Source organism: Streptomyces sp. NPDC003247 (assembly GCF_042888135.1).
Classification (GTDB): Bacteria; Actinomycetota; Actinomycetes; order Streptomycetales; family Streptomycetaceae; genus Streptomyces.
The window spans coordinates 57,672-114,665 of the sequence record NZ_JBIAPF010000008.1 but is presented as its reverse complement, the minus strand read 5'-3'; the positions used below and the strand labels follow the sequence as shown (position 1 = coordinate 114,665).

The window sequence follows — 56,994 nt, the reverse complement described above, 5'->3', positions numbered from 1 at the left end:
GGCCGCGTGAACCGGCGCCTCGCGGCTCTAGGGGATCGATGACTGAGTATGGCCGGGGCCCAGGCTCCGAACCGTGGCATCCGGAGGACCCGTTGTACGGGGACGGCGGATGGGAAGGGCAGCAGGCCCACGTCGGCCATCAGCCTGCCTACGGCGGCCAGCCGCAGCACTATCCGCAGGAGCCGCAGCAGACGGCGTACGGCCAGTGGGACCACGGCCAGGCGAACGGACCGCAGCAGTACGACCAGCAGCAGTACGGGCAGCAGCAGTACGAACAGCAGGCCTACGACGGGCAGCAGTACCAGCAGTCCTACGACCAGCAGCAGCACTACCAGCAGTACGCCCACCAGGGTCACCCGGGGCATCAGAGCCACCCGGAGCACCAGGGCCACCCGGCGCCGCAAGGGCCCGGACAGGGCTACCAAGAGGGCGGCTGGGACGCCACCGGCACGCACGCGCACGTCCCCTACGCCGCTGACCCCGGTGACCCGTACGGGCAGCAGGCCGCCGCCTACGGTGCCGAGCAGCCCGACTTCTACGGCACCCCGGACGCCTACCCGCCACCGGAGCCACCCGGCCGCAGACGCACCGAGCCGGAACCGGAGCCGGAAGCGGAGGCCGGGGAGCAGCGGCCCGACTGGGACCCGGGCCCCGACCAGGGGGAGCACGCCTTCTTCGCCGGCGGCGCCGACGACGAGGACGACGACGAGCCGGAGGGCCGCGGGGACCGTCGTGGCCGCGGCGGCAAGAACGCCAAGGGCAAGAAGCGCCGCAATGGATGCGCCTGTCTCGTCGTCGTGCTGGTGTTCGGCGGCGGGATCGTCGGGGTGAGCTATTTCGGTTACCAGTTCTACCAGAATCGTTACGGCGTGGCCCCGGATTACGCGGGCGACGGCACCAGCCAGACCGTGAGCGTCGAGGTGCCCAAGGGTGCGGGCGGCGCGGAGATCGGCCGTCTGCTGAAGGAGGCGGGCGTCGTCAAGAGCGTCGACGCCTTCGTGTCCGCGTTCACGAGCGATCCGGACGGGGCCCAGATCCAGGCCGGCGCGTACATCCTCAAGAAGGAGATGTCCGCGAAGAGCGCCGTCGACATGATGCTGGACCCGAAGAGCCAGGCCAATCTGATCGTCAAACCCGGCCAGCGCACCTATCAGGTCTACAAGGCGATCGACGAGAAACTCGGCCTTTCCTCCGGCACCACCCGCGGTGTCGCCGAGAAGCAGTTCGACGATCTCGGTCTGCCCAGCTGGGCGAACAGCGACAGCGACATCAAGGACCCGCTGGAGGGCTTCCTCTACCCGGGCACCTATCCGGCGGCCAAGGGCATGAAGCCCGCGGCGGTGCTGGAGGAGATGGTCCAGCGGGCCAACGAGGCCTACGGCAAGTACGACTTGGAGGCCAAGGCGGCGGCGCTCGACCTGGAGAACCCGTTGCAGGTCATCACGGTCGCCAGCCTCGTCCAGGCCGAGGGCAAGACGGACGACGACTATCGCAAGATGGCGGAGGTCGTCTACAACCGGCTCAAGCCGACGAACACCGAGACCAACCAGCTGCTCCAGTTCGACTCGTCCTTCAACTACCTGAAGAACGAGAGCAACATCCACATCAGCGAGTCCGAGATCAACAGCAATCAGGACCCGTACAACACCTACACCAACAAGGGCCTGCCGCCGGGACCGATCGGAAACCCGGGCGCCAACGCCCTCACGGCGACGCTGAATCCGACGGGCGACGGCTGGATCTATTTCGTCGCGACCGACGGCGAGAACAACACGGAATTCGCGAAGACCTACGCGCAATTCCAGGAGCTCAAGAACAAGTTCAACGAGAGTGCCGGTAACTGAGGCCATGAGTGACACAGCCAGGACGCAGCACGTCCACCGCCACCGGGCCGCGGTGCTCGGCAGCCCCATCGCCCACTCCCTCTCCCCGGTGCTGCACCGCGCCGCGTACCAGGTGATGGAGCTCCCGGACTGGACGTACGACCGCTTCGACGTCGACGAGGCCGCCCTGCCCGCCTTCGTCGACGGACTCGGCCCCGAGTGGGCGGGGCTGTCGCTGACCATGCCGCTCAAGCGCGCGGTGATCCCGCTGCTCGACGAGATCAGCGAGACGGCGGCCTCCGTCGAGACGGTCAACACCCTCGTGTTCGCCGAGGACGGCCGCCGCGTCGGCGACAACACCGACATCCCCGGCATGGTGGCCGCGCTGCGTGAGCACGGGGTCGAGCAGGTCGACTCGGCCGCGATCCTCGGCGCCGGCGCCACCGCCTCCTCCGCACTGGCCGCCCTGGCCCGGGTCTGCACCGGCGAGGTCGTCGCGTACGTACGCAGCGAGGCCCGCGCCGCCGAGATGCGGGAGTGGGGCGAGCGCCTCGACGTCGAGGTCCGTACGGCGGACTGGGCGGACGCGGCCGAGGCGCTGCGCTTCCCGCTGGTCGTCGCGACGACCCCCGCCGGGACGACGGACGCCCTCGCCGCCTCGGTGCCGGAGCGGCCCGCCACCCTCTTCGACGTGCTGTACGAGCCCTGGCCGACCGAGCTCGCCGCCCGCTGGTCCATGTTCGGCGGTGCCGTCGTCAGCGGACTCGACCTGCTGGTGCACCAGGCGGTGCTCCAGGTGGAGCAGATGACCGGGCGCGGACCGGCGCCCGTGGAGGCCATGCGGAAAGCGGGCGAACACGCGCTCGCCGCCCGCCAGGTGCACTGACCCGCCGGGTCTGCGCCCTCCCGAGCACGCCCACCGGCAGGCCCGGCAGCCTCGGCAGGCCCAGCAGGCCCGGCAGTCCCGGGCGCACCCGATGCTGCCGGGCCGGGGTCGGGGGCCGGGCGCCGATCGCCGCCGACCTCCTCCGCACCCACGCCCCGCGGCAGCCCGCGGCAGCGGCCGGACGGCCCGCGTCCGGCCCCGCTCCGCACCCCGCGGCGTCCGCCTGATGGACCGGCGGCCGGGTCCGGGTCGTGGACGTGGGAGGATCGGAGGTGGCGGACGTGGGTCGCGCACCCGGTCACGCCGTTGCCGTACGCGAGGACACGCGTACGCAGGGCAGTACCAGGCGCGAGCACTGAGGAGCACCGTTGAGCAGGTTGCGCTGGCTGACCGCGGGGGAGTCCCACGGTCCCGCACTCGTGGCGACGCTGGAGGGCCTCCCGGCCGGCGTGCCGATCACCACGGAGATGGTCGCGGACCATCTGGCGAGGCGCCGGCTCGGCTATGGGCGCGGTGCCCGGATGAAGTTCGAGCGGGACGAGGTCACCTTCCTCGGCGGTGTCCGCCACGGCCTGACCCTCGGTTCCCCGGTCGCGGTGATGGTGGGCAACACCGAGTGGCCGAAGTGGGAGCAGGTGATGGCGGCCGACCCGGTCGACCCGGAGGTGCTGGCGGGGTCCGCGCGCAACGCGCCGCTGACCCGCCCGCGCCCGGGCCACGCCGACCTGGCCGGCATGCAGAAGTACGGCTTCGACGAGGCCCGCCCGATCCTGGAGCGCGCCTCCGCGCGCGAGACGGCCGCCCGGGTGGCGCTGGGCGCGGTGGCCCGGTCGTACCTGAAGGAGACGGCCGGCATCGAGATCGTCTCCCACGTGGTGGAGCTGGCGGCGGCGAAGGCGCCGTACGGTGTCTACCCGACGCCCGCGGACGTGGAGCGGCTGGACGCGGACCCGGTGCGGTGTCTGGACGCGGACGCGTCGAAGGCGATGGTCGCGGAGATCGACCAGGCGCACAGGGACGGTGACACCCTCGGGGGTGTGGTGGAGGTGCTGGCGTACGGGGTGCCGGTGGGTCTGGGCTCGCACGTGCACTGGGACCGCAAGCTGGACGCGCGGCTGGCGGGCGCCCTGATGGGCATCCAGGCGATCAAGGGCGTGGAGATCGGTGACGGTTTCGAGCTGGCCCGGGTGCCGGGCTCGAAGGCGCACGACGAGATCGTCAGCACGCCGGAGGGGATCCGCCGGGCGACCGGCCGGTCGGGTGGCACCGAGGGCGGTCTGTCCACGGGTGAGCTGCTGCGGGTGCGTGCGGCGATGAAGCCGATCGCGACCGTGCCGCGTGCCCTGCGGACCGTGGACGTGGCGACCGGCGAGGCGACGCAGGCCCATCACCAGCGTTCGGACGTGTGCGCGGTGCCGGCGGCGGGGATCGTGGCGGAGGCGATGGTGGCGCTGGTCCTCGCGGACGCGGTCGCGGAGAAGTTCGGCGGCGACAGCGTCGCCGAGACCCGCCGCAACGTGCGCTCCTACCTCGACCACCTCCCCGTCCGATGAGCGGGCCGCTGGTCGTCCTGGTCGGGCCGATGGGCGTCGGCAAGTCCACCGTCGGGCAGCAGCTCGCCGAACAGCTGAAGGTCACCTACCGGGACACCGACGACGACATCGTCGCCGAGCAGGGCCGCACCATCGCCGACATCTTCGTCGAGGAGGGCGAGCCCGCCTTCCGCGCCGTCGAGAAGGCCGCCGTGCACCGCGCGCTCGCCGAGCACGACGGTGTCCTGGCGCTCGGCGGCGGCTCGGTCCTGGACGCGGACACCCGCGCCCTGCTGTCCGGGCTGCGGGTGGTCTACCTGTCGATGGACGTCGAGGAAGCCGTGCGGCGCACCGGCCTCAACGCGGCCCGGCCGCTGCTCGCGGTCAACCCGCGCCGGCAGTGGCGCGAGCTGATGGAGGCGCGGCGGCACCTGTACGAAGAGGTCGCCACGGCCGTCGTGGCGACGGACGGCCGCACCCCCGACGAGGTCACCCGAGCCGCCCTGGACGCCCTGGAGTTGAAGGAAGCATGAGTGAGGAAGTGACACGGATCCGGGTCGGCGGCAGCGCGGGCTCCGAGCCGTACGAGGTGCTCATCGGCCGCCGGCTCCTCGGTGAGCTCGGCGGGCTGATCGGGGACCGCGCCCGGCGGGTCGCGGTCATCCACCCGGAGGCGCTCGCCGAGACCGGTGACGCGCTCCGCGCCGACCTGGCCGGGCAGGGCTACGAGGCCGTCGCCATCCAGGTGCCCAACGCCGAGGAGGCGAAGACCGCCGAGGTCGCCGCCTACTGCTGGAAGGCGCTCGGCCAGTCCGGGTTCACGCGGACCGACGTCGTGGTGGGCGTCGGCGGCGGCTCGACGACCGACCTGGCCGGGTTCGTGGCCGCCACCTGGCTGCGCGGGGTGCGCTGGATCGCCGTCCCGACGACGGTGCTGGCCATGGTCGACGCCGCCGTCGGCGGCAAGACCGGCATCAACACCGCCGAGGGCAAGAACCTCGTCGGTTCCTTCCACCCCCCGGCCGGCGTGCTGTGCGACCTGGCCGCGCTGGACTCCCTCCCGGTCAACGACTACGTCTCCGGGCTCGCGGAGATCATCAAGGCCGGCTTCATCGCCGACCCGGCGATCCTCGACCTCATCGAGTCCGACCCCGAGGCCGCCCGCACCCCGGCCGGCCCGCACACCGCCGAGCTGATCCGGCGGTCCATCCAGGTCAAGGCGGACGTCGTCTCCTCCGACCTGAAGGAGTCGGGCCTGCGGGAGATCCTCAACTACGGCCACACCCTGGCCCACGCCATCGAGAAGAACGAGCGGTACAAGTGGCGCCACGGCGCCGCCGTCTCGGTCGGCATGCACTTCGCCGCCGAACTCGGCCGCCTGGCCGGCCGGCTGGACGACGCCACCGCCGACCGCCACCGCACGATCCTGGAATCGGTCGGACTGCCGCTGCACTACCGCCACGACCAGTGGCCCAGGCTGCTGGAGACCATGAAGGTCGACAAGAAGTCCCGCGGCGACCTCCTGCGCTTCATCGTCCTCGACGGCCTGGCCAAACCGACCGTCCTGGAGGGCCCGGACCCGGCGGTCCTGCTCGCCGCGTACGGCGAAGTGGGCGAGTAGGAAACCCTCCGGGTCCGCGGGCTTCGCACTTCTCCGGGTCCGCGGGCACCGAGTTCCTCTGGGTCTGCGGGCACCGAGTTCCTCCGAGTCCGCGGACCACGCCTCCGCCCGATCCGCTTTCTCCGCCGGGCACTTCGGACCGCCCCCGGCCGTTTCACCAAACGGCGGCCGGGGGCGGTACCGTTCAGTGCCGGCGGGGGTCAGCGCCCCCGCCGCCGGCGTCCATCGCCCGCGGCGAGCGAGCCGAAGGGGCCGTGGCGCTCCGGAGGCGAACCGAGCCCGAGAAGAACGAGACGGAGTGGCACCGGATGCAGCACGCAGTGGGTTCTCCGCTGCCGCCGCCCCACCAGCCGGGGCACGGACCGGCCGTCGGCTGGTCACCGGCCGCACAGCACCCGGGTCCGCAGCGGCCCGGCGGCACCCCCCAGCAGAGCGCCCCCGTGCCTCCGCCGCATCGGGCACCGGGCTTCACCGGAGCGCCCCCCTCGGGCCCGGTCCCGCCCGCTCCCCGGCCGCCGGTCCCTCCCGTGCCCCACCCCCCGGCCCCGCAGCACGCCCCCGCCCCGCCGGTCCCCGACACCACCGGACACGTCCCGCTGCCCCCCGGCGGCCCCGTCCCCACGCCCAGCGCGCCCCCCGCCCCGACCGGGCCCGACCCGGCGGCCACCACCCTCGCGGTGCTGCTGATCGGCCCCGCGGGCGCCGGGAAGACGAGCGTCGCCAAGTTCTGGGCCGACCACCGCCGGGTGCCCACCGCCCACATCAGCCTCGACGACGTGCGCGAATGGGTCCGCTCCGGCTTCGCCGACCCACAGCGCGGCTGGAACGACAACTCCGAGGCCCAGTACCGCCTGGCCCGCCGCACCTGCGGCTTCGCCGCCCGCAACTTCCTGGCCAACGGCATCTCCTGCATCCTCGACGACGCGATCTTCCCCGACCGCCCGGCCGTCGGCCTCGGCGGCTGGAAGCGCCATGTGGGCCCCGGCCTGCTCCCGGTCGTGCTCCTGCCCGGCCTGGAGGTCGTCCTGGAGCGCAACGCCGAACGCTCCGGCAACCGCCGCCTCACCGACGAGGAGGTCGCCCGCATCCACGGCCGCATGGCCGGCTGGTACGGCTCCGGCCTGCCGATCATCGACAACTCCCAGCTCGACGTTCCCTCGACGGCGCGGATCCTGGACGACGTCCTCGCGCGGGCGATCGCCAGCCCGCCCAAGTGGTGACCGGAACCGCGCCCCCGCCACCCCACTCGGCGGCTCCCAACCGGCACAATCCGGTCACCGCTCCTACGCTCGACTCATGTCAGAGGTCTACGCGTCCCGCCGAACCCGCCTTCGGGAGCGCTGCAACGCGTCCGGCAACGCGGCAGCGCTCGTCACCCGTCCCGCCAACGTCCGGTACCTCACGGGCGCCGCGCCCCGCAGCGCCGTCCTGCTGCTGGGCGAACGCGAGGACCTGCTGGTCTGCTCGGGCCCGGTCGAGGACCGGCCGGGCGACGGCCGGCCCGACGAAGCACTGAGGGTGCACACCCTCCCGAGAGCCGGCGGTGACCCCGCGGTGGCCGCCGCCGGCCTCTGCGCGGACCAGGGTGCCGACTCCCTCGCCGCCGAGGAGCACCACCTCACGGTGGCGCGCCACCGCGCCCTGCACTCGGTCGCCCCCCGGCTGCGCCTCGCCGACCTCGGAGGCGCGGTCGAACAGCTCAGGGTCGTCAAGGACGAGGAGGAGATCTCCTGCCTGCGCATCGGCGCCGAGATCGCCGACCAGGCCCTCGGGGAACTGCTCGAGTCCATCCTCGTCGGCCGCACCGAACGCCACCTCGCCCTCGAACTGGAACGCCGTCTCGTCGACCACGGCGCGGACGGGCCCGCGTTCCCCACCTCCGTGGGCACCGGCCCGCACTCCGGCCGGCGCGGCCACCGGCCCACCGACCGGCGCGTGGAGGAGGGCGACTTCCTCTCCGTCTGCCTGGGCGCGGTCTACCGGGGCTACCGCTGCGAGATCGGCCGCACCTTCGTCATCGGCACCTCCCCGGCGGACTGGCAGGTCGAGCTGTACGACCTCGTCTTCGCCGCCCAGCGGGCCGGCCGCGAGAGCCTCGCGCCCGGTGTCGCCTACCGTGACGTGGACCGTGCCGCGCGCCAGGTGCTGGACGCCGCGGGGTACACGGAAGGCCTGCCGGTGATGACCGGGCACGGTGTCGGACTCGAAATCGACGAGGACCCGCAGCTGGCCCCCGCGGCCATGGGTAAACTGGACGCTTGCGTGCCGGTCACCGTCGAACCGGGGGTTCACCTCCCGGGCCGGGGCGGTGTCCGGATCGATGACACGCTCGTCGTGCGCCCCGAGGCGGACGGCGGACCCGAGCTACTCACCATCACGACCAAGGAGCTGCTCGCGCTCTAGCCTCGAGCTGTGCGCCCGCCCCGGGTCGTCCACGTCAGTCCAGGAGATTCCGCAACCGTGGCTTCCACGAACGACCTCAAGAACGGCCTGGTGCTCAAGCTCGAAGGCGGCCAGCTCTGGTCCGTCGTCGAGTTCCAGCACGTCAAGCCCGGCAAGGGCCCCGCCTTCGTGCGCACCAAGCTCAAGAACGTGCTGTCCGGCAAGGTGGTCGACAAGACCTTCAACGCCGGCGTCAAGGTCGAGACGGCCACTGTCGACAAGCGCGACATGCAGTTCTCGTACATGGACGGCGAGTACTTCGTCTTCATGGACATGGAGACCTACGACCAGCTCATGGTCGACCGCAAGGCCGTGGGCGACGCCGCCAACTTCCTGATCGAGGGCTTCACGGCCACCGTCGCGCAGCACGAGGGCGAGGTGCTCTTCGTCGAGCTCCCGGCCGCCGTCGAGCTCGTCGTCGAGGAGACCGAGCCGGGCCTCCAGGGCGACCGCTCCACCGGTGGCACCAAGCCCGCCAAGCTGGAGACCGGTCACCAGATCCAGGTCCCGCTCTTCATCACCACCGGTGAGAAGATCAAGGTCGACACCCGCACCAGCGACTACCTCGGCCGGGTGAACAGCTAACCGTGGCCGCCCGCAACACGGCCCGCAAGCGCGCCTTCCAGATCCTCTTCGAGGGCGACCAGCGCGGCGCCGACGTCCTGACGGTCCTCGCGGACTGGATCCGGCTCTCCCGGGCCGACACCCGGCAGCCGCCGGTGAGCGAGTACACGATGCAGCTGGTCGAGGGCTACGCGGAGCACGCGAAGCGCATCGACGAGCTGATCGCCCAGTACTCGGTGGGCTGGACGCTGGACCGGATGCCGGTCGTCGACCGCAACATCCTGCGGCTCGGCGCCCACGAGCTGATCTGGGTGGACGAGACCCCGGATGCCGTCGTCCTCGACGAGATGGTGCAGCTGGCGAAGGAGTTCTCCACGGACGAGTCGCCCTCGTTCGTCAACGGCCTGCTCGGCCGGCTCAAGGAGCTCAAGCCCTCGCTGCGGCGCGACGAGGCGTAGCGCGCGGTACGGCCCGCTACCGGAGGGCCCGCGGACATCCCGTCCGCGGGCCCTCCGGCGTGCGTGCACCGGGAGCACGCCGGGAGCCCCACGCCGGGCGGCGCACCCGGGGCGGGGAGCTCCCGGCTGCACGCACAACGCCGGGGTGGCCGGAACCGTACAGTTCCGGCCACCCCGGCGGCACGTTTCTGCTGAGACGCCCGGCGCTCAGTTCTCCTCGTGGGTGACCGCGCGACGCGCGTCCGCGTCCAGGACGCCCCAGCTGATCAGCTGCTCGGTCAGGACCGACGGCGACTGGTCGTAGATCACGGCGAGCGTGCGCAGGTCGTCCTGGCGGATCGAGAGCACCTTGCCGTTGTAGTCACCGCGCTGCGACTGGATCGTCGCCGCGTACCGCTGGAGGGGACCGGCCTTCTCGACCGGCACGTGGGCCAGCCGCTCCAGGTCCAGGACGAGCTTCGGCGGGGGCTCGGCCGCGCCGCCCGGGGTCGTGCCCGGCAGCAGTTCCTGGACCGGGACGCCGTAGAAGTCGGCCAGCTCCGCAAGACGCTGTACGGTCACGGCACGGTCGCCGCGCTCGTACGAACCGACCACGACCGCCTTCCAGCGTCCCTGGGACTTCTCCTCGACACCGTGGAGGGAAAGGCCCTGCTGGGTGCGGATCGCCCGGAGCTTGGCCCCGAGCTGTTTGGCGTATTCGCTGGACATATGGCTCCCGGCACTGGGTCGACGCGGCCGGAGTGGTTCCCTGCCGCGCGGTTGGTAACTCACTGTGAGGTTACGCAGCGTGATTCTTCTGCGTCAAGCCGAATGGTCCACCCCGACTCTTCCGTGGTATCGATGGCCGGTTGCACCAGGGGGGTGATCAGGGGTGTCGAACCGGCCTGATACCGTGGATGGCGCAATTCCGACGTCCTTTAAGGTCCGTCCCGTGAGGCGGAGAAGGAGGTCCGTTTCTTATGGACAAGCAGGACACCCGGCCCGAGTCGCAGCGCTCCGACGCGCGGCCCGTGCTCGAAGCCCCCGACATCGCGCGGGTGCTGACCCGCATCGCCCACGAGATCGTCGAACGCGCCAAGGGCGCCGACGACGTGGTGCTCCTCGGCATCCCCACCAGGGGCGTCTTCCTCGCCCGCAGGCTGGCCGGCAAGCTGGAGCAGATCACCGACCGCGCCGTCCCGGTCGGCTCCCTCGACATCACCATGTACCGCGACGACCTGCGCATGCACCCGCCGCGTGCGCTGGCCCGCACCGAGATCCCCGGTGACGGCCTCGACGGCAAGCTGGTCGTCCTCGTCGACGACGTGCTCTTCTCCGGCCGCACCATCCGCGCCGCCCTCGACGCCCTGAACGACATCGGGCGCCCGCGCGCGGTGCAGCTCGCGGTCCTGGTCGACAGAGGCCACCGCGAACTGCCCATCCGCGCCGACTACGTCGGCAAGAACCTCCCCACGTCGCTGCGGGAGACGGTCAAGGTCCAGCTCGCCGAGGAGGACGGTCGCGACACCGTGCTGCTCGGTACGAAGCGGACCACCCCGGGCGCGCAGCACTAGCGGTCCGGCGTACGCCCACGCGTGCGTGCCCCTGTGCACCCGCATGCCCGAAAACTCCCGAAAGTCTTACGGAGCCTGACAGATGCAGCGTCATCTCATCTCGGCCGCCGACCTCACCCGCGACGACGCCGTCCACGTCCTCGACACCGCGGAGGAGATGGCCAGGGTCGCCGACCGGCCCATCAAGAAGCTGCCGACCCTGCGAGGCCGCACGGTCGTCAACCTCTTCTTCGAGGACTCCACGCGCACCCGGATCTCCTTCGAGGCGGCCGAGAAGCGCCTGTCCGCGGACGTGATCAACTTCTCCGCCAAGGGGTCCAGCGTCTCCAAGGGCGAGTCCCTGAAGGACACCGCCCAGACCCTGGAGGCGATGGGCGTCGACGCCGTCGTCATCCGGCACGGCGCCTCCGGAGCCCCCTACCGCCTGGCCAACTCCGGCTGGATCGACGCCGCCGTCATCAACGCCGGCGACGGCACCCACCAGCACCCCACCCAGGCCCTGCTCGACGCCTTCACCATGCGCCGCCGGCTCGTCGGCCGGGACGCAGGGATCGGCCAGGACCTGTCCGGCCGGCGCATCACCATCGTCGGGGACGTCCTGCACAGCCGGGTCGCCCGCTCCAACGTCGACCTGCTGCACACCCTCGGCGCCGAGGTCACCCTCGTCGCCCCGCCCACCCTGGTGCCGGTCGGCGTCGAGACCTGGCCCTGCGCGGTCTCGTACGATCTCGACAGCACGCTGGCCAAGTCCGACGCGGTGATGATGCTGCGCGTGCAGCGCGAGCGGATGAACGCCGCGTTCTTCCCGACCGAGCGCGAGTACTCGCGCCGCTACGGCCTCGACGGCGACCGGATGGCACGGATGCCCGAGCACGCCATCGTGATGCACCCCGGGCCGATGGTCCGCGGCATGGAGATCACCGCCGAGGTCGCCGACTCCGACCGCTGCACCGTCGTCGAGCAGGTCGCCAACGGCGTGGCCGTCCGCATGGCCGTCCTCTACCTGCTCCTGGGCGGGAACGAACCCGCCGTCCGCCACACCCGTACCACCGGTCCCACCGAGGAGAAGTAAGCGACCATGAGCAAGATCCTGATCCGTGGTGCGAAGGTGCTCGGGGGCGAGCCGCAGGACGTCCTGATCGACGGCGAGGTCATCGAGGCCGTCGGCGCCGGGCTGGACGCCGACGGCGCCCAGGTCGTCGAGGCCGACGGCAAGGTGCTGCTGCCCGGCCTCGTCGACCTGCACACCCATCTGCGCGAGCCGGGCCGCGAGGACTCCGAGACCGTCCTGACCGGCACCCGGGCGGCCGCCTCCGGCGGTTACACGGCCGTGTTCGCCATGGCCAACACCTTCCCCGTGGCCGACACGGCCGGTGTCGTCGAGCAGGTCTACCGGCTCGGCCGGGAGCACGGCTACTGCGACGTGCAGCCCATCGGCGCCGTCACCGTCGGCCTGGAGGGCAGCAAGCTCGCCGAGCTGGGCGCCATGCACGAGTCGGCGGCCGGCGTCACCGTCTTCTCCGACGACGGCAAGTGCGTCCACGACGCCGTGATCATGCGGCGGGCGCTGGAGTACGTGAAGGCCTTCGACGGCGTCGTCGCCCAGCACGCGCAGGAGCCCCGGCTGACCGAGGGCGCCCAGATGAACGAGGGCGTCGTCTCCTCCGAGCTGGGCCTGGGCGGCTGGCCCGCGGTGGCCGAGGAATCGATCATCGCCCGGGACGTCCTGCTCGCCGAGCACGTCGGCTCCCGCGTCCACATCTGCCACCTGTCCACCGCGGGCTCGGTCGAGATCGTGCGCTGGGCGAAGTCCCGCGGCATCCGGGTCACCGCCGAGGTCACCCCGCACCACCTGCTCCTCACCGACGAGCTGGTGCGCACCTACAACCCGGTCTACAAGGTCAACCCGCCGCTGCGCACCGAGCGCGACGTGCACGCCCTGCGCGAGGCGCTCGCCGACGGCACGATCGACATCGTCGCCACCGACCACGCCCCGCACCCGCACGAGGACAAGGACTGCGAGTGGGCCGCAGCCGCCATGGGCATGGTCGGCCTGGAGACCGCGCTGTCGGTGGTCCAGGAGACGATGGTGGAGACCGGGCTCCTCGACTGGGCCGGGGTCGCCGACCGCATGTCCGTCACGCCGGCCCGGATCGGGCAGGCGCAGGGCCATGGGCGTCCCGTCTCGGCTGGTGAGCCCGCCAACCTCACGCTCGTCGACACGGCATACCGTGGGTCGGTGGACCCCGCGGGCTTCGCCTCGCGCAGCCGGAACACCCCGTACGAGGGGCGTGAGCTGCCGGGCCGTGTGACGCACACGTGGCTCCGGGGCAAGGCCACGCTCGTCGACGGGAAACTCACGTGACACCTGTAATCCTGCTCGCGGCCGAGAAGGAATCGGCCGAAGTGACCGACTGGGCCGCCCGGATCGGCTGGGTCGTCGGCCTCGCCCTGTTCGTCGCGCTCGTGTACTGGCTGATGCGCGAGGGCTGGAAGTGGCGCGGCACCCTCCAGGGCGACCTGCCGCCCCTGTCCACCGCGCCGGACGACCCCGGCCCGGCGAGACTGAGCATGAGCGGCCGCTACCACGGCTCCACCACCGCCGGGCAGTGGCTCGACCGCATCGTGGCGCACGGCCTGGGCACCCGCAGCCGGGTGGAGCTCACCCTGACGGACGCGGGCCTGGACGTCGTACGCCCCGGCGCGACCGACTTCTTCGTCCCGGCCGGCGCGCTGCGCGAGGCCGTGCTCGGCAAGGGCATCGCCGGCAAGGTCCTCACCGAGGGCGGACTGCTCGTGGTGACCTGGGCACACGGCGACAAGCTGATCGACTCCGGCTTCCGCTCCGACACCGCCGCCGAGCACAACGAGTGGGTCGACACCATCAACGCAATGATCAAAAAGACGGAAACTCAGACGGAAACGGAAGGCGCGCGATGACGACCTCCACCAGGGGAACCGCCAAGGCTCCCGCCGTACTCGTCCTGGAGGACGGCCGTGTCTTCCGCGGCCGTGCCTACGGGGCCGTGGGGGAGACCTTCGGCGAAGCGGTGTTCTCCACCGGCATGACCGGCTACCAGGAGACCCTCACCGACCCGTCGTACGACCGGCAGATCGTCGTCGCGACCGCCCCGCAGATCGGCAACACCGGCTGGAACGACGAGGACGACGAGTCCCGGCGCATCTGGGTCTCCGGCTACGTCGTGCGCGACCCCGCGCGCGTGCCCTCGAACTGGCGCTCCCGGCGGTCGCTCGACGACGAACTGGTCCGGCAGGACGTCGTCGGCATCTCCGGCATCGACACCCGCGCCCTCACCCGCCACCTGCGCGAGCGCGGCTCCATGCGGGCCGGGATCTTCTCCGGCCAGGCCGTCGCCCCCGACGCGGACCTCGTGGCGCGGGTGCAGGCGCAGCCGCACATGAAGGGCGCCAGCCTCTACGAGGAGGTCGCCACCCAGGATGCGTACGTCGTCCCCGCGGTCGGCGAGAAGCGCTTCACGGTCGCCGCGATCGACCTCGGCATCAAGGGCATGACCCCGCACCGCATGGCCGAGCGCGGCATCGAGGTGCACGTGCTGCCCGCGACGGCCTCCGCGGACGACGTCTACGCCGTCGCCCCCGACGGCGTGTTCTTCTCCAACGGCCCCGGCGACCCGGCCACGGCCGACGGACCGGTCGCGCTGATGAGCGAGGTGCTCCGGCGCAGGACGCCCCTGTTCGGGATCTGCTTCGGCAACCAGATCCTCGGCCGCGCCCTCGGCTTCGGCACCTACAAGCTGAAGTACGGCCACCGCGGCATCAACCAGCCGGTCCAGGACCGCACGACCGGCAAGGTCGAGGTCACCGCGCACAACCACGGCTTCGCCGTGGACGCGCCGCTCGACCGGGTCAGCGAGACCGAGTTCGGCCGTGCCGAGGTCTCCCACGTCTGCCTCAACGACGACGTCGTGGAGGGACTCCAGCTGCTCGACCAGCCGGCCTTCTCCGTCCAGTACCACCCCGAAGCGGCCGCCGGTCCGCACGACGCCGCCTACCTGTTCGACCGCTTCGTATCCCTGATGGAGGGCCAGCGTGCCTAAGCGCACCGATATCCAGTCCGTCCTGGTCATCGGCTCCGGCCCGATCGTCATCGGCCAGGCCGCCGAGTTCGACTACTCCGGCACCCAGGCGTGCCGCGTCCTGCGCGCCGAGGGGCTCCGGGTCATCCTGGTCAACTCCAACCCGGCGACGATCATGACCGACCCGGAGATCGCCGACGCCACCTACGTCGAGCCGATCACCCCGGAGTTCGTCGAGAAGATCATCGCCAAGGAGCGCCCCGACGCCCTGCTGCCCACCCTGGGCGGTCAGACGGCCCTGAACACCGCCATCTCGCTGCACGAGAACGGCGTCCTGGAGAAGTACGGCGTCGAGCTGATCGGCGCCAACGTCACCGCCATCCACAAGGGCGAGGACCGCGACCAGTTCAAGCTGGTCGTCGAGGAGGTCCGCAAGAAGATCGGGCACGGCGAGTCCGCCCGCTCGGTCATCTGCCACTCCATGGACGACGTCCTCGCCGGCGTCGACGAGCTCGGCGGCTACCCGGTCGTCGTCCGCCCCTCCTTCACCATGGGCGGCGCCGGCTCCGGCTTCGCCCACGACGAGGAGGAACTGCGCCGCATCGCCGGCCAGGGCCTCACGCTCTCCCCGACCACCGAGGTGCTCCTGGAGGAGTCCATCCTCGGCTGGAAGGAGTACGAGCTGGAGCTGATGCGCGACAAGCACGACAACGTCGTGGTCGTCTGCTCCATCGAGAACTTCGACCCCATGGGCGTGCACACCGGCGACTCGATCACCGTCGCGCCCTCGATGACGCTGACCGACCGCGAGTACCAGATCCTGCGCGACATCGGCATCGCCGTCATCCGCGAGGTCGGCGTCGACACCGGCGGCTGCAACATCCAGTTCGCGGTGAACCCCGTCGACGGCCGGGTCATCGTCATCGAGATGAACCCGCGCGTGTCCCGCTCCTCGGCGCTGGCCTCCAAGGCGACCGGCTTCCCCATCGCCAAGATCGCGGCCAAGCTCGCCGTCGGCTACACCCTCGACGAGATCCCCAACGACATCACGCAGGAGACCCCGGCCTCCTTCGAGCCCACGCTCGACTACGTGGTCGTGAAGGCCCCCCGCTTCGCCTTCGAGAAGTTCCCGAGCGCCGACTCCACGCTGACGACGACCATGAAGTCGGTCGGCGAGGCCATGGCCATCGGCCGCAACTTCACCGAGGCCTTCCAGAAGGCGATGCGCTCGCTGGAGAAGAAGGGCAGCCAGTTCACCTTCGTCGGCGAGACCGGTGACAAGGAGGAGCTGCTGCGCGAGGCGGTGCGCCCCACCGACGGCCGGATCAACACCGTCATGCAGGCGATCCGCGCGGGCGCCACCCCGGAGGAGGTCTTCGAGTACACGAAGATCGACCCCTGGTTCGTCGACCAGCTCTTCCTCATCAAGGAGATCGCGGACGACCTCGCCGGGGCGCCGGAGCTCACCTCCGAGCTGCTCGCCGAGGCCAAGCGGCACGGCTTCTCCGACCAGCAGATCGCCGAGATCCGCGGGCTGCGCGAGGACGTCGTGCGCGAGGTGCGGCACGCGCTGGGCATCCGCCCGGTCTACAAGACGGTCGACACCTGCGCCGCCGAGTTCGCCGCGAAGACGCCGTACTTCTACTCCTCCTACGACGAGGAGAGCGAGGTCGCGCCGCGCGAGAAGCCGGCCGTCATCATCCTGGGCTCCGGCCCCAACCGCATCGGCCAGGGCATCGAGTTCGACTACTCCTGCGTCCACGCCTCCTTCGCCCTGTCCGACGCCGGGTACGAGACCGTGATGGTCAACTGCAACCCGGAGACCGTCTCCACGGACTACGACACCTCCGACCGCCTGTACTTCGAGCCGCTGACGCTCGAGGACGTGCTGGAGATCGTCCACGCGGAGTCCCAGGCCGGCCCGATCGCGGGCGTCGTCGTCCAGCTCGGCGGCCAGACCCCGCTGGGCCTGGCGCAGGCGCTGAAGGACAACGGCGTGCCGATCGTCGGCACCCCGCCCGAGGCGATCCACGCGGCCGAGGACCGGGGCGCCTTCGGGCGGGTGCTCGCCGAGGCGGGCCTGCCCGCCCCGAAGCACGGCACGGCCACCACCTTCACCGAGGCCAAGGCCATCGCCGACGAGATCGGCTACCCGGTCCTCGTCCGGCCGTCGTACGTCCTCGGCGGCCGCGGCATGGAGATCGTCTACGACGAGACCCGGCTGTCCGCCTACATCGCCGAGTCGACCGAGATCAGCCCCACCCGGCCGGTCCTCGTCGACCGCTTCCTCGACGACGCCATCGAGATCGACGTCGACGCCCTCTACGACGGCGAGGAGCTGTACCTCGGCGGTGTCATGGAGCACATCGAGGAGGCCGGCATCCACTCCGGCGACTCGGCGTGCGCCCTGCCCCCGATCACCCTCGGCGGCTTCGACATCAAGCGGCTGCGCGCCTCCACGGAGGCCATCGCCAAGGGCGTCGGCGTGCGCGGCCTGATCAACATCCAGTTCGCGATGGCCGGCGACATCCTCTACGTCCTGGAGGCCAACCCGCGCGCGTCCCGCACGGTGCCCTTCACCTCCAAGGCGACGGCGGTGCCGCTGGCCAAGGCCGCCGCCCGCATCTCGCTCGGCGCGACCGTCGCCGAGCTGCGCGGCGAGGGCCTGCTCCCGGCGACCGGCGACGGCGGCGAGCTGCCGCTGGACGCGCCGATCTCGGTCAAGGAGGCCGTGATGCCCTGGAGCCGCTTCCGGGACACCTCCGGGCGCGGCGTCGACACCGTCCTCGGCCCGGAGATGCGCTCCACCGGCGAGGTCATGGGCATCGACTCCGTCTTCGGCACGGCGTACGCCAAGTCGCAGGCGGGCGCCTACGGCCCGCTGCCCACCAAGGGCCGCGCCTTCATCTCGGTCGCCAACCGCGACAAGCGCTCGATGATCTTCCCGGCGCGCGAGCTCGTCGGCCACGGCTTCGAGCTGCTCGCCACCTCCGGCACCGCCGAGGTCCTGCGCCGCAACGGCATCAACGCCACGGTCGTGCGCAAGCAGTCCGAGGGCACCGGCCCGAACGGCGAGAAGACCATCGTCCAGCTGATCCACGACGGCGAGGTCGACCTCATCGTCAACACCCCGTACGGCACCGGCGGCCGCCTCGACGGCTACGAGATCCGCACGGCGGCCGTGGCCCGGTCCGTGCCCTGCCTGACGACGGTCCAGGCGCTCGCCGCCGCCGTCCAGGGCATCGACGCCCTCAACCACGGTGACGTGGGCGTCCGCTCGCTCCAGGAACACGCCGAACACCTGACCGCGGCCCGCGACTAGCCGGCAGCCGACGAGGGGGACACCGGAAACGGTGTCCCCCTCTGTATGAGGACACGCCTTCATGTACAAGTTCTTCTTCCACCTGGTCTTCCGGCGGATGGACCCGGAGAAGGCCCATCACCTGGCCTTCCGCTGGATCCGCCTGGCCGCCCGCGTCCCCGTGCTGCGCGTCTTCGCCGCCGCCGTGCTGGCCCCCCGCCACCGGGAACTGCGCACCGAGGCCTTCGGGCTGCGCATGCACGGTCCCTTCGGGCTCGCCGCCGGCTTCGACAAGAACGCCGTCGCGATCGACGGGATGTCCATGCTGGGCTTCGACCACGTCGAGATCGGCACGGTGACGGGGGAGGCGCAGCCGGGCAACCCCAGGAAGCGGCTGTTCCGCCTCGTCGACGACCGGGCGCTGATCAACCGCATGGGCTTCAACAACGAGGGGTCGCTGGCCGTCGCCGCCCGCCTGGCGTCCCGCGAGCCCGTCTTCAGGACCGTCGTCGGCGTCAACATCGGCAAGACCAAGGCCGTCCCCGAGGCCGAGGCCGTCGCCGACTACGTGAAGTCGACCGAGCGGCTCGCGCCGTACGCCGACTACCTGGTCGTGAACGTCTCCTCGCCGAACACGCCCGGTCTGCGCAACCTCCAGGCGACCGAGGCGCTGCGCCCCCTGCTCGGCGCCGTCCGCGAGGCCGCCGACCGCACGGTCGTCGACCGCCGGGTCCCGCTGCTGGTGAAGATCGCGCCGGACCTCGCCGACGAGGACGTGGACGCGGTCGCCGACCTGGCCGTCGAACTCGGCCTGGACGGGATCATCGCCACGAACACCACCATCGCGCGGGACGGGCTCGGTCTGACGTCCGACCCCGCGCTGGTGAAGGAGACGGGCGGGCTGTCCGGCGCCCCGCTCAAGACGCGCTCCCTGGAGGTCCTGCGCCGCCTCTACGCGCGCGTGGGCGACCGCGTCACCCTGGTGGGCGTCGGCGGCATCGAGAACGCCGAGGACGCCTGGCAGCGCATCCTCGCCGGCGCCACGCTCGTCCAGGGCTACAGCGCCTTCATCTACGAGGGGCCCTTCTGGGGCCGCGCCGTCCACAAGGGGCTCGCGGCACGGCTGCGCCAGAGCCCGTACGCCACGCTGGCCGACGCGGTCGGCGCCGACGTGAGGAGCACCGCATGACCCTGGAACCCTTCGGCGCGCGCCTGCGCCGGGCCATGGACGAGCGCGGACCGCTCTGCGTCGGGATCGACCCGCACGCGTCCCTGCTCGCCGAGTGGGGGCTCGGCGACGACGTCGCCGGGCTGGAGCGGTTCGGCCGGACCGTCGTCGAGGCACTGGCCGACCGGGTCGCCGTCATGAAGCCGCAGAGCGCCTTCTTCGAACGCTTCGGCTCCCGCGGCGTCGCCGTCCTGGAGCGGGTCGTCCAGGAGGCGCGCTCGGCCGGGACCCTGGTCGTGATGGACGCCAAGCGCGGCGACATCGGCTCGACCATGGCCGGGTACGCCGAGGCCTACCTGCGCGAGGACGCCCCGCTGTTCTCCGACGCCCTCACCGTCTCGCCCTACCTCGGCTACGGCTCCCTGAGCCCCGCCGTCGCCCTCGCGCGCGAGAGCGGCACCGGTCTCTTCGTGCTCGCCCTGACGTCGAACCCCGAGGGCGGCGAGGTCCAGCACGCGGTGCGCGCGGACGGCCGCAGCGTCGGCGCGACGATGCTGGGGCACCTGGCCGCCGAGAACGAGGGCGAGGAGCCGCTCGGCTCCTTCGGGGCGGTCGTCGGCGCCACGGTCGGCGACCTGTCCTCGTACGACCTCGCCGTCAACGGCCCGCTGCTCGCCCCCGGCATCGGGGCGCAGGGGGCGACCGCGGCGGATCTGCCCCGGGTCTTCGGGGCCGCGGTGCGCAACGTCGTGCCGAACGTGAGCCGCGGAGTGTTGCGCCACGGTCCCGACGCGGTCGCTCTGCGTGACGCCGCGGACCGGTTCGCCGACGAGGTCAGGACCGCCGTGGCGGCCGTCTGAGCGCCGACAGCCGCCCGACCGGGGATTCGGCCGGGCGGCCGGGGCCGGTTTTGAGCCTGGATACATTCTCAAATCCGGGGCATTATGTCCTCAATGTCCGGCCTGACGGAGGCTGACCAGGACTTTTCCTCTGTTCTCGCTGACTCTGGCGGAGTTGGCCGCTAGTCTCCGACGGAGAGTGAACGGGCAAGCGTGTTGCTCGTGGCTCACCAGGTGTGGGGCGACTAGGTTCCTCACCGGTCCGTATCCGACAGTTCGACATCCGAGGTGACGTAGGCGTGGCTCTTCCGCCCCTTACCCCCGAACAGCGCGCAGCCGCGCTCGAAAAGGCCGCCGCGGCTCGCCGGGAGCGGGCCGAGGTCAAGAATCGACTGAAGCACTCCGGCGCCTCCCTTCACGAGGTCATCAAGCAGGGCCAGGAGAACGACGTCATCGGCAAGATGAAGGTCTCCGCCCTGCTCGAGTCCCTGCCGGGCGTGGGCAAGGTCCGCGCCAAGCAGATCATGGAGCGACTCGGCATCTCCGAGAGCCGCCGGGTGCGCGGCCTCGGCTCCAACCAGATCGCCTCTCTGGAGCGTGAGTTCGGCGAGACCGCCAAGTGAGTCCGAGGTGCCCCGGGCAGCGGGTCCCGGGCACCGCGGGACAACTGGAATAATCGCTGCATGAGTGAACGTCCGCGGCTGACCGTGCTCTCCGGCCCCTCCGGGGTCGGCAAGAGCACGGTCGTCGCCCATATGCGCAAGGAACACCCCGAGGTCTGGCTCTCGGTGTCGGCGACGACCCGCAAGCCCCGCCCCGGCGAGAAGCACGGGGTCCACTACTTCTTCGTCGCCGACGACGAGATGGACAAGCTGATCGCCAACGGTGAGCTGCTGGAGTGGGCCGAGTTCGCCGGCAACCGCTACGGCACCCCGCGAGCCGCCGTGCTGGAGCGTCTGGAGGCCGGCGAGCCCGTCCTGCTGGAGATCGACCTCCAGGGCGCCCGGCAGGTCCGCGCGTCCATGCCGGAGGCCCAGCTGGTGTTCCTGGCTCCGCCCTCCTGGGAGGAGCTGGTGCGCAGGCTCACCGGGCGGGGCACCGAGCCGCCCGAGGTGATCGAGCGCCGTCTGGAGGCGGCGAAGGTCGAGCTGGCGGCGGAGCCGGAGTTCGACGAGACCCTGGTCAACACCTCCGTCGAGGACGTGGCGCGTGAGCTGCTAGCCTTGACAGACGTTGTGTGATCGAGCCTGATCCTTCAGACTGATCCTTTTCCATCCATCGGAAGGTAGAGCGTGTCCTCTTCCATCTCCGCGCCCGAGGGCATCATCAACCCGCCGATCGACGAGCTCCTCGAGGCCACCGACTCGAAGTACAGCCTCGTGATCTACGCGGCCAAGCGGGCCCGCCAGATCAACGCGTACTACTCGCAGCTCGGCGAGGGCCTCCTCGAGTACGTCGGTCCGCTCGTCGACACCCACGTCCACGAGAAGCCGCTCTCGATCGCCCTCCGCGAGATCAACGCGGGGCTGCTGACGTCCGAGGCCATCGAGGGCCCGGCCCAGTAGTCCTTCCAGCTCGCAGTTGGTTGTTCCACAGGCCCGGCAGCGCGACTGTCGGGCCTGTGGTGTGTGATGAACCAGTACGCCGGAGCCGCGGCGTGCCCCATCCGAGGTCCGGGGAGAGACGGTGGACAAGCCGAAGGTCGTTCTGGGGGTCAGTGGTGGCATCGCCGCCTACAAGGCGTGCGAGCTGCTGCGCAGGCTGACGGAGTCCGGCCATGACGTACGGGTCGTCCCCACCGCCTCCGCCCTGCACTTCGTCGGCGCCGCGACCTGGTCCGCGCTCTCCGGGAACCCGGTCTCCACCGAGGTCTGGGACGACGTCCACGAGGTCCCCCACGTCCGGATCGGCCAGCGCGCCGACCTGGTGGTCGTCGCCCCCGCCACCGCGGACATGCTCGCGAAGGCCGCCCACGGCCTGGCGGACGACCTGCTGACCAACACCCTGCTCACCGCCCGCTGCCCGGTCGTCTTCGCCCCCGCCATGCACACCGAGATGTGGGAGCACCCGGCCACCCAGGAGAACGTGGCGACGCTGCGCCGCCGCGGCGCGGTCGTCATCGAGCCGGCCGTGGGCCGCCTGACCGGCGTCGACACCGGCAAGGGACGGCTGCCCGACCCGGCCGAGATCTTCGAGGTGTGCCGCCGCGTGCTGGCCAGGGGGGTGCGCGAGCCCGACCTCGCCGGCCGGCACGTCGTCGTCAGCGCCGGCGGGACCCGCGAACCCCTCGACCCCGTCCGCTTCCTCGGCAACCGCTCCTCCGGCAAGCAGGGCTACGCCCTCGCCCGGACCGCCGCCGCCCGCGGGGCCCGGGTCACGCTGGTCGCCGCCAACACCGGCCTGCCCGACCCCGCCGGCGTGGACGTCGTCCAGGTCGGTACGGCCGTGCAGATGCGCGAGGCGGTGCTGAAGGCGGCCGCCGACGCCGACGCGGTCGTCATGGCCGCCGCCGTCGCCGACTTCCGCCCGGAGAAGTACGCGGCCGGCAAGATCAAGAAGCGGGACGGCCAGGAACCGGAACCCCTGCTCCTCGTGCGTAATCCGGACATCCTCGCGGAGGTCTCGACCGGACGCACCCATCCGGGTCAAATAGTCGTCGGCTTCGCCGCGGAGACGGACGACGTACTGGCCAACGGCCGCGCGAAGCTCCGGCGCAAGGGCTGTGACCTGCTGGTGGTCAATGAGGTGGGGGAGCTCAAGACCTTCGGCTCCGAGGACAACGAGGCCGTCGTCCTGGGCGCCGACGGCAGCGAGACCGCCGTACCCCACGGCCCCAAGGAGGCCCTGGCCGAAACCGTATGGGACCTGGTGGCGCGACGCCTGGGCTGACTGTTTGATGCGCTTCGCCGTTCCGTTACGGCTCGCTGAACCGGGCGTGGCTTACCTGGCCAACAGTGCCGGGCATTCGGCAGAATGCCAGTGCCGCAGGTCACAGCGCTCCCGAGAGGCGAGACGGGTGGGCCGGTGGCGAAGCGCGACCGATAAACTGTTCTCGGACGACGCCGGGCGCAGCTCCCGTCGCGTCCGCCAATGATCAGCCAGCAGCCGCTGCAACCCCAGGGAGCGTTGTGTCCCGTCGCCTGTTCACCTCGGAGTCCGTGACCGAGGGCCACCCCGACAAGATCGCTGACCAGATCAGCGACACCATCCTCGACGCGTTGCTCCGCGAGGACCCCACGTCCCGAGTCGCCGTCGAGACGCTGATCACGACCGGCCTCGTGCACGTGGCCGGAGAGGTCACCACCCAGGCGTACGCGCCGATCCCGCAGCTCGTCCGGGACAAGATCCTCGAGATCGGCTACGACTCCTCCAAGAAGGGCTTCGACGGCGCCTCCTGCGGTGTCTCGGTGTCCATCGGCGCGCAGTCCCCGGACATCGCCCAGGGTGTCGACACGGCGTACGAGACCCGGGTCGAGGGCGACGACGACGAACTGGACCGACAGGGCGCCGGCGACCAGGGCCTGATGTTCGGCTACGCGTCCGACGAGACGCCGACGCTGATGCCGCTGCCGATCTTCCTGGCCCACCGCCTGTCCAAGCGGCTCTCGGACGTCCGCAAGAACGGGACCATCCCCTACCTGCGCCCCGACGGCAAGACCCAGGTCACCATCGAGTACGACGGCGACAAGGCGGTCCGCCTCGACACCGTCGTCGTCTCCTCGCAGCACGCCTCCGACATCGACCTGGAGTCCCTGCTCGCTCCCGACATCCGCGAGTTCGTCGTCGAGCCGGAGCTGAAGGCGCTCCTCGACGAGGGCATCAAGATCGACACCGAGAACTACCGCCTGCTGGTGAACCCCACCGGCCGCTTCGAGATCGGCGGCCCCATGGGCGACGCCGGCCTCACCGGCCGCAAGATCATCATCGACACGTACGGCGGCTTCGCCCGCCACGGCGGCGGCGCCTTCTCCGGCAAGGACCCGTCCAAGGTCGACCGTTCCGCGGCGTACGCGATGCGCTGGGTCGCGAAGAACGTCGTCGCCGCCGGCCTGGCCGCGCGCTGCGAGGTCCAGGTCGCCTACGCGATCGGCAAGGCCGAGCCGGTCGGTCTGTTCGTCGAGACCTTCGGCACGCACAAGGTCGACCCGGAGAAGATCGAGAAGGCCATCGACGAGGTCTTCGACCTCCGTCCGGCCGCGATCATCCGCGACCTCGACCTGCTCCGCCCGATCTACGCCCAGACCGCCGCCTACGGCCACTTCGGCCGGGAGCTGCCCGACTTCACGTGGGAGCGCACGGACCGGGTGGAGGCGCTGCGCGAGGCTGCCGGCCTGTAGGACCGGCCACCACGCCCTGCGGTGAGCGAGGCCCGGTGTCCCTTCGGGGCGCCGGGCCTTTCGCGTGCGGGGCGGTGTCCCGGGCGGGCGGGCTCCGCGGTGGGGGCCGTTGTCGGAGGGGTTTGGTAAGAATGCAAGCGTGAGCAGCGAGAACGGGCACGGGGAAGGCGGCGCCGGTGGCGACGGGGCGCCGCCGGAGCAGCTCGCGCTGATCCGGGAGAGCGTGCGCCGGGCCAAGGTGCCGCGGGCGAAGCCGCGGACGTGGCGGGGGGCCGCCCTGGCCGAGGAGCTGCCGGTCGCCCGGGTGCTCGTCGACAAGGGGGTGCTGCACCTCGACCGGTACTTCGACTACGCGGTGCCGGCCGAGCTGGACGCCGACGCCCAGCCCGGCGTGCGCGTGCGGGTCCGGTTCGGCGCCGGGCGCGGGCGGGTGCGCGAGGGACGGCGTGAGGGCGGCGGGCTCGTCGACGGCTTCCTGGTCGAGCGGCTCGCCGAGTCGGACTACGCGGGGCCACTGGCCGCCCTCGCCCAGGTGGTGTCGCCGGAGCGCGTCCTGAGCGCGGAGCTGCTCGGGCTGGCGCGGGCCGTCGCCGACCGGTACGCGGGGAGCCTGGCGGACGTGCTCCAACTGGCCGTGCCGCCGCGCAGCGCCCGGGCGGAGCAGCGGCCCTCGCCCGCGCCGCTGCCCCCGCCACCGGCGCCGGAGACCGGGTCCTGGGCCCGCTACGAGCACGGGGCCGCCTTCCTGGGGGCGCTGGCGTCCGGGGCGTCCCCGCGGGCCGTGTGGAACGCGCTGCCGGGGCCGGGGTGGAGCGAGGAGGTGGCTCGGGCCGTCGCCGCGACGCTGGCTTCCGGACGCGGTGCCCTCGTCGTCGTCCCGGACGGGCGGGCCGCCGCCCGGGTGGACGCGGCGCTGACCGGTGTGCTGGGGGAGGGGCGGCACGCGCTCCTCACCGCCGACGCCGGGCCGGAGAAGCGGTACGGGCAGTGGCTCGCCGTGCGACGGGGTGCGGTCCGGGCGGTCGTCGGGACGCGGGCCGCCATGTTCGCCCCGGTGCGCGACCTCGGACTGCTGGTGATCTGGGACGACGGCGACGACAGCCACAGCGAGCAGCACGCGCCGCAGCCGCACGCGCGGGACGTGCTGCTGCTGAGGGCCGCCCAGGACGGGTGCGCCTTCCTGATGGGGGGGTGGAGCTGCACCGTCGAGGGTGCGCAGCTCGTCGAGAGCGGCTGGGCGCGGCCGCTGGTCGCCGCGCGGGAGCAGGTGCGGCGCGCGGCGCCGCTGGTGCGGACCGTGGGGGACCAGGACCTCGCGCGGGACGAGGCCGCCCGCGCGGCCCGGTTGCCGACGCTCGCCTGGCAGGCCGTCCGGGAGGGGCTGCGGCACGGGCCGGTGCTCGTCCAGGTGCCGCGGCGGGGGTACGTGCCGCGGATGGCGTGCGCCGCCTGCCGGGCGCCGGCGCGGTGCCGGCACTGCTCCGGCCCGCTGGAGGCGCGCGACGGCGGCGAGCTGTCGTGCGGGTGGTGCGGGCGGGAGGAGAGCGCCTGGCACTGCCCCGAGTGCGGGGGGTTCCGGCTGCGGGCACAGGTCGTCGGGGCGCGGCGGACCGCCGAGGAGCTGGGGAGGGCGTTCCCCGCCGTCCCCGTGCGCACCTCCGGGCGTGAGCAGGTGCTGGACACCGTGCCGGGGACGCCCGCGCTCGTCGTCAGCACCCCGGGCGCCGAACCCGTCGCCGAGGGCGGCTACGCGGCGGCCCTGCTGCTGGACGGCTGGGCCATGCTCGGGCGGCCCGACCTGCGGGCCGGGGAGGACGCCCTGCGGCGGTGGATCGCGGCCGCCTCGCTGGTCCGGCCGCAGGGGGATGGCGGCACCGTGGTCGTCGTCGCCGAACCGACCCTGCGGCCGGTGCAGGCGCTGGTGCGCTGGGACCCGGTCGGGCACGCGGTGCGGGAACTCGCCGAGCGGGCCGAACTGGGATTCCCGCCGGTGTCCCGGATGGCGGCGGTGGCGGGCACGGGGGAGGCGGTGGCCGCGTTCCTGGGCGCCGTGGAACTGCCCCCGGAGGCCGAGGTGCTGGGGCCCGTTCCACTGCCGGTCACTCCTGCGGGGCGGGCGCGGCGGCCGGGGGCGCCGCCGCCCGGGGAGCAGTGGGAGAGGGCACTGGTCCGGGTGCCGCCGGGGCGGGGGTCCGCACTGGCCTCCGCGCTGAAGACCGCGCAGGCGGCCCGGATGGCCCGGGGAGGGAACGGGGGAGGCGCGTCGGCGGCGGTGTGGGTGCGGATCGATCCGCCCGACATCGGGTGACGGCACGGACGGGGACCGGGCTCGGGGACGGCTCTCGAAGGCGTGCTGCCGTTCTCCCGAGGCGCGCCCGGGTGCGCCGCTGCCCCCTCGGGAGCGGGCGCCGAGAGGGCAGCGGGGACGCGGCGTGCGTCAGCCGTTGCGCGGGCCGGGGAAGGCCGTCGGTCTGGCCTCGTCGCGCAGGGCGGGGCTGCCGGCCGTCGGCTGGGTCGGCATCGAACGGGCCGCGGGGACCGTCGGGACCGCCGGGATGCCGGTGCCCACGCTGACCGTACGGGTTCCCGAGGGCTCCGCCGCTCGGTCGGACTCCGTGGTGGCCTGGGCGGTGGCGCGGCGGGAGCCGTAACGGCGGTGGACGGCCTGCTTGGTGACGCCGAGCGCGGAGCCCACGGCGTCCCACGAGAAGCCGAGCGAGCGGTCGAAGTCGACCGCGGCGGTGACCAGGGTCTCGACACTGTCCCGTAGTTCCTGCGCGAGGCGGACGGTGGGGGCGGGGGCGCGTCCGTAGACGACGAAGCCCGTGGACGGGCCGGAGCGGCGTGGGCGGTAGACGTTGCCCAACTGGGCGGTCAGGGTGCGCAGCGCGTCCACCTGCCGGCGGACCCGCTCGATGTCCCGCACCAGCAAGTGCAGGCTGGCCCGGGCCTGGGCGTCGTGGGTTGCGTGGTCGGCCATGAACAAGCCTCTCGAACCGGCGTTGCGGAGATATGGGGCGGGCCGCCGCGGAGAGCGGTCCGGTGTGGTCAACTCTTTCTTGACCAACGCGGGTTCGCTCCGCTGGTCACGGTGTGGGGGCGTATGGGCATATGCGTACGCCCCCGTCGCGGGGCCCGCGCTGTGCGGCCTCCGGCCTGCGCCGACTCGGTCCCCGGCCTGCGTCGATCGGTCCTCGGCCTGGGCCGACTCGCTCTTCGGTCCGCGCCTGACCCGGTCCCCGTTCGGCGGCGACTCGGTCCTCGGCCCGCGCCGGTCGGTCCCTGTCGGCGGGCCCCGCCTTCGCCGCGTCCGCCGACGCCGACGCCATCGTCCTGCGTCGGCTCGGTCCCGGTCCTGCGTCGGCTCGGTCCCGGTCCCGCGCCGATTCGGTCTCCGCCCCGCGCACGGCGGGCCCGCTCTCCGGCTCCGGGCACCGCACGGGCGGTTCCCCGGCCGGTGCGTTCCCTGGCCGGACCGCTCCCGGGAAGGCCGCTCCCAGATAGGTCGCTCCTGGGAAGGCCACTGCTGGGATGGCCACTCCCGGGAAGGCCGCTCCCGGCGGCGGACGCGTGCCCAGGGGCGTCGCCGGTTCACGTTCCGCTCCCTGGTCATAAACTTGTGCGCTGCCCCGTACCCCGTCCGAGAGGCCCGTGCCCACCCATGAAGCTCGTCTTCGCCGGTACCCCCGAGGTCGCCGTCCCCGCTCTGGACGCCCTGATCGCCTCCGGGCGGCACGAAGTGGCCGCCGTCGTCACACGGCCCGACGCTCCCGCGGGGCGGGGGCGCCGCCTGGTCGCGTCCCCCGTGGCGCAGCGCGCCGAGGAGTCCGGTATCGAGGTGCTGAAGCCGGCCCGGCCGCGGGAGCCGGAGTTCCTGGAGCGGCTGCGGGAGATCGCCCCGGACTGCTGCCCCGTCGTCGCCTACGGCGCCCTGCTGCCCCGGCCGGCCCTCGACATCCCGGCCCACGGCTGGGTCAACCTGCACTTCTCGCTGCTGCCCGCCTGGCGGGGTGCCGCGCCCGTGCAGCACGCCGTCATGGCGGGGGACGGGATCACCGGCGCCTCCACCTTCCTCATCGAGGAGGGGCTGGACTCCGGGCCCGTCTACGGGACGGTGACGGAGGAGGTCCGTCCCACCGACACCAGCGGTGACCTGCTGACCCGGCTGGCGTTCGCGGGCGCCGGGCTGCTCGCCGCCACCATGGACGGCATCGAGGACGGCACGCTGAAGGCCGTACCGCAGCCGACCGACGGCGTCACCCTCGCCCCGAAGATCACCGTCGAGGACGCGCGGGTCGACTGGAGCGCCCCGGCGCTGCGCGTGGACCGGGTGGTGCGCGGATGCACGCCCGCCCCCGGCGCCTGGACCACCTTCCGGGGCGAGCGGCTGAAGCTGGTCCAGGTGCGGCCGTCGCCGGGGCGCGACGACCTCGCCCCCGGCGCGCTCGCCGTCGGCAAGAACAGCGTTCACGTCGGCACCGGGTCGTACGCCGTCGAGCTGCTGTGGGTGCAGGCGCAGGGCAAGAAGCCGATGCGGGCGGCGGACTGGGCCCGCGGGGTGCGCATCGCGGACGGCGAGCACGTCGGGGCGTGACGCTCCCGCACGGCTCCCGGCCCGCCCGACGTAGGCTGAGAGCGTCGTCCTTCCTGCAATCCGGAGCACCTTTTTCGTGAGCGAGCAGCCCCGCCGTCCCCGTTCCCGTCCCGCCGGCAAGCCCTACCGGCGGCCCCAGAAGGACCCCGTCCGCATCCTCGCCTTCGAGGCGCTGCGGGCCGTGGACGAGCGGGACGCGTACGCCAACCTCGTGCTGCCGCCGCTGCTGCGCAAGGCGCGCGAACGCGGGGACTTCGACGGGCGCGACGCCGCGCTCGCCACCGAGCTGGTGTACGGGACGCTGCGGCGGCAGGGGACGTACGACGCGATCATCGCCGCGTGCGTCGACCGCCCCCTGCGGGAGGTCGACCCGCCGGTCCTCGACGTCCTCGGACTCGGCGCGCACCAATTGCTGGGGACCCGGATCCCGAGCCACGCCGCCGTCTCCGCCACCGTCGACCTGGCGCGGGTGGTGCTGGGCGACGGGCGGGCCAAGTTCGTCAACGCCGTGCTGCGCAAGATCGCCCAGCGTGACTTCGACGCGTGGGTCGAGCAGGTCGCCCCGCCCTACGACGACGATCCCGAGGACCACCTCGCCGTCGTCCACGCGCACCCGCGCTGGGTCGTCTCCGCACTGTGGGACTCCCTCGGCGGCGGGCGGGCCGGCATCGAGGACCTGCTGGAGGCCGACAACGAGCGGCCCGAGGTGACGCTGGTCGCCCGGCCGGGCCGGGCCACGGTCGACGAGCTGCTGCGCGAGGAGGCCGCCGAACCGGGGCGCTGGTCGCCGTACGCGGTACGGCTCACCGAGGGCGGCGAGCCGGGCGCCGTCGACGCCGTACGGGAGGGCCGCGCGGGCGTGCAGGACGAGGGGAGCCAGCTCGTGGCGCTCGCGCTCGCCCACGCGCCGCTCGACGGACCCGACGAACGGTGGCTCGACGGCTGTGCGGGCCCCGGGGGCAAGGCCGCGCTGCTGGCGGCCCTCGCGGCCGAGCGGGGCGCCGTGCTGCTCGCCTCCGAGAAGCAGCCGCACCGGGCGGGGCTCGTGGCCCGCGCCCTCGACGGCAATCCGGGGCCGTACCAGGTGATCGCCGCGGACGGGACGCGCCCGCCGTGGCGTCCGGGGGTCTTCGACCGGGTGCTGGTGGACGTGCCCTGCACCGGGCTCGGCGCCCTGCGGCGGCGGCCCGAGGCGCGGTGGCGGCGCCGGCCGGAGGACCTCGACGGCTTCGCGCCGCTCCAGCGCGGGCTGCTGCGGACCGCGCTGGAGTCCGTACGGGTCGGGGGCGTCGTCGGGTACGCCACCTGCTCGCCCCACCTCGCGGAGACCCGGGCCGTGGTCTCCGACCTCCTCAAGCAACACCCGGAGACCGAGCTGATCGACGCCCGGCCCCTGCTGCCGGGCGTGCCGGCGCTGGGTGACGGGCCCGACGTCCAGCTGTGGCCGCACCTGCACGGGACGGACGCGATGTACCTGGCACTGCTGCGCCGCACCGGCTGACCCCCACTCCACCCGACGTCCCCACAGCCCCCGAAGCAAACGCAGCCCTCCACCCACCTCCCCAAGAACCGCCGCGCTCCGGGACGCCATGCGGGCTACCCACACAGCACACGGCACGGCATACCAGGCTCGGGGCGCGGGGAACTGCGCCCCCGGCCCCGGACGGCCCGCGCCGTCGATACGGCCTTCTCCACCCGGGACGGCACGCGGGCTGCCAGCACAGCATGGGGCACGGCGCACCGCCAAGGGGCGCGGGGAACTGCGCGAGCACCCCGGACGGCCCGCGCTGTCCGCCCGACCGCCTCGGTCCGGGACGGGATGAGGGGCGCCCGCACAGCACGGGGCGCGGCGTGCCCGGGCAGGGGGCGCGGGGAACTGCGCGAGCACCCCGGACGGCCCGCGCTGTCCGCACGACCGCCTCGGTCCGGGACGGGATGAGGGGCACCTGCACAGCACGGGGCGCGGCGTGCCCGGGCAGGGGGCGCGGGGAACTGCGCGAGCACCCCGGACGGCCCGCGCTGTCCGCACGACCGCCCCCGTCCGGGACGGGATGAGGGGCACCTGCACATCACAGGGCGCGGCGTACCCGGGCAAGGGGCGCGGGGAACTGCGCAACCGCCCCGGACGGCCCGCGCTGTCCATACGGCCCCCTCCGCCCCGGGACCGATGCCACCCACCCCCGGAGGGCATGGCAGGCTTGGGGCATGGCCGCGCAGATCAACCCCAGCATCCTGTCCGCCGACTTCGCCCGCCTCGCGGACGAGGCCCGGGCGGTGGAGGGAGCCGACTGGCTCCACGTCGACGTCATGGACAACCATTTCGTCCCGAACCTCACCCTCGGCGTCCCGGTCGTAGAGTCACTGGCCCGCGCGACGGACACCCCGCTGGACTGCCATCTGATGATCGAGGCGCCCGATCGGTGGGCCCCGCAGTACGTCGAGGCGGGTGCCTCGTCCGTGACCTTCCACGTCGAGGCGGCCGCCGCGCCCGTGCGACTCGCCCGCGAGATCCGCGCGAAGGGCGCCCGCGCCTCCATGGCGCTCAAGCCCGCGACGCCGATCGAGCCGTACGAGGACCTGCTGCCCGAGCTCGACATGCTGCTGATCATGACGGTCGAACCGGGTTTCGGGGGCCAGGCGTTCCTCGACATCATGCTGCCGAAGATCCGCCGCACCCGCGAGCTGATCAGCAAGCACGGCCTCCAGCTGTGGCTCCAGGTCGACGGCGGCGTCTCGGCCGCGACGATCGAGCAGTGCGCCGACGCGGGCGCGGACGTCTTCGTGGCCGGGTCCGCGGTGTACGGTGCCGAGGACCCGGCGGAGGCGGTCCGCGCCCTGCGCGCACAGGCGGCAGCGGCCACCGCCAAGGCCTCGTGGGCATGCGACCACTGAGCCACAGCTACGTGAACGGCTCTCATCAGGGCTGATCGAGTCCGCCGGATCTGCAAGGATGAACGGCGAATCCAGAGTGTGAACAGCAGTGAGGAGATCGCCGTGTCGGGTATGTCGGCGGGCCGGTCAGCCATGCGGATGGGACCCGCTGAGCTGGTGCAGGCGGCGGCCATGGCCCGCCGCTTCTACCTCGAGGGCAAATCCAAGATCCAGATCGCCGAGGAGTTCGGCGTCAGCCGCTTCAAGGTGGCCAGGGTCCTGGAAACCGCTCTCGAACGGGATCTCGTACGCATCGAGATCCGCGTGCCGGCCGAACTGGACGCCGAGCGCTCGGACGCGCTCCGCGCCCGCTACGGCCTTCGGCACGCCGTCGTGGTCGAGTCCCCGGCCGATGCCGAGGAGACGCCCGACCCGGAGAACCTGGGAGAAGTGGCCGCCGACCTGCTCGGCGAGCTCGTGAACGAAGGTGATGTGCTGGGCCTGGCCTGGGGCCGTTCCACGATCCACATGGCGGCGGCGCTGGACCGGCTGCCGCCCTGCACGGTGGTGCAGCTGACAGGCGTGTACGACGCCGGGACCGCCGAGCGCGGCTCCGTCGAGGCCGTCCGCCGCGCCGCCCAGGTGTCCGGCGGCGACGCCCACCCCATCTACGCGCCGATGCTGCTGCCGGACGCGGCCACCGCGGCCGCGCTGCGGCACCAGACCGGGATCGCCCGGGCCTTCGAGTACTTCGACAAGGTCACGGTCGCCTGCGTCTCCATCGGCTCCTGGGAGCCGGGCATCTCCACGGTGCACGACATGCTCAGCGACGAGGAACGCTCGCACTACGCCTCGCTCGGCGTCGCCGCCGAGATGTCCGCGCACCTCTTCGACGGGGACGGCCGCAGGGTCGGGCGGGACCTGGGCGAGCGGTGCATCACCGTCAAGGCCGACCAGCTCCGCCGTATCCCCGAGGTCGTGGCGATCGCGGGCGGGCAGCGGAAGGCGGCCGCGATCGACGCGGTGCTGCGGTCCGGGCTCGTCACCAGCCTGGTGACGGACACCTCGGCCGCGGACTACCTGATGACGGCCGGATCCCCGCCGAAGCCGGCGCTCAACAGGGCGGACCCGGACGGGTCCTGACGGCGGGTCAGTACCAGGGGGGTCTGTACCGGGAGTCAGTACCGGGGGGTCAGTACCGGGGGCGGCTGCCCTGCCGCCCCCGGACACCGGACAACACGACGCGTTCAGGCGGTGCCGAGATGACGGAACACGTGCTCACGCTCGACCTCGACGGAATCGGCGGCAAGGCGGACCTGATGGACCGCTGCGCCCGAGACCTGGAGCTGCCCGACTGGTTCCCCCGCAACTGGGACGCCCTCGCCGACAGCCTCACCGGCCTCCCGGACCGGCCCGAGTCGGGGCCGGTCCTGGTCGTCGTACGCAACTGGCGGCCGTACGCGAAGGCGCAGCCGGACGAGTGGGAGATCGCGCAGGAGGTGTTCACGTCCGCGGTGGACCAGGCGCCCGCGCTCTCCGTGGTGCTCGCCCTCGGAGGAACCTCCTAAACGCCCCTGAGCTGCTTGGACGTTCTGTCCGGGCACCGCACGGCGGCCGTCATGGGACAATGAAGTACGTGCTTTTCCCCCTGACCGACCTGTCCGGGGGCCACCTCTGACCGACTGGGATGTGCAGCACGTGCGTTTCCTCAACGACATCCAGCCCGCCTACGACCTGACGTACGACGACGTCTTCATGGTGCCGAGCCGCAGCGCGGTCGGATCGCGTCAGGGCGTGGACCTCAGCTCCCCGGACGGCACGGGCACCACCATCCCGCTGGTCGTCGCCAACATGACCGCCGTCGCCGGCCGCCGCATGGCCGAGACCGTGGCCCGGCGCGGCGGACTCGTGGTGATCCCCCAGGACATCCCGATCGACGTCGTCACCGACGTCATCTCCTGGGTCAAGAGCCGCCACCTCGTGCTGGACACCCCGATCGTGCTCGCCCCGCACCAGACCGTCGCCGACGCGCTGGCCCTGCTGCCCAAGCGGGCGCACGAAGCGGGCGTCGTGGTGGACGAGCACCACCGGCCGGTCGGCGTCGTCACCGACCGGGACCTCACCGGCGTCGACCGCTTCACCCAGCTCTCCGAGGTCATGTCCCGGGACCTGCTGCTCATCGACGCGGACATAGAACCGCGCGAGGCCTTCAATAAGCTCGACGCGGCCAACCGGCGCTACGCCCCCGCCGTCGACGCGGACGGCAGGCTGGCCGGCATCCTCACCCGCAAGGGCGCCCTGCGCGCCACGCTGTACACGCCGGCCACCGACGAGCGGGGCCGGCTGCGGATCGCCGCCGCCGTCGGCATCAACGGCGACTTCGCGGCCAAGGCCAAGCTGCTGCTCGACGCGGGCGTCGACACGCTCGTCATCGACACCGCGCACGGCCACCAGGAGTCGATGATCAACGCGATCAGGCTGGTCCGCGACCTCGACCCGCGGGTCCCGATCGTCGCCGGCAACATCGTCTCCGCCGAGGGCGTCAAGGACCTGATCGACGCGGGCGCCGACATCATCAAGGTCGGCGTCGGCCCCGGCGCCATGTGCACCACCCGCATGATGACCGGCGTCGGCCGTCCCCAGTTCTCCGCCGTCCTGGAGTGCGCCGCCGAGGCCCGCAGGTACGGCAGGCACGTGTGGGCCGACGGCGGTGTCCGGCACCCCCGCGACGTCGCCATGGCCCTCGCGGCCGGCGCGTCCAACGTGATGATCGGCTCGTGGTTCGCCGGCACGTACGAGTCGCCGGGCGACCTCCAGCACGACGCGAGCGGCCGTGCCTACAAGGAGTCGTTCGGCATGGCGTCGGCGCGCGCCGTGCGCAACCGCACGTCCGAGGAGTCGGCGTACGACCGCGCCCGCAAGGGACTGTTCGAGGAGGGCATCTCCACCTCCCGGATGTTCCTCGACCCGGACCGCCCCGGCGTCGAGGACCTCATCGACTCGATCATCGCGGGCGTCCGCTCCTCCTGCACCTACGCCGGCGCCGCCTCCCTGGAGGAGTTCGCCGAGAAGGCCATCGTCGGCATCCAGAGCGCCGCCGGCTACGCGGAGGGCAAGCCGCTGCACGCCAGCTGGTAGCCCCACCGCGAGAGCCGCGAGAGCCGCGAGAGCCGCGAGAGCCGGGCGGGCCGGGCGGGCCGGGCTGTCCGACGGCTGCGGGCCCGCTGTGGCCGGTCGCGCAGTTCCCCGCGCCCCTGGCGGGGCGCACGCGGTCGGCCCGCAACGAACACGCGCCCGCGGCGCGATGGACGCAACAATCTTGCGTGTACGTGCAAGGTTGCTGCATTACGCCCGCGATGCCCCGGCTCGTAGGGTCATGCGCTGTACGTGGCGTGGCGGGGACCCCGCTCGGTGGGTCCCTGCCCAGGCAGGTGTGTCCCCGGTCCCCCTCGCGTCGAGAGGCAGCGACGAAGGAGTCAGCGCGTGCTCGACCAAGGCGCACCCCCGAAGGACCGCACCCAGGCCGCCCCGCCGTCCCCGGGGCTCGGTGCGCGCCTCATGCGGCGCAAGCCCGTGGAGCGCCTGGTCGCCGAGGGGGGCCAGGGCGAGGGAGGGGCCCTCAGGCGCTCCCTGGGACTGTGGCAGCTCACCATGATCAGCATCGGCGCGACGCTCGGCACGGGCATCTTCGTCGTCCTCGGGGAGGCGGTGCCGAAGGCCGGCCCGGCCGTCACCCTCTCCTTCGTGATCGCCGGACTCACGGCGCTCTTCTCGGCCCTCTCCTACGCCGAGCTGGCCGGCACCATCCCGGTCTCCGGCTCCTCGTACTCGTACGCGTACGCGACGATGGGCGAGCTGATCGCCTGGGTGTGCGGCTGGTGCCTGGTCCTGGAGTACGGCGTGTCGGTGGCCGCCGTGGCCGTCGGCTGGGGCGAGTACCTCAACGAACTCCTCGACGGGACCGTCGGCGTCACCGTCCCGGACGCGCTGTCCGCCCCGCCCGGCGACGGAGGCGTCTTCAACCTGCCCGCGCTGATCGTCGTCCTCCTCGCGATGGCCTTCCTGCTCGGCGGGGCCCGTGAGTCCGCCCGCGCCAACACCGTCATGGTCGTCGTGAAGATCGCCGCGCTGGTGCTGTTCTGCGCGATCGGCGTCCAGGGCTTCCGCTCCGGCAACTACGAGAACTTCATGCCGCTCGGCATGACGGGCGTCAGCGCCGCCGGGGCGACGCTCTTCTTCTCGTACATCGGCTTCGACGCCGCCTCCACCGCCGGGGAGGAGGCGAAGAACGCCCAGCGCGACCTGCCCCGCGCGATCATGCTGTCGCTCGTCATCGTGACGGCGCTGTACGTCCTCGTCGCCGCCGTCGCCGTCGGCGCCCGCCCCTGGGAGGGCTTCGCCGACTCCGAGGCCGCGCTCGCCCAGATCATGCGCGAGGTCACCGGACAGACGTTCTGGGGCACGCTGCTCGCGTTCTGCGCCGTCATCGCCATCGCCAGCGTCGTCCTGACCGTGCTCTACGGCCAGACCCGCATCCTGTTCGCCATGTCCCGGGACGGGCTCGTGCCCAAGGTGTTCTCCCGCGTCCACCCCAGGACCGGCGCACCCCGCGCCAACACGCTGATCGTGTCCCTGTTCTGCGGTGTCCTGGCCGCCGCCGTCCCGCTCGGCCGGCTCGCCGACGCCACCAGCATCGGCACCCTCTTCGCGTTCGCGCTGGTCAACGTGGCCGTCGTGGTGCTGCGCCGGACCCGGCCCGAGATGCCCCGCACCTTCCGCGTGCCGCTGTCGCCGGTGCTGCCCGCGCTCGGCTTCGCCTTCTGCGTGTGGATGACGGCCAGCCTGTCCGCCGTCACCTGGGTGGTCTTCGGGGTCTGGATGGCGGTGGGGCTCGTGGTCTACTTCCTGTACGGCCACCGCCGCTCCCGACTCGCCCCGTCCGAAGTGAAGTGAACCCCCCGCAGTGCTGAACGACCTCGACGAACGCATCGTGCACGCCCTGGCCGAGGACGCCCGCCGCTCCTACGCCGACATCGGTCAGCTCGTCGGCCTGTCCGCGCCCGCCGTCAAACGGCGGGTGGACCGGCTGCGCGCCAGCGGCGCCATCACCGGGTTCACGGTGCGCGTCGACCCGGCGGCCCTCGGCTGGGAGACCGAGGGGTTCGTCGAGATCCACTGCCGCCGCAACACCTCGCCGGAGACCATCCAGCGGGGCCTGGAGCGCTACCAGGAGGTCGTCGCCGCCTCCACCGTCACCGGGGAGGCGGACGCGATCGCCCAGGTCTTCGCCGCCGACATGCGCCACTTCGAGCGGGTGCTGGAGCGGATCGCCGGGGAGCCGTTCGTGGAGCGCACGAAGTCCGTGCTGGTGCTCTCCCCGCTGCTCCGCCGCTTCTCGTCGGGCTCGCCCGCCTAGATCACTCGGCGGGTTCGCCGGCCTGGATCCCTCGGCGGGCTCGCCCGCCTGGATCACTCACCCGCCGGGATCGGCGGCTTCGGCCTGACGTCGCCCGATCGCAGGCCTTCGGCCCGGCAGCGCCTGATCACAGGCCCTCCGCCCGGCGGCCGATCGACGACAGCAGCCGTCCGGTGAGGACGGCGTGCGCGCCCGTGCGGATGACGAGCAGCCGGTAGAGGGCGCCGCCCGGGCCGGGGAACCTGGCCCGGGTCTCCGCCCGCAGCCGGGTGCGGCCCGCGCCGGCCTCGTCGAGGCGGAAGACCAGGGCGTACGTCGAGAAGTGGTGCCGCCCCGTCAGGACCAGCTCCCGGACCGGGGTCGCGGAGTCCACCCGGAAACCGGGCCACACCGAGCCCTCGGCCGGCGGCCGGGGACCGGACGCCGTCCGGTGCGGGCAGCCCACCAGGCGCGCGTACCCGGACCCGAAGGCCCCGTCCAGGACATCGCCGACGGCGCGCCAGACGGCGTCGGCGTCCGCCGCGACGAGCTCCGTCCGCTCGTCGACGTACGGCAGCGCGGTGATCTCCATCGAGTCCTCGTTCCGCTGCGTGGCGGGACCTGCCCCGCCTACCATCAGATCCATGACCTGGCGACATTGATACACCCGCCGTGCCTCCCGAGGGCCGCCCCGGACGCCGTACCCCCGACGTCCGAACCGCCCGCCCGGGAAGGCCCCATGACACTCTCACCCGCGCCCGTGCCCGCCACCGGCGTCCGCCGGCTGACGGCCACGCTGTACGGCTACGCGTTCCTCGACGACTTCGTGCCGCTCTACCCGGTGTACGCGCTGCTCTTCGCCCACACCGGCCTCGCGCTCTGGCAGATCTCCTCCCTCTTCGCCCTCTGGTCGATCACCGGCGTACTGCTGGAGCTCCCCTCCGGCGTCTGGGCCGACGCCGTCTCGCGCCGGCTGCTGCTGTGGCTCGGCCCGTCGCTCACCGCCGTCGGCTTCGCCCTGTGGGTGGCCGTCCCCTCGTACGGGGCCTTCGCCCTCGGCTTCGTCCTGTGGGGCGCGGGCGGGGCGCTCGCCTCCGGGGCGCTGGAGGCGCTGGTGTACGACGAGCTGGACCGGCTGGGCGCCGCCGACCGGTACGCGCGGGTCATGGGCCGCTCGCGCGCGGCACGACTGCTCGCCACCCTGGGCTCGGCGGGACTCGCCGGCCCCGTCCTGGCGGCGGGCGGCCACGCGGCCGTCGGCGCGGCGAGCGTCGCGGCCTGTCTGCTGGCCGCGGCGACGGCGGCCCGGTTCCCGGAGCACCGGACGCGGCCGGGGGCCGGCGCGGACGGCTGGGCGACGACCCTGCGCACCGGGCTCGCCGCAGTCCGCCGGGACCGTTCCGTACGCGGCGCCCTCCTGCTGGTCCCCGCCGTGGCCGCCGTGTGGGGAGCGCTCGACGAGTACACGCCCCTGCTCGTCCGCGACCTCGGGGTGGCGGAGGCGACGGTGCCGCACCTGGTCCTGCTGATCTGGGGCGGGGTCACGGTCGCGAGCCTGCTGACCGGACCGGCCGAACGCCTCGGCACGAACGGCCTCGCGGCCCTGCTGGCGGGCTCCGCAGTCGCCCTGGCCGCGGGAGCCCTGGCCGGGAGCCCGGCCGGCATCGCCCTGGTCGGCCTCGCCTTCGGCGGCTTCCAGCTCGCCGAGGTCCTCGCCGACGTCCGGCTCCAGCACCGCCTCGACGCGTCCCGCCGGGCCACCCTCACCTCCGTCGCCGGCCTGGGCACCGAACTGGTCACGGTCGCCACGTTCGGCGCGTACGCGGTGCTCGGCGCACGAGCCGCCCACAGCACGGTCTTCGCGGTGCTGGCGGTGCCCTACCTCGTGACGGCACTGGTCCTGCGCGGCCGCCGCTGAGCCCGTGCAACGAATCGCCGCCGGCCCGCCGCCGCACGCAACGAACCGCTCACCGGAGCGCAACGGCTGCTCCTTGTCCGCCCTGGTCAGGCGCCCGTACCGTCTACGTGGCCCCCCGAACCCCCCTCCGTACCGGTGAGGAAACACCCATGCGCACCGCCCTGCTCCAGAGCTCCGGCCGCCCCGGCTCGGTCGCCGGGAACCTCCAGGTTCTCGACGAGGCCGCGGGCCGGGCCGCCGCCGCGGGTGCCGGGCTGCTCGTCGCGCCGGAGATGTTCCTCACCGGGTACGCGATCGGCGACGACATCGCCCGCCTCGCCGAGCCCGCCGACGGCGACTCCGCGGACGCGGTCGCGGACATCGCGTCCCGCCACGGGCTGGCGCTCGCCTACGGCTATCCCGAGCGGGACGGCGGGACGGTCTACAACGCCGTCCAGCTGATCTCCGCCGACGGCACCCGCCTGGCCGGCTACCGCAAGACCCACCTCTTCGGCTGCTTCGAACGCGACCACTTCACGCCGGGCGGGCAGCCGGTCGTCCAGGCCGAGCTGAACGGCCTCACCGTCGGCCTGGTGATCTGCTACGACGTCGAGTTCCCGGAGAACGTCCGCGCCCACGCCCTGGCCGGCACGGACCTGCTGGTGGTGCCGACGGCGCAGATGCACCCCTTCCAGTTCGTCGCCGAGTCGGTGATCCCGGTGCGCGCCTTCGAGAACCAGATGTACGTCGCGTACGTCAACCGGGTCGGCGTGGAGGGCGAGTTCGAGTTCGTCGGACTCTCCACCCTGGCCGGTCCCGACGGGGTCGCCCGCGCCCGCGCCGGACGCGGTGAGGAACTGGTCCTCGCCGACGCCGACCCCGCGTTCCTCGCCGCCTCCCGCGAGGCGAACCCCTACCTGCTGGACCGCCGCCCCGGCCTCTACGGGTCCCTGGTCCGAACCCCCGTTCCCTCTGAGCCTCTTCCCGTGCCGCAAGGAGTCCGTACCCCATGACGTCCACCGTGCCCAACGCCGTAGAGCACGCCGACGAGCGGCAGCCGCCGATCACCATGTTCGGCCCGGACTTCCCGTACGCCTACGACGACTTCCTCGCCCACCCGGCCGGGCTCGGCCAGGTGCCGGCGACCGAGCACGGCACCGAGGTCGCGGTCGTCGGCGGCGGCCTGTCCGGGATCGTGGCCGCGTACGAGCTGATGAAGATGGGCCTGAGGCCCGTGGTCTACGAGGCCGACCGGATCGGCGGCCGGCTGCGGACCGTCGGCTTCGAGGGCTGCGACCCGTCCCTGACCGCCGAGATGGGCGCCATGCGCTTCCCGCCGTCGTCCACGGCGCTCCAGCACTACATCGACCTGGTGGGCCTTCGGACCCGGCCCTTCCCCAACCCGCTCGCCGAGGCGACCCCGTCGACCGTCGTCGACCTCAAGGGCGAGACCCACTACGCCGAGACGCCCGACGACCTCCCGCAGGTCTACCGCGACGTCGCCGACGCCTGGAAGCGGTGCCTCGAAGAGGGCGCCGACTTCTCCGACATGAACCGCGCCCTGCGCGAGCGGGACGTGCCGCGCATCCGGGAGATCTGGGCGAGGCTCGTCGAGAAGCTCGACAACCAGACCTTCTACGGCTTCCTCTGCGACTCCGAGGCCTTCCGCTCCTTCCGCCACCGCGAGATCTTCGGCCAGGTCGGCTTCGGCACGGGCGGCTGGGACACCGACTTCCCGAACTCGATCCTGGAGATCCTGCGGGTCGTCTACACCGAGGCCGACGACCACCACCGCGGCATCGTCGGCGGCTCCCAGCAGCTCCCGCTGCGCCTGTGGGAGCGCGAGCCGGAGAAGATCGTGCACTGGCCGTACGGCACCTCGCTGGCCGCGCTGCACGAGGGCGGCGAGCCCCGCCCGGCGGTGACCCGGCTGAACCGCACCGCGGGCAACGGGATCACGGTGACCGACGCGAACGGCGACATCCGCACCTACCGGGCGGCCGTCTTCACCGCCCAGTCGTGGATGCTGCTGTCGAAGATCGCCTGCGACGACTCGCTCTTCCCGATCGACCACTGGACCGCGATCGAGCGGACCCACTACATGGAGAGCTCCAAGCTCTTCGTGCCGGTGGACCGGCCGTTCTGGCGGGACGAGGCCGTCGACGACAGCGGGAACCCGACCGGGCGTGACGTGATGTCGATGACGCTCACCGACCGCATGACCCGCGGCACCTACCTGCTCGACGACGGTCCCGACAGGCCGGCCGTGATCTGCCTGTCGTACACCTGGTGCGACGACAGCCTGAAGTGGCTGCCGCTGTCCGCGAACGAGCGGATGGAGGTCATGCTGAAGTCGCTCGGCGAGATCTACCCGAACGTCGACATCAGGAAGCACGTCATCGGCAACCCGGTGACGGTCTCCTGGGAGAACGAGCCCTACTTCATGGGGGCGTTCAAGGCCAACCTGCCCGGCCACTACCGCTACCAGCGGCGCCTGTTCACCCACTTCATGCAGGACCGGCTGCCCGAGGACAAGCGGGGCGTCTTCCTCGCCGGCGACGACATCTCCTGGACGGCCGGCTGGGCCGAGGGCGCCGTGCAGACCGCGCTGAACGCCGTCTGGGGGGTCATGCACCACTTCGGCGGATCGACGGACGCGGCCAACCCGGGGCCCGGCGACGTGTTCGACGCGATCGCGCCGGTGGAACTGCCGGAGGACTGACGGCGGTCACTCCGGCCAGGCGGGCAGCGGCGTCAGCAGCATGCGGCCCGCGAAGCCGACCGCCGCGTCGAGGCGGTCGGTGAACTCCTCGGCGAGGTCCGGGAGCCGGCGCAGCGCCCACAGGGCGCGGGCCGCGGACCAGGTGGCGTCGCGGGCCCGCTCCAGGCTCCAGGCGCCGACGAGGTGGGTGAGCGGGTCCGCGATCTGGAGCAGGTCGGGGCCCGGCATCAGCTCTTCGCGGATGCGCTCCTCCAGCGCGACGAGGAGATCGCCCACGCGGTCGAACTCGTCCTCCAGGTCGGCCGGTTCGCAGCCGAGGCTACGACAGGCGTCCACGACGGCGAGCGCGAGGTCGTGGCCGATGTGCGCGTTGATGCCCGCGAGCGCGAACTGAAGCGGCCGTACGCCGGGATGGCGGCGGAGCTGGAACAGCGGGCGCCAGCAGGCCGGCGGACGACGGTCACCGGCGGCCGCGTCCACGGCCGTGAGGTAGCGCTCCGCGAAGCGGACGTCCAGCGTGATCGCGGCCCGCGCGTCCGGGAACCGGCCCGCCTCGATCCGCCGGCCGACCTCCTCGGTGACGGCGAGGTAGACCCGGTTGAAGACCGCGACCCCGTCCCGGGCCGGCAGGGCGGCGTCGAGGGCGCGCATCCGGCGGAGCACCCCGCCGAGGGCGGTGCCGGGAGCGTCCAGGGGTGGGGCGAACTGTTCCGAGTGCGGCATGGGGGAAGGGTGGCAGCCCTAGGCTGGCCCGCGGGCCGACGGCACCGGTGCTTCCCCGGAACGGGGGAACGCGGCCGTCGCGCGGGAGGGGGAACAGCACGTGCGGTACTCGCGTGACGGGAAGGCCGTCCGGCGGGGCGTCATGGTGGCCGTCGCCTCGGCGGTGGTCGCCCTGGCCACGGCGGCCGGAATGGTCACGGCGCTGGGCGACGCCGGTGACGGGGGCGGCGGACGGGACGCCGAACGGGCCCGGCCCCGGGCCGCCGCCCGCGCGTCGACTCCGTCATCGGCGTCGTCCTCGCCGGTGTCCTCGCCCACGGTGTCCCGCTCCGGCTCGCCGTCCGCGCCGGTGCGGACCCCGGCCCCGGCGGTGCGGACGACGGCGCCCTCGGCCGCCGCCGCGGGCGGGCAGCGGCGGACCGCCGGCCTGTACGTCCACCCGGACTCCCAGGTCCGGGACTGGCTCCGGGCCCACCCCGGCGACGCGCGCCGGTCCGTCATCGAGTCCCGCGTCGCGAGCCGGCCGGCCGCGGTGTGGTTCGCCGACTACGTGCCCGCGACGATCACCTCCCGCGTCCGTGCGGTCACCTCGGGGGCGGCCGCCCAGGGCCGGGTGCCGGTCCTGGTGCCGTACGCGATCCCGGACCGCGACTGCGGCGGGGCCTCCGACGGAGGGGCGCCCGACCTCGGCGCCTACGGCGCCTGGATCGACCGGTTCGCCGCCGGGCTCGGCTCGGGGGAGGTCGTGGTGATCCTGGAGCCCGACTCGATCGCCCAGACCGACTGCCTGTCCGAGGAGCGGCGGGCCGCCCGGTTCGCCGCGCTGGCCCGGGCCGGCCGCGTCCTGAAGGCGGCGAACCCGAGGGCGCGCGTCTACTACGACGCCGGCCACTCGCACTGGCACGACCCCGCGCACCAGGCCGCCCTGCTGCACCGGGCCGGAGCCGGCTCCGCCGCCTCGGCGGGGATCTTCAGCAACGTCTCCAACTTCCGCGCCACGGCCGACGAGATCGCCTACGACCGGCGGGTCCTCGACGCGCTCGGCGCCCTGGGCGGGCGCCGGGACCTGGGCGCCGTGGTCGACACCAGCCGCAACGGCAACGGCCCGCCCGCCGACGGCCGGTGGTGCGACCCCGACGGCCGCAGGATCGGCCGGGCCCCCACCCTCGCCACCGGCGAGGCCCGCGTCGACGCCTACCTGTGGGTGAAGCTCCCCGGCGAGTCCGACGGCTGCAAGGGGGCGCCGGGCACCTTCAGCCCGTCGTACGCCTACGAACTCGCCCGCTGACCGCCGCCCGGCCGGCTCTGCGGCAGGTCCTCGGTGTCGTACGACGACGTGCCCTCGTCCAGCAGGGGCTCCTGCGGCTTGAGATGTGCGGGGGCGAAGGCGCGCAGGGAGTGGTAGCCGGTGATGACGACGAGGGTGCCGAGGGCGATGCCGCTGAGGGAGAAGGTGTCGGTGAACTCCATCGTGACGTTGCCGACGCCGATGATGATGCCCGCGGCGGCGGGGACCAGGTTGAGCGGGTTGCGCAGGTCGACCCCCGCGGTGATCCAGATCTGCGCGCCGAGCAGGCCGATCATGCCGTACAGGATGACGGTGATGCCGCCGAGGACTCCGCCGGGGATCGCGGCCACCACCGCGCCGAACTTGGGGCACACACCGAACAGCAGCGCGAAGCCGGCGGCGGCCCAGTAGGCGGCGGTGGAGTAGACCCGGGTCGCGGCCATCACGCCGATGTTCTCGGAGTACGTGGTGTTGGGCGGGCCGCCGACCGCGGTGGACAGCACCGAGCCGACGCCGTCGGCCGCGATCGCCGTGCCCAGCTTGTCGTCGAGCCGCTTGCCGGTCATCTCGCCGACCGCCTTGACGTGTCCCGCGTTCTCCGCGACCAGGGCGATGACGACCGGGAGCGCGACCAGGATCGCCGACCACTCGAAGGACGGGCCGTGGAAGGAGGGCAGGCCGATCCAGTCGGCCCGGTCGACGCCGGAGAGGTCGAGCCGCCAGTGGTCGGTGACCTTGCCGCTCGCGTCCGCGGCGTGGATCCGGCCGAAGACCTGGTCGAACAGCCAGGAGATGCCGTAGCCGAAGACCAGGCCCAGGAAGATCGCGATGCGGGACCAGAAACCCCGCAGGCAGACCACGGCCAGACCGGTGAACAGCATGACCAGCAGGGCCGTCCACTGGTCCTGCGGCCAGTAGGTGCTGGCGGTGACCGGGGCGAGGTTGAAGCCGATCAGCATCACCACCGCGCCCGTCACGATCGGCGGCATCGCGGCGTGGATGATCCGCGCGCCGAAGCGCTGCACGGCCAGCCCCACCAGGAACAGGGCCACTCCGACGACCAGGACCGCGCCGGTGACGGTGGCGCTCGTGCCGCCCTGCGCGCGGATGACGGCGGCGACGCCCACGAAGGACAGGGAGCAGCCGAGGTAGCTGGGCACCCGGCCGCGGGTGGCGAGGAGGAAGATGACGGTCGCGACGCCCGACATCATGATCGCCAGGTTGGGGTCGAGGCCCATCAGGACGGGTGCGACGAAACTCGCCCCGAACATGGCCACCACGTGCTGTGCGCCGAGTCCGACCGTACGGGGCCAGGAGAGCCGTTCGTCGGGGCGGACGACCGCGCCGGGCGCCGGCGTGCGTCCGTCGCCGTGCAGTTTCCAGCGGACGCCAAGATCCATGGTGCGGTTTCGCTTTCGTTCGTATGGTGCGGGTGCGCGGCCATTGTCGCGTGAAAACGGAGGGTGAGCGGCCGCTTAGGATGAGGACGGTTGTCCCGTACACCCATCCGTCCCCGCCGTCCCGCACCTCAGGAGCCCCACCCGTGACCGCCGAAGCCCCGACCGCCCCCGCCCTGTCGTACGGCCGGTTGGTCCCCGTCACCGTCCACTTCGACGACCTGGACGCGCTCGGACTGCTGCACAACGCCCGCTACCCGCTGCTGGTCGAGCGCGCCTGGACCGAGCTGTGGCAGGGCCACGGGGTGCGCTTCGAGGGCGACTGGGCCGCGGCCGGGGACGCCTGCAACGCGGTCAGGGAACTGCGCGTCACCTACGAGGCCCCGGTGACCCGGCCGGGCGCGTACGCCGTCCACCTGTGGCTGGAGCGGCTCGGCACCACCGGCCTGACCTACGGCTTCCGGTTCTGCTCGCCCGACGGCGCGGTGACGTACGCCCACGGCACCCGGGTCCTCGTCCGGCTGGACGCGGCGACCATGCGCCCGGCGCCGTGGAGCGCGAGGCTCAGGACCGCGGGCCGGGAACTGCTGCGTCCGGCCGGCTGACCCGCGGCCGGTCGCGCTCGCCCGCGCGCAGGACCCCGGCGAAGACCACCAGCCCGGCGGCCAGCGTCGTCACCAGCGCGAACGACACCGTCAGACTGGTCGCCTGGGCCAGCCCGCCGATGGCGCTCGGCGCGATCAGTCCCGAGGTGTAGGTGATCGTGGCGACGCCCGCGATGGCCTGACTCGGGTTGGGGCCGCTGCGGCCCGCCGCCGCGAAGCAGAGCGGGACGACGACGGCGATCCCCAGGCCCATGAGCGCGAACCCGCCGATCGCGACGGCGGGATGGCCCGCCAGGACGATGAGCAGGCCGCCCGCGACGCCGAGGACGCCACCGGCGCGGACCGTCCGCACGGCCCCGTACCGGTCCACGACCCGGTCGCCGGCGATCCGCGCGAGCGCCATGGTGAGCGTGAAGCCCGTCGTGCACGCGGCGGCGAGCCCGGCCGAGGAGTCGAGCCGGTCGCGCAGGTAGACCGCCGACCAGTCCAGGCTCGCGCCCTCCGCGAACACCGCGCAGAAGCCCACGGCACCGATGAGCAGCGCCGACCTCGGCGGCAGGGCGAACCGCGGAGGCGGCTCCTCGTCCTCGGCGGGTTGCAGGTCGAGCACCCAGCCGCACGCCGCCACCCCCACCGCGGTCAGTACCGCCGCCGCCAGCAGGTGGTGCAGGCGGGCGTCCGAGCCGAGGTGCGCGGCGAGCGTCCCGCCGGCCGAGCCGAGCAGGGCGCCCGCGCTCCACATGCCGTGCAGACCGGACATGATCGACCGGCCGAGGCGGTTCTCGACCTCCACGCCGAGCGCGTTCATCGCCACGTCGGCCATGCCCGCCGCCGCGCCGTAGGTGAACAGGGCCAGGCACAGGGTCGCCAGGTTCGGCGCGAGGGACGGCAGGACCAGGGACAGCGTCCACAGGGCGATCAGTCCGCGCAGCGCGTTGCGGGCGCCGAACCGGTGGCTGACGCGGCCGGCGAGCGGCATCGCCACCGACGCGCCGAACGCGGGGAAGGCGAGCGCGAGGCCGAGCTGACCGGCGCTGACCGAGGCGTGGTCCTGGATCCACGGCACCCGGGTGGCGAACGAGCCGGTGACCGCGCCGTGCACGGTGAACACGGCGGCCACGGCGTACCGGGCCCGCCTCACCTCGGGTCGGCCCTTCACGTCGCTCATCCTCCACCCTCCCTGATCCCCACTGGAGCCGTAAACTATCAGGAACCCTGCCTGATAAATAGGGGGGTCGTCCGGCGTGACGTCCCGGCGCCCCGTGGGAGGATTCGCCGCATGCCCGCATCCCCGAGCACCGCCCGGGCCATCAACGACCGGCTCGCCCTGCGGTTGATGCAGGAGCGGGGCCCGCTGACGGCAGGGCAGCTCAAGCAGCTCACCGGCCTGTCCCGGCCCACCGTCGCGGACCTCGTCGAACGCCTCACCGCCTCCGGCCTGATCGAGGTCGCCGGCGAGGCCGGCGAACAGCGCCGCGGCCCGAACGCCAAGCTCTACGGCATCGTCGCCGACCGCGCCCACCTCGCCGCCCTGGACGTGCGCACCGAGGGCGTCGCGGTCCTCGTGTCCGACCTGGTCGGCCGGGTACGCGCCGAGGCGTCCGTCCCGATCGGCGGCGACACCGGCACGGGTCCCGCCGTGGAGCAGGCGGTGACGCTGGTCGAGCGGGCGGTCAAGGAGGCCGGCGCCGACCGGCTGCACACCGTCGGCATCGGCGCGCCCGGCCTGATCGACCCCGCCGGCGGCGAACTGCGCGACTCCCGCGGCCTGCCCGCCTGGCACCGCCGCCTGGTCGCCGCCCTCCAGGAGCGGCTGCCCGGGGCCCGCGTCAGCATCGAGAACGAGACCAATCTCGCCGCCCTCGCCGAACAGCGCGAGGGCGCCGCCCGTGACCGCGACACCTTCGCCCTGCTCTGGCTCGGTCACGGCACGGGCGGCGCCGTCGTCCTCGACGGCACCCTGCGCCGGGGCGCCTCCGGCGGCACCGGGGAGATCGGCTTCCTCCCCGTACCCGGCACGGGCGGCCTGCCCTCGGCGACGGACAGCGAGGGCGGCTTCCACTCCCTGGCCGGATCGGCGGCGATCGTCGCGCTGGCGGGGGAGCACGGACTGGACACGCGGCCCGAGGGCAGCGAACCGGCGGGGGCCGCAGTGGTACGGGCCGCGGTACGGGCGGTGGGCGAGGCCCGGGGCGGCGGGGCCGATCGCGGGGACGGCGGGCGTCCCGCTCCGCCCCCCGCGGCCGTGCGGCCGGAGGTGCCCGCCCGTGCGGCGGCCGGCTTCCTCGACGCGCTCGCCGACCGTCTGGCCCTGGGGGCCGCTTGTGTCGTCGCCGTCCTCGACCCCGGGTGCGTCGTCCTCGGGGGCGAGATCGGACAGGCCGGCGGGCGGGCGCTCGCGAGCCGGGTGGAGGAGCGGCTGAGGCGGATGACCCCGCTGCCGACCGAGGTACGGCCGAGCGGCCTGGGCGGGGGCGCGGTGCTGCGCGGTGCGCTCCTCACGGCCAGGCAGTCCGCCCAGGAGGAACTGTTCGGCACGCCGTGAGGGGCGAGTCGTCGGCGGCGCTGACGGGCAGGCCACGTGGGGCGTTGGAGGGGAGGCCATGTGGAGACCCGGCGGCGGGCAAGGGCCGTCGTCACCGCCGCCGGGCCGGTCCCGAGGAGGGGGCGGCAGGTCCGCGCGGACGTGGTGCGGACCCTGGAGGACCCTAGAGAGGACTAGACCAGTGCGTCAATGGGTATGGACCAATCTCAAGTCCGCCCGCCCGGCCGGTGGTTGGAGGCGCTCCCGGCCGTCCGTGACGTCCGCTTCTGCGGCCTGTGAGCCACCCCACACCGCCCGCCCCTCTGGACGGCGATCGGGCGTGGCACACTGACCCTGTACCTAAAGCAGCGCACTCCGGGGTCGGTGAAATTCCGAACCGGCGGTTACAGTCCGCGACCCGGCCGCTTCCAGCGGCCGGTTGACCAGGTGAAATTCCTGGACCGACGGTTAAAGTCCGGATGGGAGGCAGTGCGCGGCGGGCGGGCATTCGTGCGCGCCGCCGTCTGTGCTCGTTCCAGTGGGACGAGTCCGTCCGGCGTCGCTCCCGGTGTCGTCGCCCGTACGTTCTGTCGTCATCGACAGGCCCCGGAGTCCGTGCCCCAATGAGGCAGGAGGACCCGGGAAGTGTTCACCGGAATCGTCGAAGAGCTGGGTGAGGTCACCGCCGTCGAGAACCTCGGCGACGCCTCCCGCTTCCGGCTGCGCGGACCCGTCGTCACCGAGGGCGCGAAGCACGGCGACTCCATCGCCGTGAACGGGGTCTGTCTCACCGTCGTCGACCACGAGGGCGACGAGTTCACCGCCGACGTCATGGCGGAGACCCTCAAGCGATCGAGCCTCGGTGCCCTCGGCGTCGGCGCCCGCGTCAACCTCGAACGGCCCACCGCCGTCGGCGCCCGCCTCGGCGGCCACATCGTGCAGGGCCACGTCGACGGCACCGGCCGGGTGCTGGAGCGCACGCCGTCCGAACACTGGGAGATCGTCAGGATCTCGCTCCCGGCCGACCTCTCCCGGTACGTCGTCGAGAAGGGCTCCATCACCGTCGACGGCATCAGCCTCACCGTCGTCGACGCCGGCGCCGACCACTTCACCGTCAGCCTCATCCCCACCACCCTCGCGCTGACCACCCTCGGCCTCAAGCAGCCCGGCGACCCGGTCAACCTCGAGGTCGACGTCGTCGCCAAGTACGTCGAGCGCCTGCTCGCGGCGGGCCAGGGGGGCACCCGGTGAACCAGCTGAACTCGGAGGCGTTCGTCCTCTTCGGCCAGCACATCCTCTGGTCGGACATGATCGGCAACATCCTCGGCCTGATCACCCTCGCCCTCGGCTGGCGCCGCTCCCTGTGGACCTGGCCGGTGCAGTTCCTCTCCGGACTCGTCCTCTTCGGAGCCTTCTACGGCCATCTGACCGGCAGCGCCGGCAAGCAGGTCGTCGTCATGGCCGTCGCCCTGTACGGCTGGTGGCAGTGGAACCGGAGCAAGGGACGGGCCGCGGACGGCCAGATCACCCCTCGCTTCGCCACCTGGACCGAGCGCGCCGCCATGGCTGGCGCCGCCGCCCTCGGCACGGTCGCCGTCGCCCTCCTCTTCAAGGCCTACCCGTCCCTGTCCTGGGACCCCTGGCCGGACGCCTACATCTTCGTCGGCACCATCGTCGCCATGTACGCACAGGCCCGCGGCATGGTCGAGTTCTGGTTCGCCTGGCTCCTCGTCGACCTCGTCGGCGTCCCCCTCAACTTCGCCAACGGCTACGCCTTCTCCGGCTTCGTCTACGTCATCTACGGCGCGCTCGTCCTGTGGGGCATGCGCGACTGGTGGCTGCGCTCCCGCAAGGGCCCGGCGCAGTCCGCTCTGGAAGGAGCGCCGGCATGAGCACCGCCCCCGTCCTGTACCCCGCCGACGACATCGAGGACTTCGCCCTCGACCCGATCGAACAGGCCGTCGCCGACATCGCGGCCGGCCGGCCGGTCGTGGTCGTCGACGACGAGGACCGCGAGAACGAGGGCGACCTCGTCATCGCCGCCGAGAAGGCCACCCCCGAGATCGTCGCCTTCATGATGAGCGAGTGCCGCGGCCTGATCTGCGCCCCCATGGAGGGCGACGAACTCGACCGGCTCCGCCTCCCGCAGATGGTCGCCGACAACACCGAGTCGATGAAGACCGCCTTCACGGTCTCCGTCGACGCCACCGCCGCGCACGGCGTCACCACCGGCATCTCCGCCTCCGACCGCGCCACCACCCTCCAGCTGCTGGCGAGCGGCACCGCCGAGCCCACCGACCTCGTCCGCCCCGGCCACGTCTTCCCGCTGCGCGCCAGGCCCGGCGGCGTCCTCGTCCGCAACGGACACACCGAGGCCGCCGTCGACCTCGCCCGGCTCGCCGGCCTGCGTCCGGCCGGCGCGATCGTCGAGATCGCCGGCGAGGACGGCCGCATGCTGCGCCTGCCCGAACTGATCCCCTTCGCCCGCAAGCACGGCCTGACGATCATCTCCATCGAGGACCTGATCGCCTACCGCCGCAGCGCCGAGCCCACCGTCCGCCGCGAGGCCGCGACCCGCCTGCCCACCGCCCACGGCACCTTCACCGCGTACGGCTACCGCTCCACCGTCGACGGCGTCGAGCACGTCGCCCTCGTCCACGGCGACATCGGCGACGGCCGCGACGTCCTGGTCCGCGTCCACTCCGAATGCCTCACCGGCGACGTCTTCGCCTCCCAGCGCTGCGACTGCGGGCCCCAGCTCGACGCCGCCCTCCGGCGCATCCAGGCCGAGGGGCGGGGCGTGGTCGTCTACCTGCGCGGCCACGAGGGCCGCGGCATCGGCCTGCTCTCCAAGCTGCGGGCCTACGAACTCCAGGAACAGGGCCACGACACCCTCGACGCCAACCTCGAACTCGGCCTGCCCGCCGACGCCCGCGACTACGCGGCCGGCGCCCAGATCCTCGCCGACCTCGGCGTACGCAGCGTCCGACTGATGACCAACAACCCCGACAAGACGGACGCGCTGCTGCGCCACGGCCTCGAGGTCGGCGCACGCGAACCGATGCCCGTCCAGGCGGGCGAACACAACATCCGCTACCTGCGCACCAAGCGGGACCGGATGGGCCACGACCTGCCCTGGCTGGACACGGCCCCCGTGTCCCCCTGCGGCAACCAGTAACCACAGCACGACAGCAACACGGCACGACAGCAACACAGCACGACAGCAACACAGCACGACAGCAACACAGCACGACAGCACTACGGCACCGAGGAGAGACGTGAGCGGCAAGGGCGCACCGGAACTGTCCGTGGAGAACGTGGGCGACCTGCGGGTCGCCGTCATCGCGGCCCAGTGGCACGAGAAGGTGATGGACGGTCTGGTCGACGGCGCCCTGCGCGCCCTGCACGACCTGGGCATCGACGAACCGACCCTGCTGCGGGTCCCCGGCAGCTGGGAGCTCCCGGTCGTCGCCAAGGGCCTCGCGGGCCGCGGCTACGACGCGATCGTCGCCCTCGGTGTCGTCATCCGCGGCGGCACCCCGCACTTCGACTACGTGTGCCAGGGCGTCACCCAGGGCCTCACCCAGGTCAGCGTGGACACCGGCGTCCCCGTCGGCTTCGGACTGCTCACCTGCGACACCGAGGAACAGGCCCTCGACCGGGCCGGCCTCGACGGCTCCAGCGAGGACAAGGGACACGAGGCGGTGACGGCGGCGGTGGCGACCGCGGCCACCCTCCGCTCAGTATCCGAACCGTGGCGCTAGCCCGGCCGGCACACCGCGTAAAGTGGGCGGCACCATGTCCAAGAAGACGTTCGAGGAGCTCTTCACCGAGCTCCAGCAGAAGGCCGCCACCGGCGACCCCGCCACTTCCCGCACCGCCGAACTGGTCGAGAAGGGCGTCCATGCCATCGGCAAGAAGGTCGTCGAAGAGGCCGCCGAAGTCTGGATGGCCGCCGAGTACGAGGGCAAGGACGCGGCAGCCGAGGAGATCTCGCAGCTGCTGTACCACGTCCAGGTGATGATGGTCGCCCGCGGGATCTCCCTGGACGACGTCTACGCCCACCTCTGAGCCGCACCCGTCCCATCCGTCCCCCACGCATTTCCCGCCCGAACGAAGGAAGCTCGCCTCATGCTGCGCATCGCCGTCCCCAACAAGGGTTCCCTGTCAGGCCCTGCGGCGGAGATGCTGCATGAGGCCGGCTACCAGCAGCGCCGGGAGTCCAAGGAACTGCGGATCGTCGACCCGGAGAACGAGGTCGAGTTCTTCTACCTCCGCCCCCGCGACATCGCCATCTACGTGTCCTCCGGCCGCCTCGACATCGGCATCACCGGCCGCGACCTGCTCATCGACTCCGGCGCCAACGCCGAGGAGATCCTCCCGCTCGGCTTCGCCCGCTCCACCTTCCGCTACGCCACCAAGCCCGGCACCGCGAAGGGCGTCGAGGACCTCGGCGGCATGACCGTCGCCACCTCCTACGAGGGCATCGTCGCCAAGCACCTCGCCGACAACGGCATCGACGCCTCCGTCGTCCACCTGGACGGCGCCGTCGAGACCGCCATCGAACTAGGCGTCGCCGAGGTCATCGCGGACGTCGTCGAGACCGGCACCTCCCTGCGCAACGCGGGCCTGGAGGTCATCGGCGAGCCGATCATGAAGTCCGAGGCCGTCGTCATCCGCCGCACCGGCGCCGGCACCGACGAGCCCAAGGTCCAGCAGTTCCTCCGCCGCCTCCAGGGCGTCCTCGTCGCCCGGACGTACGTGATGATGGACTACGACTGCCGCGTCGAGCAGCTCGAGAAGGCCGTCGCCCTGACGCCGGGCCTGGAGTCGCCGACCGTCTCCCCGCTGCACAACGAGGGCTGGGTCGCCGTCCGCGCCATGGTCCCCGCCAAGGAGGCACAGCGGATCATGGACGACCTGTACGACATCGGCGCCCGCGCCATCCTGACCACGGCGATCCACGCCTGCCGCCTCTGAGGTACCCGCCGACGATGTCCGACCTGCCCACCCTCCCCGTCACCTTCCGGCCGGGCCGCACCCGCGCGGTGCTGCTCACCGCCGGTGTCGTGATCTTCGTCGTGATCTCGGGCGTCTCGCTGCTCCTGGAGCAGCTCGGCCCCGGGGAGCGGCTCAGCTTCGTCGTCACCGGCGCCCTCAGCTTCTGGGTGCTGGCCCAGCTGGCCCGCGTCAAGGTCGTCGCCGACGACTCCGGTGTCACCGTGGTGAACATCGCCAGCCGCAGGCACCTGGACTGGGCGGAGATCCTCCGGGTGAACCTCCGTCCGGGCGACGCCTGGGTGTTCCTCGACCTCAGCGACGGCACCAGCCTGCCCGCGCTCGGCATCCAGCCGGGCATCGCCAGGGAACGCGCCATCGCCGACGCACGCGCCCTGCGGACCCTCGTCGAGGCCCGCTCCCTGCGCGACCCCGAGCAAGATCAGGGCTGACTCGGGGTCGTCCACCCTGCCGCACGGGCCCGTGTCTTGATTAATCTGGTGGCGGAGACGTTTCCCCGACGTCTCCGCCCCTGTCGTGCCGGGCCCGGCGCACAGGGGTTCCTGCTACCCGAGGAGTGACCCTCTCAGGCGATGGACGGTTCGTCCTGTAGTACCTGCGCCGCCCCCTCCCCAGCGGAGGCGGCGGTTTCATGACCATCCCCCTGCTGCTCCTGGCAGCCGCGTTCCTGCTGATCCTGGCCAACGGCTTCTTCGTCGCCGCCGAGTTCGGCCTCGTCACCGTCGAGCGACCGGAGGCCGAGAAGGCCGCCGCCGACGGCGACCGACGAGCCCGTACGGTCGTCGAGTCGCTCAAGGAGCTGTCCTTCCAGCTCTCCGGCACCCAGCTCGGCATCACCATCACCTCCCTCGTCGTCGGGATGCTCGCCGAACCCGCGCTGGCCGAGCTGCTGCACGGCCCGATCACCGCGACCGGCATCCCCGAGGGCGCGGTCTCCGGTGTCGCCGTCGCGGTCGGCATGCTGCTGGCCTCCGCCGTGCAGATGGTGATCGGCGAACTCGTGCCCAAGAACTGGGCGGTGTCCAGGCCCCTCCAGGTCGCGCGCTTCGTCGCCGGCCCGCAGTACGCCTTCGCCCGCCTCTTCCGGCCGGTCATCGCCGGCCTCAACGCCGTCGCCAACCGGCTCGTGCGGGCCCTGGGCGTCGAGCCCGCCGAGGAACTGGCCTCCGCCCGCACCCCCGGCGAACTGGTCTCCCTGGCCCGGCATTCCGCGCAGGCCGGCGCCCTCGAACAGGACACGGCCGACCTCTTCGTCCGCACCCTGTCCCTGGCCGAGCTCACCGCCCAGCACGTCATGACCCCGCGCGTGAAGGTCAGCGCCCTTCAGGCGTCGGCCACCGCCGAGGACGTGGTCAACCTGACCCGCGCCACCGGCCTGTCCCGCTTCCCCGTCTACCACGAGAAGATCGACGAGATCGTCGGCATGGTCCACCTCAAGGACGCCCTCGCCGTCCCCGTCCACGAACGGCTGCGCACCCCCGTCGGCCGGATCGCCCGCCCGGCGCTGCTCGTCCCCGAGACGCTGCCCGTCCGGCCCCTGCTGGCCCGGCTGCGCAGCGAGCAGCCCATCGCCGTCGTCGTCGACGAGTACGGCGGCACGGCCGGCGTGGTCACCCTGGAGGACATCGTCGAGGAGATCGTCGGCGAGGTCCGCGACGAGCACGACGGCGCGGACACCCCGGAACTGGCCGCCGTGCCGCCCGAGGACGGCCGGCCCGCCTGGGACGTCGACGGCAGCTGCCGTGTCGACACCCTGCTGCGGATAGGCCTCGACGTGCCCGAGGGGCCCTACGAGACGGTCGCCGGACTCGTCGCCGACCTGCTGGGCCGCATCCCGGCCGTCGGCGACCGGGCCGAGCTGCCCGGCTGGCGCCTGTCGGTGCGCCGCGTCGGCCACTACCGGGCCGAGCGGGTCCGCCTCGTGCGCACCGGGGCCGTCGTGGAGGCCGCCCGATGAGCGTCCTCCAACTCGCCCTCGCCGCTCTCCTCGTGCTCGCGAACGGCTTCTTCGTCGGCGCCGAGTTCGCCCTGGTGTCGGTCCGCCGCAGCCAGATCGAGCCACTCGGCACCGCCCGCGCCCGCCAGGTCCTGCACGGTCTGGAGCGCCTGCCCCAGATGATGGCCGCCGCCCAGTTCGGCATCACCGTCTGCTCCCTCACCCTGGGCGCGGTCGCCGAACCCACGGTCGCGCACCTGCTGGAGCCCGTCTTCGAGTGGGTCCACCTCCCGCACGGGATGATCCACCCGCTGGGCTACGTCATCGCCCTCGCCGCCGTGGTCTTCTTCCACCTCGTCATCGGCGAGATGGTCCCGAAGAACCTCGCCATGGCGGCCCCGGAGAAGGCCGCGCTGTGGCTCGGCCCGGGGCTGGTCGCCTTCGCCCGGCTGTGCCGTCCGATCACGGTCGCCCTCGGCGCCTGCGCCCAGGGCATCCTGCGCCTGTTCGACGTCGAGCCCAAGGACGAGGTGGAGGCCGTCTTCACCAGCGAACAGCTCAACCGGCTGGTGGAGGACTCCGGCCAGGCCGGTCTGCTCGACCCCGAGGAGCAGGAGCGGCTGGAGGACGCGCTGGAGCTCGGCTCCCGGCCGGTCACGGACGTGCTGCTGCGGCGCGAGTCGCTGGTGACGGTCAGTCCGTCGGTCACCCCCGGCGAGATCGTCGACCTCACCGCCCGCACCGGCTACTCCCGCTTCCCCGTCGCCGCGGAGAACGGCGCCTTCATGGGCTACCTGCACGTGAAGGACGTCCTGGACCTGGAGCACTCCGACCGGGCGGTGCCGCAGCAGGTGTGGCGCTCCATGACGACCCTCCGGGCGGACCTGCCCCTCGACGACGCGCTGACGGTCATGCGCCGGGCGGCGACCCATCTGGCGCAGGTCGCCGACGCCTCGGGCAAGGTGCTCGGCCTGGTCGCCCTGGAGGACGTCCTGGAACTGCTCGTCGGCGAGGTGCGGGATCCGGCCCACCGGGACGTGCCCGAGGTGGTGATGGCCTCGTAGCCCTCGCGCGCGGGCGTGCCGCTTCCGGCGGCGCGCCCGCGCCACGGGCCGGGCGGCCTACAGGGCCGACGGATCCTGCGGTCCCCGGCCCGACAGCACCTCCCCGTACGCCTGCATCAGGTCCGGCAGCCGCAGCGTCGACAGATCGTCCCGGGTCAGGGCCCCGGGATACACCGACAGCCGCAGGTCCCGGTAGGCGCAGCTCTTCTCGTACAGGGTGCGCAGGAACCGCCCGTTGCCCAGCTCGTCGATCCAGCCCTGCTCCACCACGTGCCCGGCGATCGACCGCAGCTCGTCCAGGGCCTCCTCGTCCCACACGTCACCGTTCTCCGCGGCGAGGACCTCGCCGATCGAGGTGAGTTCCAGCGGCCGGTACG

General features: G+C 72.8%; 53 protein-coding genes and 1 riboswitch (1 of these 54 cut by a window edge). Of the genes, 46 read left to right on the top strand and 7 right to left on the bottom strand.

Features of this window, described 5'->3' with window-relative positions; all coding sequences use genetic code 11:
- Window positions 1-38 precede the first annotated feature (38 nt).
- The 9 genes from mltG (at window position 39) to nusB (ending at window position 9,326) form a co-directional block, all read left to right on the top strand.
- Complete coding sequence (mltG, locus tag ACFYWQ_RS26735; protein ID WP_389519601.1) at window positions 39-1,844, top strand: endolytic transglycosylase MltG; 1,806 nt, start codon at window positions 39-41, stop codon at window positions 1,842-1,844.
- 4 nt (window positions 1,845-1,848) lie between these two features.
- A complete protein-coding gene (locus ACFYWQ_RS26730) occupies window positions 1,849-2,709 on the top strand; it encodes a shikimate dehydrogenase (RefSeq protein WP_389519599.1) in 861 nt (286 codons plus the stop codon).
- Window positions 2,710-3,077: 368 nt separating this feature from the next.
- Window positions 3,078-4,262: a chorismate synthase gene (aroC, locus tag ACFYWQ_RS26725; RefSeq protein ID WP_389519597.1), complete on the top strand. Its 1,185-nt coding sequence runs from the start codon at window positions 3,078-3,080 to the stop codon at window positions 4,260-4,262.
- Complete coding sequence (locus ACFYWQ_RS26720; protein WP_389519595.1) at window positions 4,259-4,774, top strand: shikimate kinase; 516 nt, start codon at window positions 4,259-4,261, stop codon at window positions 4,772-4,774. Before aroC ends, ACFYWQ_RS26720 begins: the two co-directional genes overlap by 4 nt.
- Entirely contained in the window at window positions 4,771-5,862 is a 1,092-nt protein-coding gene (gene aroB / locus ACFYWQ_RS26715) for a 3-dehydroquinate synthase (protein WP_389519593.1), read from the top strand. Before ACFYWQ_RS26720 ends, aroB begins: the two co-directional genes overlap by 4 nt.
- 308 nt (window positions 5,863-6,170) lie before the next feature.
- Entirely contained in the window at window positions 6,171-7,082 is a 912-nt protein-coding gene (locus ACFYWQ_RS26710; RefSeq protein ID WP_389519591.1) for a Pro-rich N-terminal domain-containing protein, read from the top strand.
- A 76-nt stretch (window positions 7,083-7,158) separates the two neighbouring features.
- Entirely contained in the window at window positions 7,159-8,265 is a 1,107-nt protein-coding gene (locus tag ACFYWQ_RS26705) for an aminopeptidase P family protein (RefSeq protein ID WP_389519589.1), read from the top strand.
- Window positions 8,266-8,322: 57 nt separating this feature from the next.
- Window positions 8,323-8,889: an elongation factor P gene (gene efp / locus ACFYWQ_RS26700; protein WP_389519587.1), complete on the top strand. Its 567-nt coding sequence runs from the start codon at window positions 8,323-8,325 to the stop codon at window positions 8,887-8,889.
- 2 nt (window positions 8,890-8,891) lie between these two features.
- Window positions 8,892-9,326 (top strand): transcription antitermination factor NusB, encoded by a 435-nt coding sequence (gene nusB, locus ACFYWQ_RS26695; protein ID WP_389519584.1) that lies wholly within the window; start codon window positions 8,892-8,894, stop codon window positions 9,324-9,326.
- A 207-nt stretch (window positions 9,327-9,533) separates the two neighbouring features.
- Here the strand turns inward: nusB and bldD are convergent, their stop codons facing one another.
- Entirely contained in the window at window positions 9,534-10,034 is a 501-nt protein-coding gene (gene bldD / locus ACFYWQ_RS26690) for a transcriptional regulator BldD (protein WP_385067049.1), read from the bottom strand.
- A gap of 251 nt (window positions 10,035-10,285) precedes the next feature.
- Between bldD and pyrR the strand changes: the two genes are divergently transcribed.
- From pyrR to ACFYWQ_RS26620, 14 genes are all read left to right on the top strand, one after another.
- Window positions 10,286-10,879, top strand: a complete 594-nt coding sequence (gene pyrR / locus ACFYWQ_RS26685; protein ID WP_389519582.1) for a bifunctional pyr operon transcriptional regulator/uracil phosphoribosyltransferase PyrR — start codon at window positions 10,286-10,288, stop codon at window positions 10,877-10,879.
- A gap of 82 nt (window positions 10,880-10,961) precedes the next feature.
- Window positions 10,962-11,951 carry an aspartate carbamoyltransferase catalytic subunit gene (locus ACFYWQ_RS26680; RefSeq protein ID WP_389519580.1) on the top strand — a complete coding sequence of 330 codons (990 nt, stop codon included), beginning with the start codon at window positions 10,962-10,964 and terminating at the stop codon, window positions 11,949-11,951.
- Window positions 11,952-11,957: 6 nt separating this feature from the next.
- Window positions 11,958-13,244 (top strand): dihydroorotase, encoded by a 1,287-nt coding sequence (locus ACFYWQ_RS26675; protein ID WP_389519578.1) that lies wholly within the window; start codon window positions 11,958-11,960, stop codon window positions 13,242-13,244.
- A complete protein-coding gene (locus ACFYWQ_RS26670; protein ID WP_389519576.1) occupies window positions 13,241-13,819 on the top strand; it encodes a hypothetical protein in 579 nt (192 codons plus the stop codon). Before ACFYWQ_RS26675 ends, ACFYWQ_RS26670 begins: the two co-directional genes overlap by 4 nt.
- Window positions 13,816-14,958 (top strand): glutamine-hydrolyzing carbamoyl-phosphate synthase small subunit, encoded by a 1,143-nt coding sequence (carA, locus tag ACFYWQ_RS26665; RefSeq protein ID WP_389519573.1) that lies wholly within the window; start codon window positions 13,816-13,818, stop codon window positions 14,956-14,958. The genes ACFYWQ_RS26670 and carA overlap by 4 nt, the downstream gene beginning before the upstream one ends.
- The gene (carB, locus tag ACFYWQ_RS26660; RefSeq protein ID WP_389519571.1) at window positions 14,951-18,259 is read left to right on the top strand and encodes a carbamoyl-phosphate synthase large subunit; all 3,309 of its coding nucleotides are present in this window, start codon (window positions 14,951-14,953) and stop codon (window positions 18,257-18,259) included. Before carA ends, carB begins: the two co-directional genes overlap by 8 nt.
- A gap of 61 nt (window positions 18,260-18,320) precedes the next feature.
- Entirely contained in the window at window positions 18,321-19,427 is a 1,107-nt protein-coding gene (locus tag ACFYWQ_RS26655; protein WP_389519569.1) for a quinone-dependent dihydroorotate dehydrogenase, read from the top strand.
- Complete coding sequence (gene pyrF / locus ACFYWQ_RS26650; RefSeq protein ID WP_389519567.1) at window positions 19,424-20,266, top strand: orotidine-5'-phosphate decarboxylase; 843 nt, start codon at window positions 19,424-19,426, stop codon at window positions 20,264-20,266. The genes ACFYWQ_RS26655 and pyrF overlap by 4 nt, the downstream gene beginning before the upstream one ends.
- Before the next feature lie 278 nt (window positions 20,267-20,544).
- Window positions 20,545-20,868 (top strand): integration host factor, encoded by a 324-nt coding sequence (locus ACFYWQ_RS26645; RefSeq protein WP_130444535.1) that lies wholly within the window; start codon window positions 20,545-20,547, stop codon window positions 20,866-20,868.
- Between the two features lie 60 nt (window positions 20,869-20,928).
- On the top strand, window positions 20,929-21,486 hold the full coding sequence (gene gmk / locus ACFYWQ_RS26640; protein ID WP_385067076.1) for a guanylate kinase: 558 nt from the start codon (window positions 20,929-20,931) through the stop codon (window positions 21,484-21,486).
- A gap of 51 nt (window positions 21,487-21,537) precedes the next feature.
- The gene (gene rpoZ, locus ACFYWQ_RS26635) at window positions 21,538-21,810 is read left to right on the top strand and encodes a DNA-directed RNA polymerase subunit omega (RefSeq protein WP_003977348.1); all 273 of its coding nucleotides are present in this window, start codon (window positions 21,538-21,540) and stop codon (window positions 21,808-21,810) included.
- Window positions 21,811-21,931: 121 nt separating this feature from the next.
- Window positions 21,932-23,134, top strand: a complete 1,203-nt coding sequence (coaBC, locus tag ACFYWQ_RS26630; protein WP_389519564.1) for a bifunctional phosphopantothenoylcysteine decarboxylase/phosphopantothenate--cysteine ligase CoaBC — start codon at window positions 21,932-21,934, stop codon at window positions 23,132-23,134.
- A 239-nt stretch (window positions 23,135-23,373) separates the two neighbouring features.
- Complete coding sequence (gene metK / locus ACFYWQ_RS26625) at window positions 23,374-24,582, top strand: methionine adenosyltransferase (protein ID WP_389519561.1); 1,209 nt, start codon at window positions 23,374-23,376, stop codon at window positions 24,580-24,582.
- Window positions 24,583-24,721: 139 nt separating this feature from the next.
- The gene (locus tag ACFYWQ_RS26620; RefSeq protein ID WP_389519559.1) at window positions 24,722-26,890 is read left to right on the top strand and encodes a primosomal protein N'; all 2,169 of its coding nucleotides are present in this window, start codon (window positions 24,722-24,724) and stop codon (window positions 26,888-26,890) included.
- 129 nt (window positions 26,891-27,019) lie between these two features.
- On the opposite strand, the gene ACFYWQ_RS26615 is transcribed toward ACFYWQ_RS26620, so the two are convergent.
- Window positions 27,020-27,562, bottom strand: coding sequence for a hypothetical protein (locus ACFYWQ_RS26615; RefSeq protein ID WP_389519557.1), 543 nt, complete (start codon window positions 27,560-27,562; stop codon window positions 27,020-27,022).
- Window positions 27,563-28,243: 681 nt separating this feature from the next.
- Here ACFYWQ_RS26615 and fmt point away from each other — a divergent pair.
- The 8 genes from fmt (at window position 28,244) to ACFYWQ_RS26575 (ending at window position 37,463) form a co-directional block, all read left to right on the top strand.
- On the top strand, window positions 28,244-29,176 hold the full coding sequence (gene fmt, locus ACFYWQ_RS26610; protein ID WP_389519555.1) for a methionyl-tRNA formyltransferase: 933 nt from the start codon (window positions 28,244-28,246) through the stop codon (window positions 29,174-29,176).
- Window positions 29,177-29,252: 76 nt separating this feature from the next.
- On the top strand, window positions 29,253-30,677 hold the full coding sequence (locus ACFYWQ_RS26605) for an RsmB/NOP family class I SAM-dependent RNA methyltransferase (protein WP_389519553.1): 1,425 nt from the start codon (window positions 29,253-29,255) through the stop codon (window positions 30,675-30,677).
- Window positions 30,678-31,381: 704 nt separating this feature from the next.
- Window positions 31,382-32,068, top strand: coding sequence for a ribulose-phosphate 3-epimerase (rpe, locus tag ACFYWQ_RS26600; RefSeq protein ID WP_389519551.1), 687 nt, complete (start codon window positions 31,382-31,384; stop codon window positions 32,066-32,068).
- A 78-nt stretch (window positions 32,069-32,146) separates the two neighbouring features.
- Window positions 32,147-33,190, top strand: coding sequence for a sugar-binding transcriptional regulator (locus ACFYWQ_RS26595; RefSeq protein WP_389519549.1), 1,044 nt, complete (start codon window positions 32,147-32,149; stop codon window positions 33,188-33,190).
- 119 nt (window positions 33,191-33,309) lie between these two features.
- A complete protein-coding gene (locus tag ACFYWQ_RS26590) occupies window positions 33,310-33,615 on the top strand; it encodes a barstar family protein (RefSeq protein WP_389519547.1) in 306 nt (101 codons plus the stop codon).
- Between the two features lie 130 nt (window positions 33,616-33,745).
- The gene (locus tag ACFYWQ_RS26585) at window positions 33,746-35,185 is read left to right on the top strand and encodes a GuaB1 family IMP dehydrogenase-related protein (protein WP_389520068.1); all 1,440 of its coding nucleotides are present in this window, start codon (window positions 33,746-33,748) and stop codon (window positions 35,183-35,185) included.
- A gap of 345 nt (window positions 35,186-35,530) precedes the next feature.
- Entirely contained in the window at window positions 35,531-37,000 is a 1,470-nt protein-coding gene (locus ACFYWQ_RS26580; RefSeq protein WP_389519546.1) for an amino acid permease, read from the top strand.
- Window positions 37,001-37,010: 10 nt separating this feature from the next.
- The gene (locus tag ACFYWQ_RS26575) at window positions 37,011-37,463 is read left to right on the top strand and encodes an Lrp/AsnC family transcriptional regulator (RefSeq protein ID WP_389519544.1); all 453 of its coding nucleotides are present in this window, start codon (window positions 37,011-37,013) and stop codon (window positions 37,461-37,463) included.
- Between the two features lie 127 nt (window positions 37,464-37,590).
- On the opposite strand, the gene ACFYWQ_RS26570 is transcribed toward ACFYWQ_RS26575, so the two are convergent.
- Window positions 37,591-38,088, bottom strand: a complete 498-nt coding sequence (locus ACFYWQ_RS26570; RefSeq protein ID WP_389519542.1) for a hypothetical protein — start codon at window positions 38,086-38,088, stop codon at window positions 37,591-37,593.
- Window positions 38,089-38,181: 93 nt separating this feature from the next.
- On the opposite strand from ACFYWQ_RS26570, the gene ACFYWQ_RS26565 reads away from it, so the two are divergent.
- The 3 genes from ACFYWQ_RS26565 to ACFYWQ_RS26555 all read left to right on the top strand — a co-directional run bounded on the left by ACFYWQ_RS26565 (window position 38,182) and on the right by ACFYWQ_RS26555 (window position 42,061).
- The gene (locus ACFYWQ_RS26565; protein WP_389519540.1) at window positions 38,182-39,360 is read left to right on the top strand and encodes an MFS transporter; all 1,179 of its coding nucleotides are present in this window, start codon (window positions 38,182-38,184) and stop codon (window positions 39,358-39,360) included.
- 149 nt (window positions 39,361-39,509) lie between these two features.
- Window positions 39,510-40,352: a carbon-nitrogen hydrolase family protein gene (locus ACFYWQ_RS26560; protein ID WP_389519538.1), complete on the top strand. Its 843-nt coding sequence runs from the start codon at window positions 39,510-39,512 to the stop codon at window positions 40,350-40,352.
- Complete coding sequence (locus ACFYWQ_RS26555; RefSeq protein ID WP_389519536.1) at window positions 40,349-42,061, top strand: flavin monoamine oxidase family protein; 1,713 nt, start codon at window positions 40,349-40,351, stop codon at window positions 42,059-42,061. Before ACFYWQ_RS26560 ends, ACFYWQ_RS26555 begins: the two co-directional genes overlap by 4 nt.
- A 6-nt stretch (window positions 42,062-42,067) precedes the next feature.
- On the opposite strand, the gene ACFYWQ_RS26550 is transcribed toward ACFYWQ_RS26555, so the two are convergent.
- Window positions 42,068-42,784 (bottom strand): DUF5995 family protein, encoded by a 717-nt coding sequence (locus tag ACFYWQ_RS26550; RefSeq protein WP_389519534.1) that lies wholly within the window; start codon window positions 42,782-42,784, stop codon window positions 42,068-42,070.
- 142 nt (window positions 42,785-42,926) lie between these two features.
- On the opposite strand from ACFYWQ_RS26550, the gene ACFYWQ_RS26545 reads away from it, so the two are divergent.
- Window positions 42,927-44,072, top strand: a complete 1,146-nt coding sequence (locus ACFYWQ_RS26545; protein WP_389520067.1) for a glycoside hydrolase family 6 protein — start codon at window positions 42,927-42,929, stop codon at window positions 44,070-44,072.
- Here ACFYWQ_RS26545 and ACFYWQ_RS26540 read toward each other — a convergent pair.
- A complete protein-coding gene (locus ACFYWQ_RS26540; RefSeq protein WP_389519532.1) occupies window positions 44,054-45,472 on the bottom strand; it encodes a uracil-xanthine permease family protein in 1,419 nt (472 codons plus the stop codon). The genes ACFYWQ_RS26545 and ACFYWQ_RS26540 overlap by 19 nt on opposite strands.
- A 143-nt stretch (window positions 45,473-45,615) precedes the next feature.
- Here ACFYWQ_RS26540 and ACFYWQ_RS26535 point away from each other — a divergent pair, with 143 nt between their 5' ends.
- Entirely contained in the window at window positions 45,616-46,074 is a 459-nt protein-coding gene (locus ACFYWQ_RS26535) for an acyl-CoA thioesterase (RefSeq protein ID WP_389519530.1), read from the top strand.
- On the opposite strand, the gene ACFYWQ_RS26530 is transcribed toward ACFYWQ_RS26535, so the two are convergent.
- Window positions 46,034-47,242, bottom strand: coding sequence for an MFS transporter (locus tag ACFYWQ_RS26530; protein WP_389519528.1), 1,209 nt, complete (start codon window positions 47,240-47,242; stop codon window positions 46,034-46,036). The genes ACFYWQ_RS26535 and ACFYWQ_RS26530 overlap by 41 nt on opposite strands.
- Window positions 47,243-47,353: 111 nt before the next feature.
- Here ACFYWQ_RS26530 and ACFYWQ_RS26525 point away from each other — a divergent pair, with 111 nt between their 5' ends.
- The 10 genes from ACFYWQ_RS26525 (at window position 47,354) to ACFYWQ_RS26480 (ending at window position 56,617) form a co-directional block, all read left to right on the top strand.
- A complete protein-coding gene (locus tag ACFYWQ_RS26525) occupies window positions 47,354-48,619 on the top strand; it encodes an ROK family transcriptional regulator (protein ID WP_389519526.1) in 1,266 nt (421 codons plus the stop codon).
- A gap of 345 nt (window positions 48,620-48,964) precedes the next feature.
- Window positions 48,965-49,095, top strand: a riboswitch (FMN riboswitch).
- Window positions 49,096-49,243: 148 nt separating this feature from the next.
- On the top strand, window positions 49,244-49,849 hold the full coding sequence (locus ACFYWQ_RS26520) for a riboflavin synthase (protein WP_389519524.1): 606 nt from the start codon (window positions 49,244-49,246) through the stop codon (window positions 49,847-49,849).
- Complete coding sequence (locus tag ACFYWQ_RS26515; RefSeq protein WP_389519522.1) at window positions 49,846-50,490, top strand: nicotinamide riboside transporter PnuC; 645 nt, start codon at window positions 49,846-49,848, stop codon at window positions 50,488-50,490. The genes ACFYWQ_RS26520 and ACFYWQ_RS26515 overlap by 4 nt, the downstream gene beginning before the upstream one ends.
- Window positions 50,487-51,776 carry a bifunctional 3,4-dihydroxy-2-butanone-4-phosphate synthase/GTP cyclohydrolase II gene (locus ACFYWQ_RS26510; RefSeq protein WP_389519520.1) on the top strand — a complete coding sequence of 430 codons (1,290 nt, stop codon included), beginning with the start codon at window positions 50,487-50,489 and terminating at the stop codon, window positions 51,774-51,776. Before ACFYWQ_RS26515 ends, ACFYWQ_RS26510 begins: the two co-directional genes overlap by 4 nt.
- A 100-nt stretch (window positions 51,777-51,876) precedes the next feature.
- Window positions 51,877-52,362 carry a 6,7-dimethyl-8-ribityllumazine synthase gene (ribH, locus tag ACFYWQ_RS26505; protein WP_389519518.1) on the top strand — a complete coding sequence of 162 codons (486 nt, stop codon included), beginning with the start codon at window positions 51,877-51,879 and terminating at the stop codon, window positions 52,360-52,362.
- Between the two features lie 34 nt (window positions 52,363-52,396).
- Entirely contained in the window at window positions 52,397-52,669 is a 273-nt protein-coding gene (locus ACFYWQ_RS26500) for a phosphoribosyl-ATP diphosphatase (RefSeq protein ID WP_389519516.1), read from the top strand.
- 60 nt (window positions 52,670-52,729) lie between these two features.
- On the top strand, window positions 52,730-53,578 hold the full coding sequence (hisG, locus tag ACFYWQ_RS26495) for an ATP phosphoribosyltransferase (RefSeq protein ID WP_389519514.1): 849 nt from the start codon (window positions 52,730-52,732) through the stop codon (window positions 53,576-53,578).
- Window positions 53,579-53,592: 14 nt separating this feature from the next.
- Entirely contained in the window at window positions 53,593-54,048 is a 456-nt protein-coding gene (locus tag ACFYWQ_RS26490) for a PH domain-containing protein (protein WP_389519512.1), read from the top strand.
- Between the two features lie 200 nt (window positions 54,049-54,248).
- Window positions 54,249-55,574: a hemolysin family protein gene (locus ACFYWQ_RS26485; RefSeq protein ID WP_389519510.1), complete on the top strand. Its 1,326-nt coding sequence runs from the start codon at window positions 54,249-54,251 to the stop codon at window positions 55,572-55,574.
- Entirely contained in the window at window positions 55,571-56,617 is a 1,047-nt protein-coding gene (locus ACFYWQ_RS26480) for a hemolysin family protein (RefSeq protein WP_389519508.1), read from the top strand. The genes ACFYWQ_RS26485 and ACFYWQ_RS26480 overlap by 4 nt, the downstream gene beginning before the upstream one ends.
- A gap of 57 nt (window positions 56,618-56,674) precedes the next feature.
- Here the strand turns inward: ACFYWQ_RS26480 and ACFYWQ_RS26475 are convergent, their stop codons facing one another.
- Window positions 56,675-56,994: the end of an AAA family ATPase gene (locus ACFYWQ_RS26475; protein WP_389519506.1), read on the bottom strand. Its footprint extends 1,546 nt past the window's final position; 320 of the gene's 1,866 nt are visible here — the last part of the coding sequence; its start codon lies beyond the right edge, outside the window; the stop codon is at window positions 56,675-56,677.

Coding starts and splice junctions, on each gene's coding strand:
- mltG (WP_389519601.1), top strand. CDS start 39: ATGACTGAGTATGGCCGGGGCCCAGGCTCCGAACCGTGGCATCCGGAG.
- ACFYWQ_RS26730 (WP_389519599.1), top strand. CDS start 1,849: ATGAGTGACACAGCCAGGACGCAGCACGTCCACCGCCACCGGGCCGCG.
- ACFYWQ_RS26720 (WP_389519595.1), top strand. CDS start 4,259: ATGAGCGGGCCGCTGGTCGTCCTGGTCGGGCCGATGGGCGTCGGCAAG.
- aroB (WP_389519593.1), top strand. CDS start 4,771: ATGAGTGAGGAAGTGACACGGATCCGGGTCGGCGGCAGCGCGGGCTCC.
- ACFYWQ_RS26710 (WP_389519591.1), top strand. CDS start 6,171: ATGCAGCACGCAGTGGGTTCTCCGCTGCCGCCGCCCCACCAGCCGGGG.
- ACFYWQ_RS26705 (WP_389519589.1), top strand. CDS start 7,159: ATGTCAGAGGTCTACGCGTCCCGCCGAACCCGCCTTCGGGAGCGCTGC.
- bldD (WP_385067049.1), bottom strand. CDS start 10,034: ATGTCCAGCGAATACGCCAAACAGCTCGGGGCCAAGCTCCGGGCGATC.
- pyrR (WP_389519582.1), top strand. CDS start 10,286: ATGGACAAGCAGGACACCCGGCCCGAGTCGCAGCGCTCCGACGCGCGG.
- ACFYWQ_RS26680 (WP_389519580.1), top strand. CDS start 10,962: ATGCAGCGTCATCTCATCTCGGCCGCCGACCTCACCCGCGACGACGCC.
- ACFYWQ_RS26675 (WP_389519578.1), top strand. CDS start 11,958: ATGAGCAAGATCCTGATCCGTGGTGCGAAGGTGCTCGGGGGCGAGCCG.
- carA (WP_389519573.1), top strand. CDS start 13,816: ATGACGACCTCCACCAGGGGAACCGCCAAGGCTCCCGCCGTACTCGTC.
- ACFYWQ_RS26655 (WP_389519569.1), top strand. CDS start 18,321: ATGTACAAGTTCTTCTTCCACCTGGTCTTCCGGCGGATGGACCCGGAG.
- pyrF (WP_389519567.1), top strand. CDS start 19,424: ATGACCCTGGAACCCTTCGGCGCGCGCCTGCGCCGGGCCATGGACGAG.
- gmk (WP_385067076.1), top strand. CDS start 20,929: ATGAGTGAACGTCCGCGGCTGACCGTGCTCTCCGGCCCCTCCGGGGTC.
- ACFYWQ_RS26615 (WP_389519557.1), bottom strand. CDS start 27,562: ATGGCCGACCACGCAACCCACGACGCCCAGGCCCGGGCCAGCCTGCAC.
- fmt (WP_389519555.1), top strand. CDS start 28,244: ATGAAGCTCGTCTTCGCCGGTACCCCCGAGGTCGCCGTCCCCGCTCTG.
- rpe (WP_389519551.1), top strand. CDS start 31,382: ATGGCCGCGCAGATCAACCCCAGCATCCTGTCCGCCGACTTCGCCCGC.
- ACFYWQ_RS26590 (WP_389519547.1), top strand. CDS start 33,310: ATGACGGAACACGTGCTCACGCTCGACCTCGACGGAATCGGCGGCAAG.
- ACFYWQ_RS26570 (WP_389519542.1), bottom strand. CDS start 38,088: ATGGATCTGATGGTAGGCGGGGCAGGTCCCGCCACGCAGCGGAACGAG.
- ACFYWQ_RS26565 (WP_389519540.1), top strand. CDS start 38,182: ATGACACTCTCACCCGCGCCCGTGCCCGCCACCGGCGTCCGCCGGCTG.
- ACFYWQ_RS26560 (WP_389519538.1), top strand. CDS start 39,510: ATGCGCACCGCCCTGCTCCAGAGCTCCGGCCGCCCCGGCTCGGTCGCC.
- ACFYWQ_RS26555 (WP_389519536.1), top strand. CDS start 40,349: ATGACGTCCACCGTGCCCAACGCCGTAGAGCACGCCGACGAGCGGCAG.
- ACFYWQ_RS26550 (WP_389519534.1), bottom strand. CDS start 42,784: ATGCCGCACTCGGAACAGTTCGCCCCACCCCTGGACGCTCCCGGCACC.
- ACFYWQ_RS26545 (WP_389520067.1), top strand. CDS start 42,927: ATGGTGGCCGTCGCCTCGGCGGTGGTCGCCCTGGCCACGGCGGCCGGA.
- ACFYWQ_RS26540 (WP_389519532.1), bottom strand. CDS start 45,472: ATGGATCTTGGCGTCCGCTGGAAACTGCACGGCGACGGACGCACGCCG.
- ACFYWQ_RS26530 (WP_389519528.1), bottom strand. CDS start 47,242: ATGAGCGACGTGAAGGGCCGACCCGAGGTGAGGCGGGCCCGGTACGCC.
- ACFYWQ_RS26525 (WP_389519526.1), top strand. CDS start 47,354: ATGCCCGCATCCCCGAGCACCGCCCGGGCCATCAACGACCGGCTCGCC.
- ACFYWQ_RS26510 (WP_389519520.1), top strand. CDS start 50,487: ATGAGCACCGCCCCCGTCCTGTACCCCGCCGACGACATCGAGGACTTC.
- ACFYWQ_RS26500 (WP_389519516.1), top strand. CDS start 52,397: ATGTCCAAGAAGACGTTCGAGGAGCTCTTCACCGAGCTCCAGCAGAAG.
- hisG (WP_389519514.1), top strand. CDS start 52,730: ATGCTGCGCATCGCCGTCCCCAACAAGGGTTCCCTGTCAGGCCCTGCG.
- ACFYWQ_RS26490 (WP_389519512.1), top strand. CDS start 53,593: ATGTCCGACCTGCCCACCCTCCCCGTCACCTTCCGGCCGGGCCGCACC.
- ACFYWQ_RS26485 (WP_389519510.1), top strand. CDS start 54,249: ATGACCATCCCCCTGCTGCTCCTGGCAGCCGCGTTCCTGCTGATCCTG.
- ACFYWQ_RS26480 (WP_389519508.1), top strand. CDS start 55,571: ATGAGCGTCCTCCAACTCGCCCTCGCCGCTCTCCTCGTGCTCGCGAAC.